The sequence below is a fragment of the Mycobacterium europaeum genome, from assembly GCF_034555895.2.
Taxonomy (GTDB): domain Bacteria; phylum Actinomycetota; class Actinomycetes; order Mycobacteriales; family Mycobacteriaceae; genus Mycobacterium; species Mycobacterium europaeum.
The window spans coordinates 5,308,974-5,365,808 of sequence record NZ_CP157315.1; the positions used below are offsets into that span (position 1 = coordinate 5,308,974).

Genomic DNA, 56,835 nt, shown 5'->3' on the forward strand with positions numbered 1-56,835 from the left:
CGGTCAGCTGATGGATGTCGTAGGCCTCGATCGCTTCGGGGCGCGAGGAGCCACCGTAGCCGCGCTGGTCGGGTGCCAGCACGTGGTAACCCGCGTCGGCCAGGGCCGGTATCTGGTGGCGCCACGAATAGGCGAGTTCGGGAAAGCCGTGGGCCAAAATCACGACGGGCGCGCCGCGCTCTCCCGCCTCGGTCACCCGCAGCTGGACACCATTGGTCTCTACTAACCGTTCGGTTGATCTGGGCACCCTGCCACCAAAGCACAACCCCTACGAGGCTGAGAAGTATTCGCACTGATTGCGAATAGCATTCCAACGGCTTTCGTCGCCTGGTAGATATCGCCGTGCAGCCATCGCAATTACGCGAAAGCAGGTGGAATCGGAATGAAGCGGCTCGACCACGTCGTCCTCTGGACGAGGGATCCCCGCGCCTCGATGGATTTCTATACGCGGGTGGTTGGCTTGGAGCCGGTCCGGTTTGCCGAGTTCGAGGCGGGCGATGCGCCGTTTCCGAGCGTGCGGGTGTGCGAGGACTCGATCATCGACTTGTTGCCGGTGGCCAACGCCGCCGCCACCGAGTCTCTGACCAAGACGGCAGGCAGCGCCGGGCACCCGGTCAATCACGTCTGCCTCGCATTGCCGAAACCGGAGTACGACGCGCTCGACCAACGCCTGCAGGCCGAAGGAGTGGACACCGGCGCGAGATTGAGTCCTACCTTCGGGGCACGCGGCTGGGCGCCGGAGGGTTACTACTTCGCCGATCCGGACGGCAACGTCGTCGAGGCCCGCTATTACGAATGACGGCGACGTCCGGCGCGCGTGCCCGGGCCGGGGATCCTGGCGGGAACCCCTGGTCGTTGTATGCACAGATGGTGGCGATCCGTCGTGCCCGGCTCTGCCGGAGCTGGCGATCGCCACGTGACAGATGGTGGCGACCCGCTTCGCTCCGGCTCTGCCGGAGCTGGCGATCGCCACGAGCGGTAACCTGGACTTTTCGAGCTGCGTGTATATCGGGGAAGGACCTGGCCACCAAGGCCGATGATTGATGAACCGGAAAAACGTTATTCGCACCGTCACGGCGATTGCAGTCGTGGTGCTGCTCGGTTGGTCGTTCTTCTACTTCAGCGACGACACCCGCGGCTACAAGCCCGTCGACACCTCGGTGGCGGTGGCGCAGATCAATGCTGACAACGTCAAGAGCGCGCAGATCGACGATCGCGAGCAGCAGCTGCGGTTGACCCTGAAGAAGGGCAACAACGACACCGACAGTTCCGACAAGGTGATCACCAAGTACCCGAGCGGGTACGCCGTCGACCTGTTCAACGCGCTGAGCGCCAAGAATGCCAAGGTCAGCACGGTCGTCAACCAGGGCAGCATCCTGGGCGAGCTGCTGGTCTACGTGTTGCCGCTGCTGTTGCTGGTGGGCCTGTTCGTCATGTTCTCCCGCATGCAGGGCGGCGCCCGAATGGGCTTCGGGTTCGGCAAGTCGCGCGCCAAGCTGCTCAACAAGGACATGCCCAAGACCACGTTCGCCGACGTTGCCGGCGTCGACGAGGCCGTCGAAGAGCTCTACGAGATCAAGGACTTCCTGCAGAATCCCGGCCGCTACCAGGCGCTGGGCGCCAAGATCCCCAAGGGCGTGCTGCTCTACGGCCCGCCCGGGACCGGCAAGACCCTGCTCGCCCGCGCGGTGGCGGGGGAAGCCGGCGTCCCGTTCTTCACCATCTCCGGCTCCGACTTCGTCGAGATGTTCGTCGGCGTGGGCGCGTCGCGGGTGCGCGACCTGTTCGAGCAGGCCAAGCAGAACAACCCGTGCATCATCTTCGTCGACGAGATCGACGCGGTGGGCCGCCAGCGCGGCGCCGGCCTCGGCGGGGGCCACGACGAGCGCGAGCAAACGCTGAACCAGTTGCTGGTGGAAATGGACGGCTTCGACCCGCGCGCCGGCGTCATCCTGATCGCCGCCACCAACCGCCCCGACATCCTGGATCCCGCGCTGCTGCGGCCCGGCCGCTTCGACCGGCAGATCCCGGTGTCCAACCCGGACCTGGCGGGTCGCCGCGCGGTGCTCGAAGTGCACTCCAAGGGCAAGCCGATCGGCCCGGACGCCGACCTCGCCGGGCTGGCCAAGCGCACCGTCGGCATGACCGGCGCCGACCTGGCCAACGTCATCAACGAGGCGGCGCTGCTGACCGCCCGCGAGAATGGCACCGTCATCACCGGCGCCGCCCTCGAGGAGGCGGTGGACCGCGTGATCGGCGGCCCGCGACGCAAGGGCCGCATCATCAGCGAGCAGGAAAAGAAGATCACCGCCTACCACGAGGGCGGCCACACCCTGGCCGCCTGGGCGATGCCCGACATCGAGCCGATCTACAAGGTCACGATCCTGGCGCGGGGACGTACCGGCGGACACGCGGTGGCGGTGCCCGAGGAAGACAAGGGCTTGCGGACCCGCTCGGAGATGATCGCGCAGCTGGTGTTCGCGATGGGCGGACGCGCCGCCGAAGAACTGGTGTTCCGGGAGCCGACCACCGGCGCGGTGTCCGACATCGAGCAGGCCACCAAGGTGGCGCGCGCGATGGTGACCGAATTCGGGATGAGCTCCAAGCTGGGCGCGGTCAAGTACGGCACCGAGCACGGCGACCCGTTCCTGGGCCGCACCATGGGGACGCAGGCCGACTACTCCCACGAGGTGGCCCGCGACATCGACGACGAAATCCGCAAGCTGATCGAGGCGGCCCACACCGAGGCCTGGGAGATTCTCACCGAATACCGCGACGTCCTCGACACGTTGGCCGGTCAGCTGTTGGAAAAGGAGACCCTGCACCGGGCGGAGTTGGAGAAGATTTTCGCCGGCGTCGAAAAGCGGCCCAGGCTCACCATGTTCGACGATTTCGGCGGCCGCATCCCTTCGGACAAGCCGCCGATCAAGACCCCCGGCGAGCTGGCGATTGAGCGCGGCGAGCCGTGGCCGCCGCCGGTCCCCGAACCCGCGTTCAAGGCGGCTATCGCGCGGGCCAGCCAGGCCGCGGCGGCCGCGGGAGTGGACGCCGACCGAAAGAACAACGGCGGGAACGGCTCTCAAGGCGCCGGTAACCACCCCGGCGTGCCGCACGGGGCCACCCAGCCGGACTACGGCGCGCCGGCGGGCTGGCACGCGCCGGGCTGGCCACCCCAGGACCAGCAGCCCAACTATTGGTACCCGCCGCCACAGGGCCCGCAGCAGCCGTATTGGCCGCAGCCCGCGGGGCACTACCCGGGTCATCCGGGCCAACAGGGTCAGGCACAGCCCCCCTACCCGCCGTATCCGCCCTACCCGCCGCCGAGCCTGCCCGACCCGGACGGCGGCAAGTCTCCCGAGCAGGACGACGTAAGCCGGTCCAACCCGCCGGCACACGGCTGACGAACGGAGGATTCGATGGCCTTGACGGGTTTGGGGCCGGACACCGCGACTTCGCCGACGCGGGTGTTCGATCAGGCGCGTGCCGAGGCCGCGGTGCGGGAGTTGCTGCTCGCCATCGGCGAGGACCCGGACCGGCACGGGCTGCGGGACACGCCTGCCCGGGTCGCGCGCGCCTACCAGGAGATGTTCGCCGGGCTCTACACCGACCCCGACAGCGTGCTCAACACCATGTTCGACGAGGAACACGACGAGCTGGTGCTGGTCAAGGAGATCCCGCTCTACTCCACGTGCGAACACCACCTGGTGTCGTTTCACGGTGTGGCGCATGTCGGCTACATCCCCGGCGCCGACGGACGGGTCACCGGCCTGTCCAAGATCGCGCGGTTGGTCGACCTCTACGCCAAGCGGCCACAGGTGCAGGAACGGCTCACCAGCCAGATCGCCGATGCCCTGATGAACAAACTCAATCCGCGGGGCGTGATCGTCGTGATCGAGGCCGAGCACCTCTGCATGGCCATGCGCGGCGTCCGTAAGCCCGGCGCGGTCACCACCACCTCGGCGGTTCGCGGACTGTTCAAGACCAACGCCGCTTCCCGGGCCGAAGCGCTCGACCTGATCCTGCGTAAGTGAGTCGCGCCTGTGCGGGTTATGGGAGTCCTGAACGTCACTGACGACTCGTTCTCCGATGGCGGCCGCTATCTCGATACCGGTAACGCGGTGGCGCATGGGTTGGCGCTCGCCGCGGACGGCGCGGACATCGTCGACGTCGGCGGGGAGTCGACCCGGCCCGGTGCCACGCGCATCGATGCCCGGGTCGAGACGTCGCGGGTGATCCCCGTCGTCAAAGAGCTCGTGGCGGAAGGGATCACGGTAAGCATCGACACCATGCACGCGGAGGTCGCGCAGGCGGCCCTGCAGAACGGCGCGCGGATCGTCAACGACGTGTCGGGCGGACGGGCCGACCCCGCGATGGCGCCGCTGCTCGCCGACGCCGGCGTGCCCTGGGTGCTGATGCACTGGCGGTCGGTGTCCGCCGACCGCCCCCACGCGGCCCCGCACTACGACGACGTGGTGGCCGAAGTGCGCGCCGAGCTGCTCGCCAGCGTGGACGCGGCCGTCGCGGCGGGCGTCGACCCGAACAAGCTGGTGATCGACCCGGGCCTTGGGTTCGCCAAGACGGGGCAACACAATTGGGCGCTGCTGCGCGCGTTGCCGCAGTTCGTCGCCACCGGAATCCCGGTCCTCCTGGGCGCGTCGCGCAAACGGTTCCTCGGTACGTTGTTGGCCGGGCCCGACGGCTCGCCGCGTCCGCCCGACGGCCGCGAGACGGCGACCGCGGTGATCTCCGCGCTGGCGGCGCTGCACGGGGCATGGGGTGTGCGGGTGCACGACGTGCGGGCCACGGCCGACGCGCTCAAAGTGGTGGGGGCGTGGGCGCAGACCGAAGAGCGGCAGACCGAGCTGGCTGGAGACGATGGCTGATCGAATCGAATTGCGGGGCTTGACGGTTCGTGGGCGACACGGAGTTTTCGAACACGAGCGTGCCGATGGGCAGGACTTTGTCGTGGACATGACGGTGTGGATCGACCTTGCCGGCGCCGCCGAAAGCGACGAGCTGACCGACACTTACGACTACGCCGCACTGGCCCAGCTCGCCGCCGACGTCGTGGCCGGGCCGCCGCGCAACCTGATCGAAGCGGTGGGCGGCGAGATCGCCGACCGGGTGATGCACGACGAGCGGGTGCACGCGGTCGAGGTGGTGGTGCACAAGCCGCGGGCCCCGATCCCGCAGCAGTTCGCCGACGTCGCGGTGGTGGTGCGACGGTCGCGCCGCGGCGGCCGCGGTTCGGTGGTCCCGGCGGGCCGGGCGCTGTGATGCGCGACGACCACGGCACCGGGGCCCGGGGGCGGCGCGGATGACGTGGGTGGTGCTGTCCATCGGATCCAACCTGGGCGACCGCCTGGCGCGGTTGCAGTCGGTGGTCGACGGGCTGGGCGACAAGGTGCTGGCGGTGTCCCCGGTGTACGAGACCGATCCGTGGGGCCGGGTCGATCAGGCGCCGTTTCTCAACGCGGTGCTGATCGCCAACGACCCGGCGTGCGACGCGCAGGACTGGCTGCGCCGGGCCCAGGACTTCGAACGCGCGGCCGGCCGGGTCCGCGGCGAGCGCTGGGGGCCGCGCACCCTCGACGTCGACCTGATCGCCTGCTACGGCGAGGCGGAGGTGACCTCCCGCGAGAACAATCTGACGCTGCCGCACCCCCTGGCCCATCTGCGGGCTTTCGTCATGATCCCGTGGCTGGCCATCGACCCCGATGCCCAGCTGACCGTCGCCGAGGGCCCGCGGCCCGTCGCGAGCCTGCTCGCCGAGCTGGACGCGGCCGACCGGGAAGGCGTCCGGTTGACGAGCCTCACGCTCGAGCGGGCGGCCACGCCGCCGGCCGGTGGGGAACCGGAAGCCTGATGGGACCGACGCGCAAACGTGACCTGACGGCCGCGGTGGTTGGCGCTGCGGTGGTGGGCTATCTGGTGGTGAACGCCCTGTACCGGTGGTTTCCGCCCATCACGGTGTGGACGGGCCTGTCGCTGCTGGCGGTGGCCGTCGCCGAAGCGCTGTGGGCGCGCTACGTGCGGGCCAAGATCAACGACGGCGAAATCGGCGTCGGCCCCGGCTGGCTGCACCCGCTGGCCGTGGCGCGCGGGCTGATGGTTGCCAAGGCCTCGGCCTGGGTGGGCGCGCTGACGCTGGGGTGGTGGGTCGGGGTGCTGGTGTACTTCCTGCCGCGGCGATCCTGGCTGCGGGCGGCCGCCGAGGACACCACCGGCACGGTGGTCGCGGCCGTCAGCGCGCTGGCGCTGGTGGGCGCCGCGCTGTGGCTGCAGCATTGCTGCAAGTCGCCCCCGGATCAACCCGAGCACGGCGAGGGGGCGGAGAACTAACCCGCCTCCTGACGGGCCGGCAAGCCGCGTGAGAATCGCCGGAGTAGGGCGACACGCGGAATGACCTCGCGCAGGTACAGTCAGGCCATGACCGTTCTGTCCCGCGGCGCCCGGGTTCGGCGCGGCGGCCGCAGGCCGGGTTGGGTGCTCTTGACCGCGTTGCTGGTCCTTGCGATAGGGGCCAGCTCCGCGCTGGTTTTCACCAATCGGGTGGAACTCCTCAAGCTCGCTGTAATCCTGGCGCTGTGGGCCGCAGTCGCCGGTGCCTTCGTGTCGGTGCTGTACCGCCGCCAGAGTGACGCGGATCAGTCGCGCGTCCGAGACCTGAAGCTGGTGTACGACCTGCAGCTGGATCGCGAGATCTCGGCCCGCCGTGAGTACGAGCTGACCGTGGAGTCCCAGCTGCGCCGCGAGCTGGCCTCCGAGCTGCGCGCCCAGGCCGCCGACGACCTGGCCGAGTTGCGCGCGGAGCTGAGCGCGTTGCGCACCAGCCTGGAGATCCTGTTCGACACCGATCTCGCCCAGCGGCCGGCCCTGGAGAAGCCGGAGACCGAGGCGCCACCCGAGCGCGCGTACAGCGAGTGGGACCGCAACGGCGAGACCCCGCGTGACGTGCCCTACGACTGGGTGGCCAGCGATCGGGTCACCTCCGTCCCCCAGGACAGCGCCACCGGCCGGGCCGACGAAACGGCGATCATCGACGTCCCCGAGGAACCACTGTTGCCGCCCCGGCAGCCGCAGCCCCGCCGCGAGCGGGTGCCTTATCAGTACGAGGCGCCGCCGGAACCGGCCCCGCCGGTCCAGCCCGAGCCGGCGTACCGCCCCGCGCCGCCGGAACCGGAACCGAGGTTCGAACCTCGCCAGCCACCGCCCCCACCGGCCCGGCCGGCGCCCGAGCCGGAACCCCAGCCGCAGGCGCCGGGCTGGCAGCCCGCCGGCGCGTCCGGGCTGTGGTTGCCCCCCGGCACCCCGGGTAGCCACTGGTCCGGCTCCGACGCCGCCGTCGCGGCCGCCGACGAGACGTCGGGCCGGCGGCGGCGTGCCCGCCATTCCGAACCGGATCGGGCCTGGGCCGGCCCGCCCGTCGAGCCGGTGAACCCGCCGTACGGCGAGTCTGGGCGCCGGGCGCGGTCACGGCACTCCGCGGAGTACCGCGACTATGGCGTGCGCAACTTCGCCCCGACCGGCGAGCCCCGGAACGAGCCCCCGAGGGAGCCGGCGTTCGCGCCGCCACCTCCCGTTCCCGCCACACCCCCGCCGCCCCCGCCGCCTCACTCGCCGCCCCCTGCCGCCGAGCAACTACCACCGCGGTTGGCCCCGCCGCCCCCGCCGGAGCACGCGCCGCGGCACGGCGGCACCGAACTCGACGGCGTGGAGGGCCCGGGCGAGGCCGCCCAGACGGGCGGCCAGTCGGTTGCCGACCTGCTGGCGCGGCTGCAGATCCAGCCGCCGGAGGGGGGCCGCCGTCGTCGCCGCGACGGCTGAGCTGGGAGCTTCCTCACATTGGGCTTGCATTGGTCGGGGCCGGCCAATCGACTACAGTTTGAGTGACCGAACGGTACCCACGGGGTGGGACCGGAACGAACGAAGAAATCTGTGAGGTCGTCTGCGATGGTGCAGTTCGACGGTTTGCGCCCGGCCAGGCTCAAAGTGGGGATCATCTCGGCCGGCCGGGTGGGCACCGCGCTCGGTGTCGCGCTGGAGCGGGCCGACCACGTCGTGGTGGCGTGCAGCGCCATCTCCCACGCGTCCCGGCAGCGGGCGCAGCGCTGGCTGCCCGACACCCCGGTGATGCCGCCGCCCGACGTCGCCGCCGGCGCCGAGCTGCTGGTGCTGGCCGTCCCCGACAACGAACTCCCCGGCCTGGTGTCCGGGTTGGCCGCGACGTCCGCCGTGCGGCCGGGCACGATCGTCGCCCACACCTCCGGCGCCAACGGCGTCGGCATCCTCGCCCCGCTGGCCCAGGACGGTTGCATACCGCTGGCGATCCACCCGGCGATGACGTTCACCGGGTCCGACGAGGACATCAGCAGGCTGCCCGACACCTGCTTCGGCATCACCGCGGCCGACGACGTGGGGTATGCGATCGGGCAGTCGCTCGTCCTGGAGATGGGCGGCGAACCGTTCTGCGTGCGGGAGGAAGCGCGGGTGCTCTACCACGCCGCTCTGGCGCACGCCGGGAACCACCTGGTCACGGTGCTCGCGGACGCGCTCGAGGCGTTGCGCGCCGCGCTGCGCGGCAGCGAACTGCTCGGCCAGGAATCCGTCGACGACTCCCCGGGCGGCATCGCCGAACGCATCGTGGGGCCGCTGGCCCGGGCCGCGCTGGAGAACACCCTGCAACGCGGGCAGGCCGCGCTGACCGGGCCGGTTGCGCGCGGCGACGCGGGCGCGGTCGCCGGGCACCTGGCTGCGCTGAATCGCGTGGACCCGGAACTGGCGCAGGCGTACCGGGTGAACGCCCTGCGGACCGCCCGGCGCGCGCACGCGCCCGCCGACGTCTTCGAGGTGCTGGCGGGATGACACCGGGCAAGCGGCCCGCCTTCAAGGCCGGCGAACTCCACCTGTACTCGCGCCCGCGCGAGGTCACCGACGTCTGCCGCGCGCTGCGGCACACCGGTCGCCGGGTGATGCTGGTCCCCACCATGGGCGCGCTGCACGAGGGGCACCTCACGCTGGTCCGCGCCGCCAAGCGGGTGCCCGGCGCGGTGGTGGTGGTGTCGATCTTCGTCAACCCCCTCCAATTCGGCGCGGGCGAAGACCTGGACGCCTACCCGCGGACGCTGGACGACGACCTGGCGCTGCTGCGCGGCGAAGGCGTCGAAATCGTCTTCGCGCCAACGGCGGCGGCGATGTATCCCAACGGCCTGCGCACCACCGTGCAGCCCGGCCCGCTGGCCGCCGACCTCGAGGGCGGGCAGCGGCCGACCCACTTCGCCGGTGTGCTAACCGTGGTGTGCAAGCTGCTGCAGATCGTGCGTCCCGACCGAGTGTTCTTCGGCGAGAAGGACTATCAGCAACTCGTGCTGATCCGCCAGATGGTCGCCGACCTGAACATCGACGTCGCCGTGGTCGGCGTGCCCACCGTGCGCGAAGCCGACGGGCTGGCCATGTCGTCGCGCAACCGCTACCTCGATCCGGTGCAGCGCGAGGCCGCCGTGGCGGTGTCGGCGGCGCTGACCGCGGCGGCGCACGCCGCCGACGCCGGCCCCCGGGCCGCGCTGGGCGCGGCGCGCGCGGTGCTCGACGCCGTGCCCGAGCTCACGGTCGACTACCTCGAGTTGCGCGACCCCGACCTGGGCCCTTTGGGCGCCAACAGAACCGGCCGGCTGGTCGTCGCCGTCCGGTTGGGCAGCACCAGGCTGCTGGACAACATCGCGATCGAGGTCGAGACTTCGCCGGCACCCGTGGGGCCGGACGGATATCGGGACACCCGTGAATCATCTTGGAGGAATTGATGCTACGGACGATGCTCAAGTCGAAGATTCACCGCGCCACCGTCACGCAGGCTGACCTGCACTACGTCGGCTCGGTGACCATCGACGCCGACCTGATGGACGCTGCGGACCTGCTCGAGGGTGAGCAGGTGACCATCGTCGACATCGACAACGGTGCCCGCCTGGTCACCTATGCGATCACCGGGGAACGCGGCAGTGGTGTGATCGGAATCAACGGCGCGGCAGCACATCTCGTGCATCCCGGCGACCTGGTGATCCTGATCGCATACGGGACCATGGAGGAGGCCGAGGCGCGGGCCTACCGCCCGCGTATCGTGTTCGTCGACGCCGACAACAAGCCGATCGACCTGGGCCACGATCCGGCCTTCGTGCCCGACGACGTATCCGCCGCCGCCGAGCTGTTGGATCCCCGAATCGTTGCGGGGTAACCGTGCTGCTGGCCATCGACGTCCGTAACACCCACACCGTCATGGGGCTGATCTCCGGGTCCAAGGAGCACGCAAAGGTCGTGCAGCAGTGGCGGATTCGGACGGAGTCCGAGGTCACCGCCGACGAGCTGGCCCTGACCATCGACGGCCTGATCGGCGACGACTCCGAGCGGCTCACCGGCGCCGCCGCGCTGTCCACCGTTCCTTCGGTGCTGCACGAGGTGCGGATCATGCTCGACCAGTACTGGCCGTCGGTGCCGCACGTGCTGATCGAGCCGGGTGTGCGCACCGGCATCCCGCTGCTGGTCGACAACCCCAAGGAAGTCGGCGCCGACCGGATCGTCAACTGCCTGGCCGCATTCCACCGCTTCCAAAGCGCCGCGATCGTCATCGACTTCGGATCCTCGATCTGTGTGGACGTCGTGTCGGCCAAGGGCGAATTCCTCGGCGGCGCGATCGCCCCGGGCGTGCAGGTCTCCTCGGACGCCGCTGCGGCCCGCTCCGCCGCGCTGCGCCGGGTGGAACTGTCCCGCCCCCGTTCGGTGGTGGGCAAGAACACCGTCGAATGCATGCAGGCCGGGGCGGTGTTCGGGTTCGCCGGGCTGGTCGACGGCCTGGTCGGACGCATCCGCGAGGACGTCGAGGGCTTCGCCGGCGACGACGTGGCGGTGGTGGCGACGGGACACACGGCACCGTTGCTGCTGCCCGAGCTGCACACGGCCAGCCATTACGACCAGCATCTGACCCTGCACGGACTGCGGCTGGTATTCGAACGCAACCGGGACGCCCAGCGCGGCCGGCTGAAGTCCGCGCGCTGAGCGGGAGAACCGCGTCGAGTGTGCGCCCAGGGCGTCGCGGGTGAACCCTGGCCGGGGCGCGGCCGCAATTTGCGCCCGGGGCGCACACGTAAAGCCCCGAACGCACGCTTGATGCCCGTGACCGGCGGCCATACCAGGTCATTTAAGCTGGCAGCTCGTGAGTGACGCCAGTGAGGATGCCGCAGCAGACCTGCCCGAGCAGTTCCGCATCCGCCGGGACAAGCGCGCTCGCTTGTTGGCGGAGGGCCGCGAACCCTATCCGGTCGCCGTCGAACGCACCCACACCCTGGCGCAGGTGCGCGCCGACCATCCCGATCTGCCGGTCGACACCGCGACCGACGACGTCGTCGGCGTCGCCGGCCGGGTGATCTTCGCGCGCAACTCCGGGAAACTGTGCTTCGCGACGCTGCAGGAGGGCGACGGCACCAGCCTGCAGGTGATGCTCAGCCTCGACAAGGTGGGCCGCGAGTCGCTGGACGCCTGGAAAGCCGACGTCGACCTCGGCGACATCGTCTACGTGCACGGCAACGTGATCAGCTCACGCCGCGGCGAATTGTCCGTCCTGGCCGATTCCTGGCAAATCGCGGCCAAGTCCTTGCGGCCGTTGCCGGTGGCCCACAGGGAGATGAGCGAGGAGGCGCGGGTGCGGCAGCGCTACGTCGACCTCATCGTGCGTCCCCAGGCCCGCACGGTGGCGCGGCAGCGAATCGCCGTGGTCCGCGCGATACGCAACGCGCTCGAACGGCGCGGGTTTCTCGAAGTCGAAACGCCGATGTTGCAGACGCTGGCGGGCGGCGCGGCGGCGCGCCCGTTCGTCACGCATTCCAATGCGCTCGACATGGATCTGTACCTGCGGATCGCACCGGAACTGTTCCTCAAGCGCTGCGTCGTCGGTGGTTTCGACAAGGTCTTCGAAGTAAATCGAGTCTTCCGAAACGAGGGCGCCGATTCCACTCATTCTCCGGAATTCTCCATGCTGGAGACCTACCAGGCGTACGGAACCTATGACGATTCGGAGGTCGTCACGCGGGAGCTTATTCAAGAGGTCGCTGATGAGGCGATCGGAACCAGACAACTACCGCTGCCCGACGGCAGTGTCTACGACATAGACGGAGAATGGGCGTCGATTCAAATGTACCCGTCGCTGTCGGCGGCACTCGGGGAAGAGATCACCCCCGAGACGCAGGCCGACCGCCTGTGGGCGATCGCGGAGCGGCTCGGGGTGGAAATCCCCCGCGACCGGGGTTACGGCCACGGAAAGCTCGTCGAGGAACTCTGGGAGCACGCCGTGGGCAACACGCTGACCGCGCCCACCTTCGTGCGGGATTTTCCGGTCGAGACAACGCCTTTGACGCGTCAGCACCGCAGCATCCCCGGTGTGACGGAAAAGTGGGACCTCTACATCCGCGGGGTCGAACTGGCCACCGGGTACTCCGAATTGAACGACCCGGTCGTGCAGCGGGAGAGATTCGCCGCGCAAGCCCGCGCCGCGGCGGCCGGCGATGACGAAGCCATGGCGCTCGACGAAGACTTTCTCGCCGCGCTCGAGTATGCGATGCCGCCGTGTACGGGAACCGGAATGGGTATCGATCGGTTGTTGATGACTTTGACCGGGCTGTCAATTCGAGAGACAGTTTTGTTCCCGATTGTTCGGCCACACTCCGGCTGAAAAGTGCAACTGTGCGCTTTGCGGCCGGATTGAGTATGCTGCCTTGTTATGGCAGATTGATTGCCCGGGGAGGCGCACCCAATCTGCTCAGCAACTGCTCAGGACGAAATGCGAGGATAAGCCAATGGCGAAAAAAGTGACCGTCACCTTGGTCGATGATTTCGACGGTGCCGGCGCAGCCGATGAAACGGTCGAATTCGGGCTTGACGGGGTGACCTATGAGATTGACCTTTCGTCCAAGAATGCCGCGAAACTCCGCAACGACCTGAAGCAGTGGGTGGAAGCCGGGCGCCGGGTCGGCGGGCGGCGGCGGGGGCGTTCCGGCTCCGGGCGCGGCCGTGGCGCGATCGACCGCGAGCAGAGCGCGGCGATCCGCGAATGGGCCCGCCGCAACGGCCACAACGTGTCGACGCGGGGCCGCATCCCCGCCGACGTCATCGACGCATTCCACGCGGCGACCTGACGAACCTGCAAACCGGCGCCCGGGCCGCAACGGCCTTGGCGCCGGTTTGTCATTTCGCTGGCGGCGAAAGGCCCGCCCGCCGATTGAGGAAACGAATTGGGGCCCGGCCACGTTGCTCCGGTAACGGCGCTGTGATCACAGGGGAGATCGCCCGAAACGGGCGCGCGGGTGTTTCAGCAGTGAGCAACCGCAAGGTTATGCCCCCTGGCAGACCGACCATTACAGTGGATGGAAGGTATGCGATTCCGGTCCCAACAGGGGCCGGTGGGCCGCTAAGAGGCCAGTACCGATGGTGAGGGAGAGCAGGTAACCACCGATGTTTGAACGTTTTACCGACCGTGCCCGCAGGGTCGTCGTCCTGGCGCAGGAAGAGGCCCGGATGCTCAACCACAACTACATCGGCACCGAGCACATCCTGCTGGGTTTGATCCACGAGGGCGAGGGCGTCGCCGCGAAGTCTTTGGAGTCGCTGGGAATCTCGCTCGAGGGCGTGCGCAGCCAGGTCGAGGAGATCATCGGCCAGGGCCAGCAGGCGCCGTCCGGGCACATCCCGTTCACGCCGCGCGCCAAGAAGGTTCTCGAGCTGAGCCTGCGTGAGGCGCTGCAGCTGGGCCACAACTACATCGGCACCGAGCACATCCTGCTCGGCCTCATCCGCGAGGGTGAGGGCGTGGCCGCCCAGGTGCTGGTCAAGCTGGGCGCCGAGCTGACCCGGGTGCGCCAGCAGGTCATCCAGCTGCTCTCCGGCTACCAGGGCAAGGAGGCCGCGGAGGCCGGTACCGGTGGCCGCGGCGGCGAATCGGGCAGCCCGTCGACCTCGTTGGTGCTCGACCAGTTCGGGCGCAACCTGACGGCCGCCGCGATGGAGGGCAAGCTCGACCCGGTCATCGGCCGCGAGAAGGAAATCGAGCGCGTCATGCAGGTGCTGAGCCGGCGCACCAAGAACAACCCGGTGCTGATCGGTGAGCCCGGCGTCGGCAAGACCGCCGTCGTCGAGGGCCTGGCGCAGGCCATCGTGCACGGCCAGGTGCCGGAGACGCTGAAGGACAAGCAGCTCTACACGCTGGACCTCGGCTCGCTGGTCGCCGGCTCGCGCTACCGCGGTGATTTCGAGGAACGCCTGAAGAAGGTGCTCAAGGAGATCAACACGCGCGGCGACATCATCCTGTTCATCGACGAGCTGCACACGCTCGTCGGTGCAGGTGCCGCCGAGGGCGCGATCGACGCCGCGTCGATCCTCAAGCCCAAGCTGGCCCGCGGCGAGCTGCAGACCATCGGCGCCACCACGCTCGACGAGTACCGCAAGTACATCGAGAAGGACGCCGCCCTGGAGCGCCGCTTCCAGCCCGTGCAGGTCGGGGAGCCGACGGTGGAGCACACCATCGAGATCCTCAAGGGGCTGCGCGACCGCTACGAGGCGCACCACCGGGTGTCGATCTCCGATGCGGCGCTGGTGGCCGCCGCCACCCTGGCGGACCGCTACATCAACGACCGGTTCCTGCCGGACAAGGCGATCGACCTGATCGACGAGGCGGGCGCGAGGATGCGGATCCGCCGGATGACCGCTCCGCCAGACCTGCGCGAGTTCGACGAGAAGATCGCCGACGCGCGGCGGGAGAAGGAATCCGCGATCGACGCGCAGGACTTCGAGAAGGCCGCCAGCCTGCGGGACCGGGAGAAGCAGCTGGTCGCTCAGCGGGCCGAGCGCGAAAAGCAGTGGCGCTCGGGAGATCTGGACGTGGTTGCCGAGGTGGACGACGAGCAGATCGCCGAGGTGCTGGGCAACTGGACCGGCATCCCGGTGTTCAAGCTCACCGAGGCCGAGACCACCCGCCTGCTGCGCATGGAGGACGAGCTGCACAAGCGGATCATCGGCCAGGAGGACGCCGTCAAGGCGGTCTCCAAGGCGATCCGCCGCACCCGCGCCGGGTTGAAGGACCCCAAGCGCCCGTCGGGTTCGTTCATCTTCGCCGGCCCGTCCGGCGTCGGTAAGACCGAGCTGTCCAAGGCGCTGGCCAACTTCCTGTTCGGCGACGACGACGCGCTCATCCAGATCGACATGGGCGAGTTCCACGACCGGTTCACCGCGTCGCGCCTGTTCGGCGCCCCGCCGGGATATGTCGGGTACGAGGAGGGCGGCCAGCTCACCGAAAAGGTGCGGCGCAAGCCGTTCTCGGTGGTGTTGTTCGACGAGATCGAGAAGGCCCACCAGGAGATCTACAACAGCCTGTTGCAGGTCCTCGAGGACGGCCGGCTCACCGACGGGCAGGGACGCACGGTGGACTTCAAGAACACCGTGCTGATCTTCACCTCCAACCTCGGGACGTCCGACATCTCCAAGCCGGTCGGCCTGGGCTTCACCCAGGGTGGTGGCGAGAACAACTACGAGCGGATGAAGCAGAAGGTCAACGACGAGCTGAAGAAGCACTTCCGCCCGGAGTTCCTCAACCGCATCGACGACATCATCGTCTTCCACCAGCTGACCAAGGACGAGATCATCAAGATGGTCGACCTGATGATCAGCCGGGTCGCGGGCCAGCTCAAGACCAAGGACATGGCTCTGGAGCTGACCGACAAGGCCAAGGCGCTGCTGGCCAAGCGCGGCTTCGATCCGGTGCTGGGTGCCCGCCCGCTGCGGCGCACCATCCAGCGCGAGATCGAGGACCAGCTCTCGGAGAAGATCCTGTTCGAGGAGGTCGGACCGGGACAGGTCGTCACGGTCGACGTGGACAACTGGGACGGCGAGAGCGCCGGCGAGGACGCGGTGTTCACCTTCACCGGGGCCCGCAAGCCGCCGGCCGAGCCGGACCTGGCGAAGGCCGGGGCGCACGCCGCGCCCGAGACCCCGTAGCGGTCGAACGAAACGGGCGGCGGTTCCGCATGGGACCGCCGCCCGTTTCGCTTGTCCGGCCGCCCGTGGTTTACTGGCGTCTGCCCTGACGAGTAACGGAATCTGGTGAAATTCCAGAACGGTCGCGCCACTGTCCACAGTCAGACCCGAAACTCGTCGCAGCCAACGGGGACGCGTAATCCCCAGAAGGAGCCGACGATGTCCGATCGCCAGCGAGTTGTCCGTGTCCGATCCGTTGACCTGTCGGCGACGAGCGCCGCGCTCTGGTTGACCGCGACCGCCTTCCTGGCGCTGATGGCGCTCTACTTCGTCGGCGTCGAACAGGGCGCCGTGTCGCTGTTCGGCGGCGATTCGCACGTGCACGAATTCCTGCACGACGCGCGGCATCTGCTCGGCTTCCCCTGCCACTGATCGCGTGGAGAAGCGTCTGATCGGGCGCGGCCTGCTGGCGGGTGCAGTCGGCGCGGTGCTGGCATTCGTCTTCGCCCGCCTGTGCGCCGAGCCGGTGATCGGCCGCGCGATCGCTTTCGAGGACGGCCGGGCCGACGCCGAGAACGCCCATGGCGTACACGAGCATGGCGCCGAGTTGTTCAGCCGTGGCGTGCAGTCCAACGCCGGGCTGGGTTTCGGTGTGCTCATCTTCGGTGTCGCGGTCGGCGCGCTGTTCGCCGTGCTGTTCTGCGTGGTCGCGGCGCGGACGAAAGACGTTGGGGTGCGCTCTGTTTCGCTGCTGCTCGCGGCGGCAGCGTTCGTCGCGGTCTACTTGGTGCCGTTCGTGAAGTATCCGCCGAATCCACCGGCGGTGGGGCAGGCGGACACGATCGGGGCGCGCACCGGCTGGTATCTGGTGATGGTGTTGGCCTCGGTGGTGCTGGCCTTCACCGCGGTGTGGCTGGCTCGGCCGCTGACGGCCCGGTTCGGCGCGTGGCACGGGCGGCTGCTGGCGGCCGGCGCATACGTCGCGGCCGTTGCCGTGGTGATGGCGCTGCTTCCGAGCGTCGACGAGACAACCGAACCGCTGCGCGACGCGTCGGGGGCGATCGTCTATCCGGGCTTTCCCGCCGACGTCCTCTACGAATTCAGGCTGCTCTCGCTGGCCACGCAGTTGGTGTTGTGGGTGACCCTCGGCGTGGTGTTCGCGACGCTCGCCGGGCGGCTGCTCGGCGAGCGCACCGGGAGCGGGCGGGCGGCGGGCATCGCGGCGTGACGGACATCGTCCGGCTGACGCTGGTGGCGCACGCGATGACCGACGCGATGGCCGCCGCGCGTTTCCCCGGCGATGAACCGCTCAACGACGTCGGCCGCCGCCAGGCCGAAACCGCCGCTCAATTCCGCTGCGGCGCAATCCATTTCACCGGGCCCGAGCGAAGGGCCCGACAAACGGCGGACTTGCTGGGATTGGAGGCCACCGTGGATCCGCTGCTGGCCGACCTGAATTGCGGTCCCTGGCAGGAAAAGAGGTTGGAGGACGTGCCGCCCGGCGACCTGACGGTCTGGCTGACCGATCCCAGCCGCGCTCCGCACGGCGGTGAGTCGATCATCGAGCTGATGCAGCGGGTGGCCCGGTGGCTGAACTCGGTGACCGAGAACGCGGCGGCCGCCGTCGCGGTCACGCACCCCGCGGTGATCCGGGCGGCGATCCTGCTGGCGCTCGACATCCCCGCGAAATCGTTCTGGCGGATGGACATTGCGCCGGTCAGTCGCACCGCTCTGCATTACCGCGGCGGCTGTTGGACGCTGCGCTGGTAGCCGCGTATCGGCGCGCGAACGCGCCGGCTATTCGGGAGCGCCGTCGACGATGCGGATGCCGGTGATGATCTCCGGTCGGATCGCGATCATGGTGTCCATGGTCATGTTCACCCACGGGTGTAGGAGTTGTTCGTAGCGCGAGAGCTGCTGGGGGTCGGTGATCGTGGTCGCCCACCCGGTGACCGCCACGCTCCAGCCCGCCCGCCGCTCGGGGTCGAGGCGGTCGACTTCATACGCCATCACCACACCGGCGTCAGCGCCGGATCGCACCACGGTGGAGACCTTCGCCGCCAGGCGGGTGCGCACGATGATCCGCCCGTCGTCGACGAGGTGGTTGACCAGGCGGATCGTGGGCAGCGCCTTGTCGTTGAACACCACCCGCCCATGGTCGATGCTGGCCAGCAGCCGCATCGCCTCGAATTCGTCGAGTTGGACCACCTCGCGGCGCGGCGCCAGCGCTGCCGAGTCCCCGATCACCGCGCGCCGCCGCGTGCGTGACCGGTGGGGTCGAGAACATCACGAGACGCAGCCGCCTTCAGTTGCCGTCGATCATGGCCAATCTGTCCAGACAACCGCACTACCTCATTCCGTTCCGACCTCGACTCTGGCAAGTTCTGCAGTCTCGTCTGGCCGCGGACCCGTCGGAAGGGCCAAAAGTCCCGGGCGGTGTGTGGTGTGCGTCACTTGGCAGCCCGTCGGCTCAACCGGCCGACCATCCGGGCTCAGGCGACGACGAAGTTGCTCAGCTCCGGAAGCTCCGCCAGATTCCACTTCTTGATGCGGTCGGAGATCGCGCCCCGCAGCGTGTCCTGGCCGAAGATGCCGCTGTCGGCGACGTTGCGGACCTTGCCTTCGTACGCCTCGATGTCCGCCCCGACCACCTCCAGCTCGAGCGCGCGGGCGACGATCGCCGCTATCGTCGCGGCGGGCACGATGCGCAAGCAGGCCCGGACGATCTCGGCGAAGAACGTCTCGTGGCGTTCGTCGTCGGCGGCGATGACCTCGACAAGGCGGCGCAGCACGGGTTCGTCGATCCGCGCAGCCAGCCGCCGCAGGAACACCGCGTGCGCGCTTTCGCGCAGCGCCATCAACACCATGGCCTCCACCTGGGTGTGGTCATCGGCGTCCAGGCCTTTCGCCACATGCTCGACGCGGACGATCTCGCTGGCGATCGGGTCGATCTGGCGGGTCAGTACGAGGTTTTGCCGCAGGGCGAACGCGTGCAAGTTCTCGTCGGCCGCCCACCGGCCAACCCACTTGCCCCACCAGCCCGTCAGGAGGAAGTGCTCCGCCAGCCGGTGGTGCTGGCCCACCAACGCGTCCTTGGTGATCAGCATGATCTCCGCCGCGTCGACGACGTGATCCGGAAGCGTGACCTGAGCTGGATCCCAATCCCGGCCACCCAGGGACGCGAAGTTCTCACCTCGATCGAATGGCACATGGTCGTGCGGGTACCAGGGGGTGGCCGCCTCGATGTGGCGGGAGTAGGTTTCGCTGACGACCGGTTCGAGTTCGAGCATCAACGGTGATGCGACGCGTTCTTGTGGCATGCGGCCAAACTAGACCTCGTCACCACCGTCCCGAACGCCGCCCGGCGGGCGTTGTGTGGTGAGGGCTATCGCGGTGCGATGAGCGCGAAGGCCTGCTGGGCGATCTTCAGCATCCACCCCGTCACGGTCGGCCCGTGGTCGCGCGGCCAGTTGAGCTGGAAGCTGACCACGTACGGCTGCTGCGTCCTGTCGACGGCGTACCAACTGAAGGTCAGATCACCCGGCAGGCCACCGGCTTTCGCGCCGATGTACGGCCAGACGTTGCGGTCCAGCTGGATGCCCGACACCGCGGAGAGGATCTGTTTGACCGGTGCCGCCTTGCCCACGGCGTCGGCCTGCAGGGTCGTATGGATCCGGCAGATGTCCTCGGCGTTGCCATACCACTCCGCGCCGTACGACGACGCCGGAGTGTGGGCGCGCGTCGGATCCGGTTCGTAGGGAGTGTCGTTGGCCTGGGTCAGCAGTCGGGCACGGACCTGCGGTGAACCGTGCTGCCACTGCTCGCGCAGATCGGGCTTGCCCCAGCCCACCGAGAACAGCTCGTACATCGTGGGGAACGGCGTCATGCTGGCCGGGTCGTGGTGGCCGGCCGTGGCGAGCGCTTGCTCGATGGCGTGGGTGCCCAGCTTCCCGATCAGCAGGTCGGTCGCCATGTTGTCGCTCGTCGCGATCATCTTCTCGGCGGCCGTCCGGACCGAGACATGCGCTCCGGCAGGCAAAGCCAATCCGGACGAGCCCACCGCCCGGCTCTTGTCGGTGACGGTCAGCTGATCGTCCCAGGAGACCGTGCCGGCGCGGATCGCGCCGGCGACGGCGTGCAGCACGTACAACTTGAAAATCGATGCCAGCGGCAAGGATTCACCGGTGTTGGTGCCCGCGACCGGGTCGCAGTGCCCGTCGTCGACCTTGGCGACCTGGTAGGAGTAGCGGGCGCCGGTCTTGCTCAACACCGCGTCGATGTCGTGCCACGAGTTGATCTTCGGCGATTGCGTCTCGAGCTCGAATCGATCGACCCACCCACCGTCGTCGGTGTGGATGCGGATGTCTTGGCGCGCACCGTAGGACGACGTCAGGTGCAAGGTGGCCACGCTGGCGCCCAGATCCACGCCGTCGAGGGTGAACGGGCGGTCCCACCACAGTGACTCCATGGTGGTCTGCACCGGCTTGACCATGTCCGGTGTGGCCAGGGTGCCGACGCCGACCGGGCCGATGGGCCAGTCCGAGTTGAGCATGTCCAGCGTCTGCTGGGCCCGGATGCCCGGCGGTGTGCGGACATCGATCTGGCGGCCGGGGTTGGCCGCGTTCGCCTGCGGAGAGGGAGAGGGCGCGCAACCGGGCGCGCACATCACTACGAGTGCGGCGGCGGCGCTCAACGCCACCGCGCGGCGCCGGGCCCAGAACCCGCTAGCCAGCCTGCTTGTTGCCGGCAACGTCCATCACAACCTCGAATTCCAGCAACGATGCCCCGGTCGCGACCGGGTTCGCCCGCTCACCGGCATGGGCCGCGATGGCAGGCCCTTGCGCCCACGCCTGAAACGCGTCCTCGGACTCCCATTGCGTCACGACGAAGTAGCGGTTCTCGCCCTTGATCGGGCGGAGCAGCTGAAACCCGAGGAAGCCGGGCTGGTTGTCGACCGCGTGCGCCCGGTGTGCGAACCGCTTCTCCAGCTCGGGGCCGGCGTCGGGGGGTACTTCGATTGCGTTGATCTTCACCACTGGCGGCATGCCGCTAGGCTACCCTCTCGCCCGGCCTGTCCAACTGCAGGGCGGGGCACGCAGGATGGTGACATGCCCGGTGATCTGCTCACTTGCCGCGGGGGGCAAGGCGCGCCGTTGGTGCTGGTGCACGGCCTGATGGGGCGTGGCACCACCTGGTCCCGGCAGTTGCCCTGGCTGACCCGCCTGGGCGCCGTGTACACCTACGACGCGTTGTGGCACCGGGGCCGCGGCGTCGACGACCCGCACCCGATCAGCACCGAGCGGTTCGTGGCCGACCTGGCCGACGCAGTGAGCACGCTCGAGGCGCCGGTCACGCTTCTCGGCCATTCGATGGGCGCCCTGCACGCGTGGTGTCTGGCCGCGCAGCATCCCGAACTGGTGTCCGCGCTGGTACTCGAGGACATGGCCCCGGACTTCCGCGGCCGCACCACCGGCCCGTGGGAGCCGTGGTTGCACGCGCTTCCGGTCGAGTTCGACTCCGCGGAGCGGGTGATCGAGGAGTTCGGGCCCGTCGCGGGGCGCTACTTCCTGGAGGCCTTCGACCGCACCGCCACCGGTTGGCGCCTGCACGGTCACCCCGCGCGGTGGATCGAGATCGCCGCCGAATGGGGCACCCGCGACTTCTGGGAGCAGTGGCGGGCGGTGCGGGCCCCCGCGCTGCTCATCGAGGCGGGCGACTCGGTCACCCCTGCTGGCCAGATGCGTGAGATGGCCGAAACCGGTTCTTCGACAACCTATTTGCGGGTGCAGCCGGCCGGTCATCTGATCCACGACGACGCGCCGCGGGATTATCGCCGGGCGGTCGAGTCATTCTTCGCGACGTTGTCCGACTGACGGAGTCCGCGGCGCCCACGACAAATCCGCTGACGAATTAACGAACTTCGTTACGCGAATCCGAGTGTAGTACGATGGTCGGGTGAACGTTGCCCGGAATCGAACTTCGGCGGCGCAGACCGCAGCCGAAGGTTCCGAGCGCACCTGGACGTTCCTGACCAACCACGCACACGTGTTGCTCTGTGTGTCCAGCGGCGAGCCGTTGACGGCCCGGGAGTTGGCGTTGCGCATCGGCATCACGGAGCGCTCGGTGCAGGCGATCCTGACCGATTTGACGGACGAGGGCTATTTGACCAAGTCGAAGGTGGGCCGTCGCAACGTCTATGAGCTGAATCCGGAGGGGAAGCTGCGCCACCCCCTCGAAGCGAGCCATTCGGTGGGCGAGCTCATCGCAGCCCTGTCGTGATGGTCGTCGCCCGCCGGCATCCCGCCGTCCAGCGCCCGGCACACGGCGTGGCCGTGTTCGACGACCGACGGTATGCCGTCGTGGGCGGGGAAGCCCGCCCGGGCGAGCGCCGCCGGGAACTGGTCGTCCTGGCCGGCGGCGTTGCCCGTCGGGGGTGGTGAGACCGCGGCACCGCGGGGCCGTTACACGCGCTCGAGCAACGGTGACTCGGTTTCGGAAACGGCGCCCAGCGTCGCGCAGACGCGAAGCCGACCGTCGGTGCGATCGCCGACGAGACACACGATCGCTGTGTGTCCGCTGTCGACGGCCTTGGCGATCATCGGCGACTTGTGCAGCAACGTGACGCCGGTCTGCACCACGTGCGCAGCCGAAAGGTCTTCGGCCTCAACGATGCTCGCGTCGAGCCGGGTGAGCGAAGATACCGCCTGCTCGACGACCGCACGAGCCGCTCCTTCGGGGAAGGCAACGTTATGCCACGCCTTGAGCGCGGTATGCATCGCGGCGCAGCCGGGATGGCCGAGGACCACGATCAGCGGTGTCTTGAGTGTGTCGACGGCGTACTCGAGCGTGGCCAACACGCCGGTGTCGACGACGTGTCCCCAGGTGCTGACGTCGATGAGCGAACCGCGGCGCTGGTCGAGCAACACCTCGCTCGCCATGTCGGAATCGGCGCAGCGGAATACCACCGCGATGGGCGAGCGGTCGGTTGCGGCGAGCCCGTGCCTGGACTGCAACGTGGCGGAAAAGCGCCGATGGCCCGCTTGCAGTTCTTGCCAGGCGGCTGAGGGGTTGGACATGGTGACTTCCTTTCTTCGAGGGTTTAGCCGAAGTACTCGGGTCGGCTGACGTAGGTGTCGGTGACGAACATGACACCGGGCGAGTCGTCAAGCAGGCGGCGCAGTCCCGCGATCAGTGCCTCGGATTTGGTTTCCGGGACGACGGTGATGAGCAGCTCCAGGGCCGCCTGTTGGTTGAAGAGCAGCCGGCCTTGGTGGTACCCACCGTGACCGAGGCCCGAGACACCGGACACGCTGGTGAAACCGGTTGCCCCGGCGCCGCGGAACTGCTCGCGCACCGCGGGTGCGTTTTCTCCGGAAACGACGACTTCGATCTTGGTCATCTTGGTCAGTCCGTTCACCGACATGGGGTTACCTCCTCTTCGATGGGGTGATGGGGTGCGGCGGCGTCCCAGGCCCGCCAGCCGCCGCGGGTCCAGCGTTGCCAGGGCTGGTCCGGGTGCTCACGTGCTGCCAGGCAGACCCAGTCGTTTCCGAAGAGATGCTGTAGCAATGGGTTTCGCTGGACCACCAGGTCGATGCGTCGTAGCGGTGCCTGGACGATGGTCAGCAGGCGCATCGGTTCGTGCCCGAAAGACCGGCCGTCGGTGAGCGACTGACGAGGCAGGCCCAGCCGCAGGTCGCCGCCGTGGCCGGCGAGCACCCCCACGCCGCCGACGACGTTGTGGACGGTCTTGGTTCCCGCACCGAACATCTCCGGCGCCACCGTCGAGAAGTAGTACTGGCAGTTGATCCATTGAGCCACCACCATCGGGGCGGTCAGGATGGTTTCCAGTGCGCTGCCCTCCGGGTCGACGTCGGACTCGTAGGAGTGCAGGAAGACCCTTCGTTGCAAATCGATTCCGCGCGTGACGGCGCGGGGCGCGACGATGAAAGCCGCGTTGCCGGCCAGCCCCCACTCGGGAAAGACCTGTGCCCAGTCGGCGGACCTGTTGGCGACGTGGCGCGAGGCACGCGCCGGGTGGGCCGCCGGGGGGCCGCCGGGAAGACCCGGGCTGCGCTCGGCGGCCAGTTCGGCGCCGGCTATCCGGAGATCGTCGATGAGCCGGCGCACGTGGCCGCGATGGGTGGCCGGAATCAGGTGCTCGTCCAAGACGGTGACCCGATCGGTCGCGGTGTCGTGTTGGGCGGCGACGAACCAGGTGTCGCCCGGGATGGTGATGCCCAGGTCGCCCAATTCGCGCCGGACATCGGCGTCGTTGAGGATCGCCGCGGCGGCGCGGGCGTTCGGTCCGCCGGCTTGTCCGCCGCAGGCTCCGCAGTCAAGCGCCGCCTGATACGGGTTGTTTTCCGTGACGCTGCCGTGTCCGCAGAGGACGACCAGAGGCGCGAATTCGTCGGTGAGGCCCATGGTGGTCAGCGCCACCTGTGCATAGAGGGTTCGACGGGCAAGCTCGGTCGCGTCGTTGATCGACAGCACCGTCGGGGCCGGGGGCGCCAATCGGTCGCGCAGCCACCGCCGCAGTGCGGCACTGCCTTTCGGGCTCAGTGTCTTGGCCGCTGCCCACGGACCGGTGGCCCAGCCCGCGGCTTCGGCTAGCGCGAACGGCGCGAGTAGAGCCTGCTTGGCGGCGTGGAAGGCCGCCTCGGCGCCGGCCATCGTGATGCTGCCGGCGCGCAGACGGCGCGCGGCGACGGCGGCCCCGGGCGCCGGGCTTTCGGCGACTTCATGCTCCGGGCTGATCAGCACCGGGCACAGATCGTTGGGCGCCCCGCCGAGCAGGCCGGTGAACCGGATGGCCACCGCGAAGAAGCCGGCGAAGCCGAAGGTTTGGTATCCGCCAAGGGATTCGATATGGCGGCGCAGGCCCTCGGACCGGGTGTCGATGCAGCACACGAGTTGGGTTTGGGGGCGGCCACCGCCTGGCTCCGGCGTGGGTTGCGTCAGCGCTCGCAGCAGCGCGTCGCGAAAGTTCCCCTCGTAAGCCTGCTGCCAGATCATGGGCCGCGCGGTCACCGGCAACGCCGACAACACCCGCGCGGCCGCGCCCAGATCGCGGTCGTGCACAGCGTCGAGCTCCCATGCCAGGGCCAGCGCGGCGGCTCGTTCGCGGGCCGAGGGAATGCTCGAGGCGACGTCGCGAGCCGCGTCGCCCTGCGGTGAACTGTTGTCGGACAGCAACACCGCCTCGTACGTAAGGCGCATGGCGAGGTAATCGAGGAGGTCCACACCGGTCGTGCGCTCCGCGGCCCAACGGATGTGGGCGGCCCAGCCGGGAAGGCGGGTCAGGTGCGCCTGCAAGTAGGTGATCCGTTCGTCGTCGGTCACCCCCAACCGCTGCAGGGCCTGGAGCGCGGCGTCATCGGAGCGGCTGGGCACCCCTCGCAGCGCGGCGCGTGCCCTGCGGCTCAACGTGTGGTCGCCGGCGGCCAGCGCCCGCCAAGCGTGGTAGAAGCCCTCGTGCCGGTGCGGCATCGGCCAGCCCGCCGAAGAGGAGCCGAAGAAGGCTGCACACCATTTGGCGGCTTGCGCGTCGACCTGCTGGGCGACCCGGGGCGCCGCCTGCTCGCTGCGGGTCGTGTTGCGCCGCGACGGCTCAGGGGCGGTGCTTCCGTTGAGCAGGTCGCCGCGCAGCACTTCGAAAGGCGTTACCACGCGCGGGCCCATTCGAACGGGCTCCCCGTCGAGCAGCGCCGGATACCGCTGCCGCAGCGCCGATTCCAGGTCGGTGTCGGTGATCCGTCCACGGCGGTAGAGGTCGCGATAGGCCGTCTCGGCCAGCAGACCTCGGATGCCGTAGAGGTCTCCGGCACGCCGGACCGCCTGCTCGAAGGGCATCGACTCCAGACCGGCCAGCGGGTTGACCGCGATGAACGTCTCGAGGGGGTAGTGCGTCGGTATCACCCGGGCGGCCAGGTTCACCTCGCTGCGCAGCTGCGCGCGGCGGGTATCGATCGTGATGTGGTCAGCCACCGTGGTCACTGGAGCGCTCCTGTCAGCTGGTTGGTCAGGGGAGGGGTGGTCGGCACGGGTCGCGGGCTGGTCACTGGGATGTGGCCGGCGACGAGCGCTTTCGTGTAGATGGCGCGCTGCAGGCTACCGACCCGGCCATCCGGCGGTGCCTGGCGCAGCAGGGCTAGTGCGCCCAGGATTGCGGCCACCGCGACGATGCCCGGCGACGACGCGGCGGGTACGGCGACCGGGGGCAGGTCGGGAGCCAGGAAGCCGGTCACCGTGTTGACCAGCGCCACATATCCGAGTGCCACCGCGAGCAGTGCCACGGCGCCGGTGAGGGCAGCCCGCGGGCTCGGATTGCGCGCCAGCCAGCCCGCCAGCGCCGCCGCGGCGGTCGCCCAGGTGAAGACCAGCAGCGCCGCTGCCGAGCCGTGCTCGGCGGTGGGCACTCGCACGATGCGGCTGGCGACGTAGAGCGCGGCGGCGGCCAGCAGCATCGCCGCGAAGTGGATCGCCGCCCAGCGGGCGGGGCTCGGGGCGGGCGCGGTTGGGCGAGCGGCCTTTTGGCGACGTTTGGCTATCGCCGAGCCTGACGACAGGAACATGGAGGCCTTGTAGAAGCCGTGGCCCACCAGGTGGAATACCGCGGCCGCGGACAATCCCAGCCCGCAGGCCAGCACCATGAAGCCCATCTGGGCCATCGTTGAATACACCAACGATCCCTTGATGTCTGCTTTGGTGAGCATCACGACCCCGCCGTAGACCACGCTCAGCGTGCCGGCGGCGAACGCCAGGCCCATGGCGAAGCCGGATCCGCTGACCACCGGGCTCAGCCGCACCAACAGCACCCCGCCGGCGTTGACCACGCCGGCGTGCAGCAGCGCGGAAACGGGGGTGGGTGCGGCGAGGGTCGCGGGCAGCCAGCGGTGGAACGGGATCTGGGCCGATCGTGACAGCGCGGCCACCACGATCAGGCCGGCTGCCGCCGGGAGGACCGGTGATGAGTGCCCGAAGCCGTTGTGTCCCAAAGTGGACAGCTGGACGTTGCCCCGTTGCGCGGTGAGTAGTCCGACCGCCGACCACAGGGCGAGATCGCCCAACACGAACGCCGTCGCGGTCCGTCGGACACCGTCGCGGGCGGCGGGCAACTCCCAGTAGGTGGCCAGCAGCAGGCACAGCGCGGTGCCGGCCAGGGTCCAGCAGACGGCCAGTCCGATGAGAGTCCCGGAGGTCATCAACCCGGCGGAGGCGGCAGTGAGCAGGCCGGTTCCGGCGGTGAACCATCCCGCGCGCCCGTCGCAGGCGAGGTAGCGCAGCGCGAAAATCTGGACGACCGTGCTCACCCCGTACACCAGCACCAGCAGCAGTGCGCTGAGCCGGTTGGCGTCCAGCTGCGCGATCACGGTGCCGTCGGCCGAGTTCAGGCCGGCCGAGACCGGGCCGTGGACCGTTGCGCAGAGGCCCAGCAGGACCGCGCCGGCGAAACCTGCGCCCGCGGTTGAGGCGCCCAGGCGGCCCGCCAATCGCGGGTACTGCGAGCCGGCCAGCAGTGCGCCCGCTGAAGCGAACAAGGGCAGCGCCAGAACACCGATGAGGACGGCGCTCGCCGGCCCGCCGGTTCCCGCCACCGATAGGGAGCTGTACATGCGATGCAAGTTACGCGAGATCAAAGACAGGTGTCAATCTTCATGAAATAAAATTCATACAAAGCGATGTCGCGGCGCGGAAGGGTCGACGATTTCGCCGCGATGTGCGCGATGTCATATCCCGCGGAGCCGACGCGCCCTCGCGGCGATTTACCAGCTCATCGGGGCTATCGGACCGGTAGGTCGACGTCGCACCGGTAGGCGGCGGCTGACATATCTGATAAATTCTTCAATCGTTCAAGCGTAGAAAATTTGTAGTCTTCAGGAGCCGGATGGTGACCGAGCCGCTGTACAAGCTCAAGGCGGAGTTCTTCAAGACGCTGGGGCATCCCGCGCGGATCAGGATTCTGGAGCTGCTGGTGGGGGGCGACAAGTCGGTGGCCGAGCTGCTGCCCGAGGTCGGGCTCGAAGCGTCCAACCTGTCCCAGCAGCTCGGCGTCCTGCGCCGGGCCGGTGTGGTCGACGCGCTGCGGGAGGGCAACACGATGATCTACTCGATCGCGTCGCCCGATATCGCCGAACTGTTGATGGTGGCGCGCAAGGTTCTCACCGGGGTGCTCAGCGACCGCGTGGCGATGCTGGAGGGCCTGCGGACCGGCGGTGCGGAGTAGCGCACATGGGCTGGGTCAGCAAAGCCTTCAAGGCCGGGCGGATCGCCGAACCGGCACCACCCGCCCCGGAGCCGGTGACCGATCCGCCTGCCGGGCTGCGGGGTTCGCTTCAGATCCGGCACGTCGACGCGGGGTCCTGCAACGGGTGCGAGGTGGAGATCTCGGGCGCGTTCGGGCCGGTCTATGACGCCGAGCGGTTCGGCGCCCGGTTGGTGGCCTCACCGCGCCACGCGGATGCGCTGCTGGTGACCGGTGTCGTGACGCACAACATGTCCGGTCCGTTGCGCAGCACTATCGAGGCCACGCCGTTGCCGCGCCGGGTGATCGCGTGCGGGGATTGCGCCATCAACCGGGGGGTTTTCGCAGACGCCTACGGCGTGGCGGGCGCGGTCGGGGAGCTGGTGGAGGTCGACGTGGAAATCCCGGGCTGCCCGCCGTCGCCGAGCGAGATCGTCGCGGCTCTGCGGTCGGTGACCGGCAAGTGACCGCGGTGTTGGCGGACCGCATGGTGCCCGCTCCAGAGCTGTTGCGCCGCAACGCCTTCCCGCCGATCTGCGCGGGCACGCTGACCGCCCTGCTCGGTGTCGGCGGGGTGTGGGCCGGCGCGCTGGGAATGTTCGGTCCGGCGCGCGCGGTCCGCATCGGGTGGCTGCTTCCGTTGGCGGGCGTCGAGCTGAGCCTCGATCCGCTGGGCGGATTCTTCATGGCGCTCACGGGGGCGGTCGCAATCGTGGCCGGGCTGTACACGATCGGGTATGCCCGGCGCGAGCAGTTGGGGCCCGTCACCCTGGCGGTGCTCCCGGCCTTCGTCGCGGCCATGCTCCTGGTGCCCGCGGCGGCCTCGGTCACCACCTTCCTGCTGGTGTGGGAGTCGATGGCGGTCGCGTCGTTGGTGTTGGTGCTCGCCCACCACACCCACCCGGCGGTCCGCTCCGCCGCGCTGGTGTACGCGGTGATGACCCAGTTGGGCTTCGTGGCAATCCTGATCGGCCTGATGGTGCTCTCGGCTGCCGGTGCGGCGGACCGGTTCGCCGACTTGCACCGGATACCCCCCGGCGCGTGCACCGCGGTGTTCCTGTTGACGCTGGCGGGCTTCGGTTCGAAGGCCGGGCTGGTGCCGCTGCACGCGTGGCTGCCGCGCGCCCACCCGGAGGCGCCGAGCCCGGTGTCGGCACTGATGAGTGCCGCGATGGTGAACCTCGGCGTCTACGGCATCTGCCGCGTCGATCTGCAACTGCTCGGTCCCGGCCCGCGCTGGTGGGGGCTGACCATGATGGTCGTCGGCGGGTTGTCGGCGCTCTACGGGGTGGTGCAGGCCTCGGTGGCCACCGATCTCAAACGGCTGCTGGCCTATTCGACGACCGAGAACCTCGGCTTGATCACGCTGGCGCTGGGCGCCGCGACGCTGTTCGCGGCCGCCGGCGCGAACGGCCCGGCGACGATCGCGGCGGCCGCCGCGATGCTGCACCTCGTCGCGCACGCGGCGTTCAAGAGCCTCGGATTCCTCGCCGCGGGTTCGGTGCTGGCCGCGACCGGGCTGCGCGACCTGGACCGGCTGGGCGGCCTGGCCCGGCGGATGCCGGCGACGACAATCCTGTTCGGGGTGGCCGCGCTGGGGGCATCGGGACTGCCGCTGGGCGCCGGGTTCGTCAGCGAGTGGCTGCTGCTGCAGTCGCTGATCCACGCCGCTCGACAGCATTCCGCCGTACTGGCGTTGACCACGCCGCTGGCGGTCGGCGCGGTAGCGCTCACCACGGGTCTGGGTGTGGCGGCAATGGTCAAGGCGTTCGGGATCGGATTCTTGGCGCGGCCGCGCTCGGAGGAGGCCGCGCAGGCTCGGGAGTCGCCGCGCACCATGCTGGCCGGGATGGCGGTCGCGGCGGCGGCCTGCCTGGTGCTGGCGGTGGCACCCTCGGCCGTCGGGCCCGCGCTGCGCCGGGCGATCGCGGCGCTCCCCGCGGCCGATTCGGTGCGATTCACCGGCATCGGGGCCGTGGTGCGGCTGCCCGGCCCCCCGGGCTCGATCGCGCCCGGGGTGATCGCGGCGGGTGTCGTGCTGGCCACCCTGACCGCGGCCCTGCTGGGCCGTTGGCGCTCTGGGCGTCGCCCGGCACCCGCAGCGCCGCCGCTATGGGCTTGCGGCGCAGAGGATCTCACGCCGCGAATGCAATACACCGCCACGTCGTTCGCCGAGCCGCTGCAACGAATCTTCGACGACGTGCTGCGCCCCGACACCGACGTCGAAGTCACGCACACCGCCGAGTCACGTTATCTGGCCGACAAGATCACCTACCGCAGCAGAATCGCCGACGCGATCGAGGAACGCTGCTATCCGCCGGTGATCCGCGCGGTCGCGGCCGCAGCCGGACTGGTGCGCCGCGCCCACCCGGGCAGCGTGCACCTGTATCTGGCCTACGGTGCGCTCGGTGTGCTGATCGTCTTGGTGGCCGCCCGATGAACGCCATGTCCTACCTCGCGGGTGCGGTTCAGGTCGGCGGCGTCATGGTCGGGGCCCCGCTGGTGGTCGGGCTGACCCGGCAGGTGCGCGCCCGCTGGGAAGGCCGCGTTGGCGGTGGCGTCCTGCAGCCCTGGCGTGACATCGTCAAACAGCTTGGCAAGCAACAGGTCACCCCGCGCGGCACGACGGCGGTGTTCGCTGCCGCACCCGCGGTCGTCGCCGGAACCACGCTGCTGATCGCCGCGATCGCGCCGCTGGTCGCCACCGGATCGCCCCTGGACGCCGGCGCCGACCTGTTCGCCGTGGTGGGGCTGCTGTTCGTCGGGACCGTCGCGCTGACCCTGGCCGGCATCGACACCGGCACCTCGTTCGGCGGCATGGGCGCCAGTCGCGAGATCACCATCGCCGCACTCGTCGAACCCACCATCTTGCTCGCGGTCTTCGCCCTGTCCATGCCGGCAGGGTCGGCGAATCTCGGTGCGCTGGTGTCGAATACGATCGCCCATCCCGGGCAGGTGGTGTCGCTGGCCGCGGTACTGGCGTTCGCCGCGCTGGTGATCGTGATCGTCGCCGAGACCGGGCGGCTGCCGGTGGACAATCCGTCCACCCATCTCGAGCTGACGATGGTGCACGAGGCGATGATCCTCGAATACGCCGGCCCGCGGCTGGCCCTGGTCGAGTGGGCGGCCGGGATGCGACTGACGGTGTTGTTGGCGCTGCTGGCGAACCTGTTCGCGCCCTGGGGCATTGCCGGCGGCCGGCCCGGCGCCGTCGAGATCGTCGTCGGCATCGCGGCGGTGGCCGCCAAGGTCGCGTTGCTCTCCGGAGTGCTGGCCACCGTCGAGGTGTTCATCGCCAAGCTGCGGCTGTTCCGGGTGCCCGAATTGCTGGCGGGGTCGTTCCTGTTGGCGGTGCTCGCGGTCGTGGCCGCCAACTTCTTCGTGGTGCCGGCATGACCTACGGCACGTTCTCGGTCCTGGTCGACCTCGCCGCAGGCGGGCTGCTGCTGGCCGCGGTGCTGATCGTGTGGCGCCGCGACCTGGCCGCCATCATCCGGTTGCTGGCGTGGCAGGGCGCCGCCCTGGCCGCCATCCCGGTGCTGCGGGGGGTGTACGACCGCGACGGCGCGCTCATCGGCGTCGGCGTGGCCGTGCTGCTCCTGCGGGTTGCGGTGCTGCCGCGACTGCTGGCCCGCGCGGCCGGCGCCGATTCGCGGTCGCGCCGGGAAGCCACCCCGCTGGTGAACACCGCCACGTCGCTGCTCATCACCGCCGCGCTGACGCTGGCCGCGTTCGCCGTGACCGGACCCCTGGTGAACCTGCAGCCCGCCGCCACCACCACCGCGGTGCCGGCCGCCACCGCGGTGGTGCTCATCGCCCTGCTCGTGATGGTCACCCGGCGGCACGCGGTGTCGCAGGCGGCGGGATTCCTCATGCTGGACAACGGAATCGCCGCCACCGCGTTCCTGCTCACGGCCGGCGTGCCGCTCATCGTCGAACTCGGCGCCTCGCTGGACGTGTTGTTCGCCGTCATCGTCATCGGCGTGCTCACGGGCCGGCTGTCCCATGCCTTCGGCGGTGCCGACCTGGACGCGCTACAGGAGCTGCACGACTGATGACCGGTTTACTGCTTGCCGCGATCCTCACCCCGGTCGGCGCCTCGGTGGCCGTCCTGGTCGCCGGCTGGCGCCGGGCGACCGCGACGCTGATCGTCGGATCGGCGCTGACGGTCCTCGCGTGCGGCACGGCGCTCGCCTTCGGTGTCGGGTCCGGCGCCCGGTTGGCGTTGGGCGGGCTGCTGCGGCTCGACGCGCTCACCGCCACGATGCTGATCGTCATCGGAATCGTTGCCACACTGGCCACCTGGGCCAGCATCGGCTACCTCGACGCCGAAATCGCGCACGATCACACCGATCTGCGCGGTGCCCGGGTGTACGGGGCCCTGACGGCCGGCTTCCTGGCGGCGATGGTGGTCGCGGTGTGCGCCAACAACATCGGCGTGATCTGGATCGCGATCGAGGCGACCACGGTGATCACCGCCTTCCTGGTCGGGCACCGCCGCACCCGTGGCGCGCTCGAGGCGACCTGGAAGTACGTCGTGATCTGCTCGGTCGGCATCGCCGTCGCCTTTCTGGGCACCGTGCTGCTGTACTACGCCGCCCAGCATGCCGGCGCGCCGGCCGCCGCCGCCCTGAACCTCGACGTCCTGGCGGCGCACGCCGGCGGGCTCGATCCCGGCATCGCCCGGCTGGCAGGCGGACTGCTGCTCGTCGGCTACGGCGCCAAGGCGGGGTTGTTCCCGTTCCACACCTGGTTGGCCGACGCCCACAGCCAGGCCCCGGCGCCGGTTTCGGCGCTGATGAGCGGGGTGCTGCTGTCGGTGGCCTTCTCGGTGTTGATTCGCCTCAAGCCGGTGATCGGCGCCGCCACCGGGCCCACCTTCATGCGGTCGGGCCTGTTGGTGATCGGGCTGGCGACGCTGGTGGTCGCCGCGCTGATGCTGACGGTCACGCCCGACATCAAACGCATGCTGGCCTATTCGTCCATGGAGAACATGGGTCTGATCGCGATCGCCGCGGCGGCGGGAACCTCGCTGGCCATCGCCGCGCTGCTGCTGCACGTCCTCGCTCACGGGATTGGCAAGACGGTGCTCTTCCTGGCGAGCGGCCAGCTGCAGGCCGCTCACGAGTCGACCACGATCGCCGACATCACCGCCGTGCTGCGGCGCTCCCGCCTCATCGGTGTGTCACTCGCCGTCGGGGTGGTGGTCCTGCTCGGCCTGCCGCCGTTCGCGATGTTCGCCAGCGAGCTGGCCATCGCCCGGTCCCTCGCCGACGCCCGGCTCACCTGGGCCCTCGCCGCCGGCATGCTGCTGGTCGCGATCGCCTTCGCCGCGCTGGCCCGCAACGCCGGCCGCATCCTGCTCGGCGGGCCGGCCGCCGCACCCGAGATCGCGGTCCCGCGAACGGTCGCCGCCGCGCTGGTCGTCGGCGTCGCCGCATCGATCGCCCTGGGCGTCACCGCCGGGCCGCTCACCGATCTGTTCACCATCGCGGCCGGCGCCGTCGGGGGACCGCGGTGAGGCCGCAATGGCAGCGCCACCGGCTGGCCCAGGACCGGCTGGCGGAAACGGCTGAGGACCTGCTGGGCAAGGGGTTTCGTCTGGGCCTGGTGGCCGCGCACGACGACGGTTCGGCATTCCGCGTCGTCTATCTGTTCCTGGCCGGATGGCCGGATCGCCGCGTGGAGCTCGAATGTGTGGTGCCCAAGGATGTTTCGGCGATCCGATCGCTGGCCTATCTGTCGTTTGCCGCCAGCCGCTTCGAGCGGGAAATGGCGGACCTGTATGGCATCCGGTGCGTCGGGCATCCCAAGGCGCGCCGGCTGGTGCGGCATGCCCACTGGCCCGAACAGTGGTACCCGATGCGCGGCGACGCCGCGGCCGTCCCGGAATTCGATGCCGCCGGCCGGTTTCCGTTTGTCACCGTCGAGGGGCCCGGGGTGTACGAAATCCCGGTGGGGCCCGTGCACGCCGGGCTGATCGAACCCGGCCACTTCCGGTTCTCCGTCGCCGGCGAAACCGTGCTGCGGCTCAAGGCCCGACTGTGGTTCGTCCACCGCGGCGTCGAGAAGCTGTTTCACGGCCGGCCCGCCGGCGCCGCGGTCGAACTGGCCGAACGCGTCAGCGGCGACACGTCCGTCGGGCACGCACTCGCCCACTGCCTTGCCGTCGAGGACGCGCTCGGGATGCAACTTCCCGACGAGGCGCACCGGTTGCGGGCGCTGCTGGTCGAACTCGAGCGGCTCTACAACCACGCCGCCGATCTCGGCGCGCTGGCCAACGACGTCGCCTTCGGGCTGGCGAACGCGCACGCGCAACGCATCCGCGAAGAGTTGTTGCGACTCAACGCCGCAGTCACCGGGCATCGGCTGCTGCGCGGCGCCATCCGCCCGGGCGCCGTCACGCTGCGGGCGCTGCCCGACGTCGCCGCGCTGCGGCGGATCGCCGACGACCTCGCCGAGATCGCCGAGCTGACTCTGCACAACACCGTTGTTTATGACCGCTTCGCCGGGACCGCCGCCCTGCACCGCGACGACGCGCAGGCCCTCGGCTGCCTGGGCTATGTCGCGCGGGCGAGCGGCATGCGCACGGACGCCCGAGTGGAACACCCCACCGTCGCGCTGCCCGTCACCGAGGTCGGCGCCGCCGCGGGTGACGTGCTGGCCCGCTACACCGTGCGGCGCGACGAATTCGCCGCGTCCACCGACCTGGCGTGCCATCTGATCGAATCCCACTGCGGCCCAATCACATACGAGGTGCGGGTGCAGGCGCCGCAGATGCCCCGCAGCGGCATCGGCATCGTCGAGGGCTGGCGCGGGACCATCGTGCACCGCGTCGAGACCGACGCCGCGGGTCGGATCACTCGCGCGAAGATCGTCGACCCGTCGTGGTTCAACTGGCCGGCACTGCCGGTCGCGATGGCCGACACGATCGTCCCCGACTTCCCGCTGGCCAACAAGAGCTTCAACCAGTCCTACGCCGGCAACGATCTCTGACGCGCGGCCGCTACGCCTCGCCCAGCAGCGCGAATCGGCCGTCGGTCGTCCGGGTCACCAGGCCGTCGGCCAGCAGCGAATCCAGCGCGCGGTCGCGTTGGGCGGTGTCGGTCAGCCACGCCACGTCGAGATCCGCCCGGGTGACCGGAGAGTCGTTGGCGCGCAACACATCCAGCAGCCTGCCGCGGACCTGACGGTCGGTTCCGGCGTAGGTCTGTACCCGCCGGGCCGGCCCCTGCGCCGGGGCGTATCCGGCCTCCCGCCACGCGCACCGGGCAAGCGGGCACAACCCGCACCGCGGCGCCCGTGCGGTGCACACCGTCGCGCCCAGCTCCATCAGGGCCACCGAAAACCGCGGCGCCGCATCGTCGGCCGGCAGCAGGGCGTCGACGTCGGCGTGGTCGCGCGTCGCGGACGGGTTGCCGGCGTCGGCCCGCCCGTGCACGGCCCGGGCGACCACCCGGCGCACGTTGGTGTCGACCACCGGAACCCGTTGGCGGTAGGCGAAGCAAGCGATCGCGCGGGCGGTGTAGCTGCCGATGCCGGGCAGGGTGAGCAGGGTGTCGACGTCGGCGGGGACGACGTCGTCGTGCTCGCGCGCGATGACGGTCGCGCATTCGTGCAAACGCTTGGCCCGCCTCGGGTAACCCAGCTTGCCCCAGGCCCGCAGCACGTCGGCGGCGCTGGCCGCGGCGGTCGCCGACGGGGTGGGCCACCGGGACACCCAGTCCGTCCAGACCGGTAGCACCCGCGACACCGGCGTCTGCTGCAACATGAATTCGCTGACCAGGATCTGCCACGCGCTGACGCCGGGCTCCCGCCAGGGCAGGTCGCGGCGCGATCGTTCGTACCAGTCAAGAAGGTCGGTAACTGATATGTGTTTCGGGCCGTCCACCGGCGGATGCGGCATGATGTCAGCCATGCCTAACACCAGTCCGGTAACCGCATGGAAAGCACTCAAAGAGGGTAACGAGCGATTCGTCGCCGGGAAGCCGCAGCATCCGAGCCAGAGTGTCGAACACCGTGCCCGCCTGGCCGGCGGGCAGACGCCCACCGCGGTGGTGTTCGGCTGCGCGGACAGCAGGGTTGCGGCCGAGCTCATCTTCGACCAGGGCCTCGGCGACATGTTCGTGGTGCGCACCGCCGGGCAGGCCATCGACTCGGCGGTGCTGGGCTCGATCGAGTTCGCGGTGGTCGTGCTCGAGGTGCCGCTCATCGTCGTCCTGGGCCATGACAGCTGCGGCGCCGTCAAGGCCGCCCTGGCCGCCATCAACGACGGTTCGGTGCCGAGCGGTTTCGTGCGAGACGTGGTGGAGCGGGTCGCGCCCTCGATCCTGATGGGCCGCCGCGACGGCCTGACCCGGGTCGACGAGTTCGAGGAGCGCCACGTGCGCGAGACGGTCGCCCAGCTCATGTCGCGTTCGTCCGCGATCGCCGAGCGGGTGGCCGCGGGCACCCTGGCGATCGCCGGCGCCACCTACCACCTGGCCGACGGCCGGGCCGTGCTGGTCGACCACGTCGGCGACATCGGCGAATAGCGGGGGAGTGAGCCGCTTTCTGGCCGTCATTTACACGACGGTCAGCCAGCAAACACCGCGACACGCCGGGGCGGGTCAGACAACTCGACGTGACCTGGGCTTACGCTGCAAACGTGCTGGATCTGGAACCGCGTGGCCCGCTACCCACCGAGATCTATTGGCGGCGCCGTGGCCTGGCCGTGGGTGTCGCGGTCGTCGTCGTCGGGATCGTGGTCGCCGCGGTCATCGCCTTCATGGGACACAACTCGGGCGCCAAGCCCGCCAGTGTCGGCAAGCCCAATTCCGCTCAGAGCAAGCCCAGTTCGCCCGCGCCGCAGGCGCCTCCGCCGGCGGCCCCCGGGGAGCAGCCCAACCCGGCCGTGCCGCAACAGGGGCAGAACCCCGAGATGCCCACCCCGACCGCCGCGGTGCAGCCGCCGCCGGTGCTGAAAGAGGGCGACGACTGCCCCGATTCGACGCTGGCCGTCAAGGGCCTGACCAACGCGCCCCAGTACTTCATCGGTGATCAGCCGAAGTTCACCATGGTCGTCACCAACATCGGCCTGGTGGCGTGCAAGCGTGACGTGGGAGCCGCCGTGCTGGCGGCCTACGTGTACTCGCTGGACAACAAGCGGCTGTGGTCCAACCTGGACTGCGCGCCGTCCAACGAGACGCTGATCAAGACGTTCACCCCGGGCGAGCAGGTGACGACCGCGGTGACGTGGACGGGGATGGGCTCGGCGCCGCACTGCCCGCTGCCGCGGCCGGCGATCGGCCCGGGCACCTACAACCTCGTGGTGCAGCTGGGCAACCTGCGTTCGCAGCCCGTTCCGTTCATCATGAATCAGCCGCCACCGCCGCCGGGCCCGGGGCCGGGCCAACCGGCCGTCGCGCCGCCGCCCGAGGCGCCGCCGGCCGCGCCGATCCCGGCCGGCTAACTGAGCGGGTCGGCGATAGTCGACTCCGCGAGCTGCGACAGCCCCTCCCGCACGTGGCGGGCCCACATCGCGCCGATGCCCTCCACCGACTGCAGGTCGCCGGCGCTGGCCGCCAGCAGGCCCTGCAGCGTCCCGAACGACCGGACCAGCAGGTCGGAGTGGGCGAACTGCAGCCGGGGGATGCTGGCCAGCGCGCGGTAGCCGCGCGGGCTGACCGCCGAGTCCTGCGCCTCCGCCGTCGTCGGATAGCCGAAAACCTTTGCCAGGGCGGTGAGTTCGAGTAGCTCGGTGTCCGAGAGGGCGTCGAGCTCGTCGAGGGTCGCGGTCATCTGCGCTTTGGACAGCGGCTCGGGGCTGGCGTGGTAGTCGCGCACGGTCAGCTCCCGCGCGATGTCGTTGCCGCCCAGCAGCTCGTCGAGCTGCAGCCGCAGCTGGCGCCCGTCGGTGCCCAGCTCGACGACGTCGTCGTCGATCACCAGGCCGATGCGCCGGACCAGCTCGAGCCGCTGCACCACCGTCATCACGTCGCGCAGCGTGACGAAATCCTCGATCTCGGCGAGCGAGAGTTGCCGGCTGACCTCGTCGAGCCTGGTCTTGTACCGTTCCAGGGTCGCGATCGCCTGGTTGGCCCGCGACAGGATGGTCGCCGAATCCGCCACCACGTGGCGTTCCCCGCCCACGTAGACGGTCACGATGTTCATCGAGTGGCTCACCGAGATCACCGGGTAGCCGGTCTGGATCGCCGCCCGTTCCGCCGAGCGGTGCCGCGTCCCCGATTCGTCGGTGGGTATCGACGGGTCCGGCACCAGCTGCACGTTGGCGCGCACGATGCGGCTGCCGTCGGTGGACAGCACCACCGCGCCGTCCATCTTCGCCAGCTCGCGCAGCCGGGTGGGCGCGTACCGGACGTCCAGCGCGAAGCCGCCGTCACAGATGGCCTCGACGTTTTCGTCGTTGCCGAGGACGATCAGCGCGCCGGTGCGGCCACGCAGGATGCGCTCCAGGCCGTCCCGTAGCCCGGTGCCCGGTGCCAGGCGGGCGACGGTCTCACGCAGTGTCGGACGAGTCACAGCGTGTCATTGTGCGGCCCCAGCACGTTGTGCGTCCAGCCACTGCGCGGCTCGGCGATGGCTTTCATGTGTTGCAGCGCCGCGACAATGGTCGGTGCCCGCAGCGCCCGCATCCCGCTGGGGACTATCTCGCGCCGGGGGTCGTCACCGTCGGGGATGAGCGCGATGCTGAATCCCTGGCGCGCGGCCTCGCCCAGCCGCCGTTCCATCCCGCCGACCCGCCGCAGGTCGCCCGCCAGCCCCACCTCGCCGATCATCACCGCCGTCGTCGGCAACGGCAGGCCGGAGTATGCCGAGGCCAGCGCCATTGCGACGGCCAGATCCGAAGAGGGGTCGGTCAACCGCATGCCGCCGACGGTGGACAGGTAGATGTCGCTGACACCGACGGCCAGCCTGCCGTGCTTCTCCAGCACGGCGCTGATCATCGCGGCCCGCGAGTGGTCGATGCCGCTGACGGCGCGGCGCGGCGAGCCGCCCCCCGGGGTCGCCAGCAGCGCCTGGACCTCCCCGATGAGCGGCCGCTTGCCGTCCAGCGTCACGGTGATCGCCGTCCCGGGGACCGGCGCCGGCCGCTGATCCAGGAAGAGGTTCGACGGGTCCGACACGTCCTCGATCCCGTTGTCCTGCAGCATGAAACAGCCGACCTCGTCGGCCGCGCCGAACCGGTTCTTGATCCCGCGCACCATGCGCAGCGATCCGTTGCGGTCCCCCTCGAAGTGCAGCACCACGTCGACCAGATGCTCCAGGGAGCGCGGACCGGCGATGGCCCCGTCCTTGGTGACGTGGCCGACCAGGATCAGCGCGACGCCGTTGGCCTTCGCGGCCGCGGTCAGCGTGGCGGTGACCGCGCGCACCTGCGTGACCCCACCGGCCACGCCGTCGGCCTCCGTCGTCGACATGGTCTGCACCGAGTCCACGATCACCAGCGCGGGCCGCACCGTCGAGATGTGGTCCAGCACCGTGTGCACGTCGGATTCGGCGGCCAGATAGACCTCCTCGGCTCCGCAGCCGATCCGGTCCGCGCGCAGCCGGATCTGGCCGGCCGACTCCTCACCGGAAATGTAGAGCGCGCGCCGGCCCGACAGCGCCCAGCGGTGGGCCACCTTGAGCAGCAGCGTCGACTTGCCCACGCCGGGATCGCCCGCCAGCAGCGTGACCGAACCGGGCACCACCCCGCCGCCGAGCACGCGGTCGAGTTCTCCGATGCCCGTCGAGCGGTGTTGGCTGGCATTGGGTTCGACGGAAGTGATCGGGACCGCGCGCGAGGCCGAAGCCGAAGCGATCCTGGTGCGACGGCCGCCGACCGCGCTCAGCACCGGCGCCTCGTCTACGGTGCCCCAGGTGCCGCATTCCAGGCAGCGGCCCACCCACTTGGCGGTGACGTGCTGGCATTCGGAGCAGCGGTATTGGGAGCGCGGATTAGCCACCCCATGACGGTATCGGGGCGGTACGACAAGTCCCCGCTATGACAGGCGGATACGCCCGTCTAGCTTTGCTGCGGCGGGACCAGCCCGGCCGAAACCGGGACCAGCACGGTGGCCTGACCGGCCTTCTCGAAGTTGAAGGTGAAGTTGTACAGCAGGCCGTTGCTGATCGGCTTGGCGAGCATGACGGTCGCCTTGGCCGAGTTGTTGGAACCCATGGGGCCCGGCGGCACCTTCTGGCCCTCCGGCGTACCGATCAGCAGCATGCCGCCGGCGGGCAGTCGACCGTCTCCGCTCAACGCCACCGCGCCGATGTCGCTGGTGATGCTCACCAGCCTGTCCGGGGTGTCGGGCGATTGGTTGATGGCCACCAACAACAGGTCCACCGCCCGCCCCGCCTGGATGGAGTCGCCGGTCTGCGGGGCCTGGATACGGATGTCGCGCAGCGCCACGTTCTTGAAGGTGACCTTGTTGCCGTTGATCGCGGGCTCCTGGACGGCCATCTGCGAGACCTGGCCGGCCCCGCAACCGCTGAGCAGAAGGGAGACCACCGCGACGAGGCCGACGAGCGCGGCCCGGACGGTCGGCGGGGACAGGCGGACGGGGAGGCTCGTCTCGAAGCGGTTCACTCAATGCCTCCTGCTGGGCCGGTTCGACTGATGCAACTATGCACAGTAGTAGGAAGGTTTCGCGGACGGTAGCGCGGGGCGCGAGACCAGCCCTGCAGCCCTTCCCCGTGGTCCCTCGGGGCCGCGTGGGGGCCGCTCTCGGGGCCGGTTGAGCGCATTGGTAATGTGCGTCACTGCACGTTCTGCTCCCCGTGTCAACCCCTAATCTGCGCGTGTTGTGCCCCTGACCTGCATCGTTGCTCCTCGCGCGATTGGGCGGCCGTGTTAGACTGAAGTAACGAAAGGGGCTCGAATCAGATGATCTTCAAGGTCGGCGACACCGTTGTTTACCCGCATCACGGTGCTGCGTTAGTCGAGGCGATTGAAACCCGCACCATCAAAGGGGAACAAAAGGAATATCTCGTCTTGAAGGTGGCGCAGGGAGACCTGACCGTTCGAGTTCCCGCCGATAACGCCGAGTACGTCGGCGTCCGCGACGTCGTCGGCCAGGAAGGCCTCGACAAGGTGTTCCAGGTGTTGCGGGCTCCGCACACCGAAGAGCCGACCAACTGGTCGCGCCGCTACAAGGCCAACCTGGAAAAGCTGGCCTCCGGCGATGTCAACAAGGTGGCCGAGGTGGTTCGCGACCTGTGGCGCCGCGACCAGGAACGCGGTCTGTCCGCCGGCGAGAAGCGCATGCTGGCCAAGGCCCGGCAGATCCTGGTCGGTGAATTGGCGCTCGCCGAGAGCACCGACGACGCCAAGGCGGAAACCATCCTCGACGAGGTTCTGGCCGCCGCTTCCTGAACGCTCTGACGCTGCGGTGGTCACGGGGACGTCCCCCTCGGGCACGGTCGTCGCGGTGGTTCCGGCCGCAGGCTCGGGCGAACGACTGGGCGCCGGCATCCCGAAGGCATTCTGTGAGGTCGCCGGGCGCACCCTGCTGGACCGCGCCGTCGGCGGTTTGCTGGAATCCGGAGTCGTCGACCACGTCGTGGTGGCCGTGCCGGCGTCCCGGGTCGATGAGGCCAAAGGGGCGCTGGGCGGGCGAGCGACCGTCGTCGCCGGCGGGCCCGACCGAACCACATCGGTGAGCCTGGCGCTCACGGCCCTCGCCGGTGATCCCGAGTACGTGCTGGTGCACGACGCCGCCCGCGCCCTGACGCCGCCCGCGCTGATCGCGCGGGTGGTGGACGCGCTGCGGGCCGGGCACAACGCCGTCGTGCCCGCGCTGCCGCTGCATGACACCATCAAGGCCGTGGACGCCAACGGGGTGGTCCTGGGCACGCCCGAGCGGGCCGGCCTGCGCGCCGTGCAGACGCCGCAAGGCTTCGCGCGCGAGCTGCTGTTGCGGGCCTACCAGCGCGCCGGCACCGCCGATGTCACCGACGACGCCTCGCTGGTCGAGCATGTCGGCGGCCAGGTCCAGGTGGTCGACGGCGACCCGCTGGCGTTCAAGATCACCACCCAGCTCGATCTGCTGCTGGCCGAAGCGGTCGTGCGCCGGTGAGCGAGCCGCTGCCAAGGGTCGGGCTGGGCGTCGACGTCCACCCGGTCGAACCCGGCCGGCCGTGCTGGCTGGTGGGCCTGCTGTTTCCCGGCGCCGACGGCTGCGCCGGTCACTCCGACGGCGACGTGGGGGCGCACGCGCTGTGCGACGCGCTGTTGTCGGCCGCGGGGCTGGGCGACATCGGCGCGGTCTTCGGGGTCGACGACCCGCGCTGGAAGGGCGTCAGCGGCGCCGGGATGCTGCGCCACGTCGCCGGCCTGGTGGCGGGCGACGGCTTTCGGATCGGGAACGCCGCGGTGCAGTTGGTCGGCAACGAGCCGAGGATCGGCCCGCGCCGCGCCGAGGCGCAACGCGTGCTCTCGGAATTGCTGGGGGCTCCGGTCTCGGTGTCGGCGACGACGACCGACGGGCTGGGGCTGACCGGTCGCGGCGAGGGCCGCGCCGCCATCGCCACCGCATTGGTGATCCCGGTCGGATAAGGCCCGCGCAGCGCCGGGCACCCCGGAACCACCCGGTAAGCTGGCACGTCGTGACCGATCGCGCCCGCTTGCGGCTACACGACACCGCCGCCGGTGCCGTGCGTGATTTCGTCCCGCTGCGCGAGGGCCACGTCTCCATCTACCTGTGTGGCGCCACGGTTCAGGGCCTGCCGCACATCGGCCATGTCCGCAGCGGCGTGGCCTTCGACATCCTGCGCCGCTGGCTGATGGCCCGCGGCTGCGACGTCGCGTTCATCCGCAACGTCACCGACATCGACGACAAGATCCTCAACAAGGCCGCCGCGGCGGACCGACCGTGGTGGGAGTGGGCGGCCACCTACGAGCGCGCGTTCAGCGCCGCCTACGACGCCCTGGACGTCTTGCCGCCGTCGGCCGAGCCGCGCGCCACCGGGCACATCACCCAGATGGTCGAATTGATGGACCGCCTGATCGAAACCGGCCACGCCTACCCCGCGGGGGGCGACGTCTACTTCGACGTGCTCAGCTATCCGGAGTACGGCCAGCTGTCCGGGCACAAGATCGACGACGTCCACCAGGGCGAGGGTGTGGCCACCTGCAAGCGCGACCAGCGAGACTTCACGCTGTGGAAGGCCGCCAAGCCCGGCGAGCCGTCGTGGCCCACGCCCTGGGGGCGCGGGCGCCCGGGCTGGCACCTGGAATGCTCGGCGATGGCGCGGACCTATCTGGGGCCGGAGTTCGACATCCATTGCGGCGGGATGGACCTGGTCTTCCCGCACCACGAGAACGAGATCGCGCAGAGCCGTGCCGCCGGTGACGGATTCGCCCGGTACTGGCTGCACAACGGCTGGGTCACCATGGGCGGCGAGAAGATGAGCAAATCACTGGGCAACGTGCTGGCCATCCCGGCGTTGTTGCAGCGGGTAAGGCCGGCGGAGTTGCGTTACTACCTGGGCAGCGCCCATTACCGCTCGATGCTGGAATTCTCCGACACCGCCCTGCAGGATGCGGTGAAAGCCTATGTGGGCGTGGAGGAATTCCTGCACCGCGTCCGGGTCCGGGTCGGTGGCGTCGAGCCCGGCGATCCGACCCCGCGGTTCGCCGAGGCGCTCGACGACGACTTGGCGGTGCCGGCGGCGCTCGCCGAGGTGCACCACTCCCGGGCCGAGGGCAACCGGGCCCTCGACACCGGCGATCACGACGGCGCGCTGCAGCATGCGCGCGCGATCCGCGCCATGATGGGCATCCTGGGCTGCGACCCGCTCGACGAGCGTTGGGAAACCCGCGACGAGACGTCGGCGGCTCTGGCGGCCGTCGAGGTGCTGGTGCGGGCCGAGTTGGAGAACCGGGAAAAGGCCCGCGAACAACGCGATTGGGCGCTCGCCGACGAGATCCGCGAGCGGCTGAAGCTCGCCGGTATCGAGGTCACCGACACCGCCGACGGACCGCAGTGGGAGCTGTCGGCCCGCGAAGAGCAGCGCGATAACTAGATGGCCGGCAATTCGAAGCGCCGCGGGGCGGTACGCAAAGCGGGCACCAAGAAGGGGGCCACCGTGGGCTCGGGCGGCCAGCGCCGCCGGGCGCTGGAGGGACGCGGTCCCACGCCGCCGGCGCACCTGCGTCCCAACCATCCCGCGGCCAAGCGCGCCCAGTCCCAGCCGCGGCGGCCCACCAAGCGGCCCACCGACGAGACGGAGACCGTGCTCGGCCGCAACCCCGTGCTGGAGTGCCTGCGCGCCGGTGTCCCGGCGACCGCGCTCTACGTGGCCCTGGGCACCGAGGCCGATGAACGCGTCACCGAAAGCGTTGCCCGGGCGGCGGATTCGGGCATCTCTATCCTCGAGGTGCCGCGTGCCGACCTGGACCGGATGACCGCCAACCACCTGCACCAGGGCATCGCGTTGCAGGTGCCGCCGTACCGCTACGCCCATCCCGACGACCTGCTGGCGGCGGCGATGAGCTCGCCGCCCGCCCTGTTGGTGGCGTTGGACAACATCTCCGATCCCCGCAACCTGGGCGCGATCGTGCGTTCGGTCGCGGCGTTCGGCGGCCACGGCGTGCTGATCCCGCAGCGGCGTTCGGCGTCGGTGACGGCGGTGGCGTGGCGCACCAGCGCCGGCGCCGCGGCCCGCATCCCGGTCGCCAGGGCCACGAATCTCACTCGCACGCTGAAGGATTGGGCCGATCGCGGAATCCGGGTGATCGGCCTGGACGCCGACGGCGACACCGTGGTCGACGACGTGGACGGCGCCGACCCGCTGGTGGTGGTCGTCGGGTCCGAGGGCAAGGGGTTGTCGCGGCTGGTACGGCAGAACTGCGACGAGGTGGTGTCCATCCCGATGGCCGGGCACGCCGAATCGCTGAACGCCTCGGTCGCCGCCGGGGTGGTGCTCGCCGAGATCGCCCGCCAGCGCAGGGTTTGACTCCGGTGCGCGCCCGGCTCGCGCGCCTGGGTGCGGTACTGCTGACGCTGGCGGTGCTCGCGCCGCCGGCGGCGGCCCCGGCGCAAGCGGCCGCCTTCGACCTACAGGCGCATCGCGGCGGACGCGGCGAGACCACCGAGGAGTCGTTGCGGGCCTTCGCCAAATCACTCGAATTGGGCGTCAGCACACTCGAACTCGACATCAACCTCACCAAGGACGCCCAGCCGCTGGTGTGGCACGACCCGACGATCGACGCCCAGAAATGCACCGACACCGGACCCGCGTTCGCCGGCGATCCGCAGTATCCCTACGTCGGCAAGCTGGTGCACGAGCTCACCCTGGCGCAGATCCGCACGCTCGACTGCGGGCGGCGGCTGGCGGAGTTTCCCGACGCCGAGGTGGTACGGGGCAACAAGATAGCCATCCTGCCGGAGGTGTTCGACCTCGCCGATTCCTACCGCGCCGCGGTGCGCTACAACATCGAGACGAAGGTGGCGGCCGACCACCCCGGCACGTCGGCCGATCCCCGGCAGTTCGTCGACGTGATACTGGCGGCGGTCAGGTCAGCCGGCAAAGTCGGCCGGGTGGAGATACAAAGCTTCGACTGGCGCACCCTGCCGATGGTGCGCCGGGACGAGCCGTCAATTCCGTTGGTGGCGTTGTACAGCCAGGACACCTGGGTGCCGGATTCGCCATGGCTCGCGGGGGAGAACCCGGCCGCCATCAATGACCCGATGCTCGGGGCGAAGCTGGTGGGCGCCGACATCATCTCGCCCGACTACCGCCTCGTCACGGGCAAACCCTATGTCGACCGCGCCCATTCGCTGGGGTTGGAAGTGATCCCGTGGACCGTCGATGACGCGGCCGGCATGCGCGAACAGATCGCCGACGGGGTCGACGGACTCATCACCGACTTCCCGACGCTGCTGCGCGGCGTGATGGCCGAACTCGGAATGCCGCTGCCGCCGGCCTACCACCGCGGTTAGCCGCCGAGCAGGCGCGCCGACGCCCACAGCGCGACCACCGCGACCACCAGGGACACGGGCACCGTGCACAGCCCGAGCCGGGTGTATTCCCCGACGCCGGCATCGACATCGTGCTGGCGAAGCACGCGCCGCCACAACAGGTTCGACAGCGAACCGACGTAGGTCAGGTTCGGTCCGATGTTCACCCCGAGCAGGACGGCCAGGATGGCGACCGGCCCGCTCGGGGCGACCAGCGGCAGCAGCACCAGGGTGGCGGGCAGGTTGTTCACCACGTTGGCCAGCACGGCGGCCACCGCGGCGATGGCCAGCAGCGCGGGCAGCGTCGAACCGGACGGCAGCACCGCCGACATCGCCCTGTCCATGCCGTTGACCATGACCGCCCGCACCACGACACCGAGCGCCAGCACGAACACCAGGAACGACACGTGCACCGAGCGCGCGATGTCCACCACCGAGGTGTGCCCGCGGTTCAGGCTGCGCACGGCCAGCGCGGCGGCGCCGGCGAGCGCCACCCAGGCCGGGGCCACCCCGACGGACTGGGCCACCGCGAACCCGGCCAGCGTCAGCCCGACGACCACCAACACGAACACCGGCGGCCGCGGCGCCTGCCCGTCGTCCTCCGGTTCGGGCTGCACACGCAGGTCGCCCGCGAAGAACCAGCGGAATATCGCGTACAGCGTGATCACCGCGCCCAGCCACGGCAAGGCCATCAACAGGGTGAACCGCGTGAACGACAGGCCGGCGGTGTGGAACGCCAGCAAGTTGGTCAGGTTCGACACCGGCAGCAGCAGGGAGGCGCCGTTGGCCAGGTGCGCGGTGGCATAGGCGTACGGCCGCACCGGTGTCTTCAGCCGGCGGACGGCGGCCAGCACCACCGGCGTCAGCAACACCACCGCGGTGTCCAGGCTCAGCACGGCGGTGATCAGGGAGGCGATGACGAACACCCGCAGCAGCAGGCCGCCCGACCCGACGCGGCCGCGCGCGATCGCGGCGCCCGCGGCCTCGAACAGGCCCTCGTCGTCGCACAGCTTGGCCAGCACCAGCACCGCGCCCAAAAACCCGACCACCCCCGACAACCCGGCCACCTCGTCGGCCGCCTGGCGCACCGAGATGGCGCCGACCGCGACCAGGACGAGCGCCGCGGGAACGGCCGCCACCGCCTCCGGCAGGCCCTGCGGACGCACCACCGCGAACGCCAGGACGGCAGCGAGCAGCGCCAGCGCAAGTGTCAGGGTCAATGTCTTAAGGCCGCTTCACGCCCAGGGGTCCTCGCGCCGCCACACCGTCGGCAGGTGCAGCGCGACACCGTCGTGCGCGGCCAGCTCGTCGAGGATGCGGACCGACACGTCGAGGTCGTCGCCCGCATAGGGCAACGCCCGCAGCGGTTTCGACAGCGGCCGGAAGAAGTCGTCCCAGTGAATGAGGAGCACCCGGCGCGCCCCCACCGCGCGCACGGTCTCGGTCCAGTAGTCGATCAGGTAGGACCGCGGCCGCAGCCCCAGCTGCCCGACCGACAGGTAGACGACGTCGGCGCGGTGGCCGGCCAGCGCGCCCTCGACGAAGCCGGCGCTGCCCTGGATCAGCAGCCGCCGCTCCGACGGCCGGTGGTGCACCAGCGCCGACCAGGCCTCACCGCAGCGGTAGGCGGAGGCCTTGACCGGCGGGGTCAGCGGCGCGTCGATGGTGCCGGGGAAGCGGTCCGGCGGGCAGTGATGGGACTCCACCAGCGTCACGTCGTAGGCGCCCAGCGTGATCGGCTCGCCGCTCTGGGCGACGACGATCCGTTCGTCGGGCAGCCCGTGTCCGCGCCCGACATTGGCCGCCGACTCACCGCCGACCAGCAGTGCACCGGTGCGTTCGGCCACCAGCGCGGAATCCAGGGCGTGGTCGATGTGGGTGTGCACCGGGATCACGGCCTCCAGCCGGGACACCTTGGCCCGGGCCAGGCAGCCGTCCACGCGGGCCGGCGCCGGCGCCACCCTGCCGGCGGCCACCCGGGCCAGGCCGGGCCGGGAGAAGTAGCCGTCGGTCAGCAGCGCCGACGACCCGTCGTCGACGAGCAGCGTCGCCACGCCCATCCACAGCACCGACAGCGAGCCGGGTTCGGCGGCGGGCGCGTCGAACCGGTCCGCATACCGTGCGATGTCGGGCCGGCCGAGTTTGAGCCGCATCAGGCGAACGCCCCGATCTCGACACCCGCGGCCTGCAGCCGATCGCGGACGGCGGCGGCGATCTGCGCCGCACCGGGCGAATCACCATGCACGCAAACCGATTCCACGTCGACCGGGACGGACGCGCCGCCGGCGCCGGTGACCCGGCCGGAGGTCACCATGCCCAGCACGCGCTCGGCGATCGCCGCCGGGTCGTGCAGCACCGCGCCGGGCTCGCGGCGCGACACCAACTGGCCGTCGGGCCGGTAGGCGCGATCGGCGAAGGCCTCGGCCACCGTGCGCAGGCCGCGGCGCGCGGCCTCGTCGAAAAACGCCGAGCCGGCCAGGCCCAGCACGGGCAGCGCCGGGTCCACCATTCGCACCGCGTCGGCGACCGCGGCCGCCTGTTCGCGGTGGGTCACGATCGTGTTGTACAGCGCACCATGGGGTTTGACGTAGGAAACCGCGGAGCCCGACGCGCGCGCGATCGCCTGCAGCGCGCCGATCTGATACACCACATCGGCGACGAGGTCGTCGGCGGCGACGTCGATGAAGCGCCTGCCGAAGCCGGCCAGGTCGCGATAGCTCACCTGCGCCCCGATCCGAACACCGCGCTCGGCGGCCGAGCGGCAGACCCGCAGCAGGCCGGCCGGATCCCCGGCATGGAATCCGCACGCCACGTTGGCGCTGGTGACGATCCGCAGCATGGCGTCGTCATCGCCGAGGCGCCAGACGCCGAAGCCCTCGCCCAGGTCGGCGTTGAGGTCGATGCGGGCCACCCGCCCAGCTTATGGGGCGGCGCCGGCGCCGTCCTTCAGAGGCGGTCGTCTTCCCCGGCACCTAGCGGGTGACGACCCCGGCCGCGATCTGTTGGGCGACGTCGACCGCGGACCCACCGGACAAGAAGGAGCCGCAGGCGGCCACGTCGACGACGATGTTGTTGCGCACGGTCAGCGCGCGCTGGCACCGCCAGCCGTCCTGGCTGCCCTCCTGCTCTTCGGACGTGCTGAGCGTGCCGCCGACCTTGTGGGAATCGGCGACGGCCCACGCGATCTCGGGCTGGCCGGGGGGATGGTCGACGAACCGGCGGTTGGCACAGGCGGACCACCTCCGGACCGAGGCGTCGTAGAACGCGTTGGCCTGCCGGGCCGCGGGGTAGGCGATCACGGCCTGGTTGACGGAGCCGTTGCGCACCTTGGGGTCGTCGAAGCTGTCGTCCAGTCGCTCGCCGCGCACCGCGGTCCAGCCGGTGTCCGCGTACACGGCCTGCTGGGCCGGCCCGGCCATCGCCAAGCAGCTCTTGTCGCTGAACGTCTGGCTCGAGTCCCACATCTCCTGCGTGCGATACCGGATCCGCATGCCCGCGCCCACGATCTCGTTGAGCTTGCTGTCGTCGAGCAGCAGCCCGTCGAGGGCGGTGACGGCAACCGGTGCCCCCGGCAGCGGACCGCGGGTGTCCGCGGGCGCGGCGCTACCACCGACGATGGTGGTGCAGCCGGCCGTCAGGCCGCACACCGCCGCCTGCAACAGGATCGGGATTTGCCTACGCACCACAGCCTTTCGGACGCGGGGCCCGTCTATGGCGACAAGCTTAGGCGGCGACTTCCCGCCGGCGCCCGAGCAGCCAGCAGACCAGGTAGATCAGGAAGGAAATGCCTGCGACGAAGACCGACACCGGGACGCCGGGCGCCAGCGACAGCACGATGCCGCCGACGGCGGAAACCTCGGCGAAGACGACGGAGGCCACCATCGCCGCCGCCGGCGAGGCCACCACGCGGGCGGCCGCGGCCGCCGGGGTGATCAGCAACGACATCACCAGCAGCGCCCCGACGATCTGCACGGCCTGGGCGGCCACCACACCGACCAGCGCGGCGAACACGATGCCCAGCGCGCGCACGGGCACGCCGCGGGCCGCGGCGACGTCGGGGTCGACGGTGGCGAACAACAGCGGGCGGTAGCAGATGCCCAGCACCGCGATGACGAGCAGGCACACCAGGGCCAGCATGGTCAGCCCGGTGTAGCTGACGCCGACGATCTGACCGGTGAGCAACGCGAAGCTGGTCGCGGTGCGGCCCGGGTAGAGGTAGAGGAACAGCACCGCCAGGCCGAGCCCGAAGGCCAGCACCACGCCGATCACCGAGTCGCGTTCGCGGGCCCGCCGCCCCAGAACGCCGAACAGCGCGGCCGCCAGTGCGCTGCCCACCAGCGCTCCCAGCCCCACCGAGAACCCGACCAGCAATGCGAAAGCCGCTCCGGTCAAAGACAATTCGCTGGAACCGTGCACGGCGAACGACATCTGGCGCATCACGATGAACGGCCCGATCAGCCCCGCCACCAGTCCCAGCAGCGCGGCGGCGAGCAGCGCCTGGCGGACGAAGTCGTGGCCGAGCAGGTGCGCGGTGACGTCGAAGTCGAGCAGGTGCGCAAGGACGTCGGTGAGCCGGTGGTTCACGGGTGCGCACCGTCGTTGGTGTCGCCCACCACCACGTAGCGGTCCTTGACCTTCACCACCTCGATGTCGGCCCGGTACAGCAAGGAGAGCGTCTCCGTGGTCATCACCTCGTCGACGGTGCCGATGCGGAATCGGCCGTCGACCAGATACACCAGCCGGTCCACGTACGGCAGGATCGCGTTGACGTCGTGGGTCACGACGATGACGGTGGTCGCCGCCTCGCGGCGGCGGCGGTCGATCAGTGCGGACACCAGCTTGGCGTTCGCCGGGTCCAGGGCCAGCAGCGGCTCGTCGCAGAGCAGCAGCATCGGATCGCTCACCAGCGCCTGCGCGATGCGGATCCGCTGCAACTCCCCGCCCGACATCACGCCCACCCGGACGTCCGCCAGGTGCTCGGCGTTGACCTGCCGCAGCGCGTCGGCCACCGCCGCGCGGCGGCGTGCCCGGTCGGCGCCCCTCAGCGGCAGGCCGCCCCACCGGTGCCCGTCGAAGCCCAGCCGAACCAGGTCGCGTCCCCGAAGCATCACGTCGTGGTCCATCGGCCGGTGTTGCGGCACGTAGCCGACGCGTTCGCTGCCCGAGGTCATCGGCTTTCCGTCGACCAGCGCGACACCGGCGGACAGCGACAGCTGCCCCAGCAGCACCTTGAGCAGCGACGTCTTGCCGCTGCCGTTGGGACCGAGGACCGCGATGAACTCGCCGCGCGACACCGACAGGTCGAGGTGGTCCCACAGCACGCGGTCCCCGAACGCCAGCCGGGCACCGCGCAGCGAGACGGTGTCCGGGTAGCGGTCGACGGCCCGGGCCGCATCGAGGGTCATGGCTGCACGGACCGGCCCGACTGCAGCGCGGTCAGCAGCTGGTTGACCGTGTTGCGCTGCCAGGTCAGGTAATCGGTTCCGGCGGGCAGGGTTTCGCTCACCTCGGTCACCGGCACGCCCGAGCGCTGCGCGGCGTCCCGCACACCGTTGATCGCCGCGGTGGACGTCTGCGGATTGACCAGCACCGCCGACACCTGGCGGTGGTTGATCAGGTCGAGGACGAACGCCATGTCGGCCGGCGAGGGATCGGTCTCGTTCTCGTTGGCGGCGGTGAAGGCGGGCGGTGTGCGGTTGACCAGTCCGGTGGCCGCCAGCAGGTAGTGGCCGACCGGCTCGGTCGAGATGACCGGGGTGCCGGGGTAGGCGCTCGCGATGGCGTGTTCGGAGATGGCGATCGCGTCCGCGCCGCGGCAGAACTCGGCGGCGTTGGCGCGGTACTCGGCGGCGTGGGCCGGGTCGATGGCGGCCACGCGGTCGGCGACGGCGAAGGCCACCGACTTGGCGACGCCGAGGTTGTAGAAGACGTGCTCGTTGGCCGGCTGCTGTCCCGCGCCGGCCCCCTTGAGGAACGAGTAGGCGCCGATCGATTGCACGCCCGGATGCCCCGCCAGCACCTGCTCGACCCAGGGGTCGTAACCGCCGCCGTTGTACACGACCAGGGTGGCGTCGGCGATGGCCGCGGCATCCGAGGGGCTGGCTTGATAGGAGTGCGGGTCGGTGTCGGCCCCGGTCAGGATGGAGTTCACCGGGATGTGACGGCCGGTGACGGCGAGCACCACGCTGCCCCAGACGCCGGTGGAGGCCACGACGGTGGCCGCGCGTGGGTGCGCCGTGCCGCCGCAGCCGGTGAGCGCGGCGGCGCCCAGCAGGACCAGCGCGGCAGGCAGCCAACGCAGCGCATCACGCACCGCGCGTCGTCCCCGCTTGAGCGCCATGCGCACGTCCGAAATCCTCTCACTGGCCGACCGGCCGACCCACAATACTAATGAAAATCGTTTCCATTACAAACTGGCGGTCGGCCGCCGCGTAGGCGCGACGGTCGATCCGCTGTAGCGTCACCGAACGTGGGTCCCGCACCGCGCCGGCGTGCGACTCTGGCATCGCTGGCCGACGAACTGAAGGTTTCGCGCACCACGATCTCGAACGCCTTCAACCGGCCGGATCAACTCTCCGCCGACCTGCGCGAACGCGTGCTGGCGACGGCCAAGCGGCTCGGCTACCCCGGTCCGGACCCCGTGGCGCGATCCCTGCGCACCCGCAAGGCGGGCGCGGTCGGCCTGGTGATGGCCGAACCGCTGACCTACTTCTTCAGCGACCCGGCGGCCCGGGACTTCGTCGCAGGGGTCGCCCAGTCCTGCGAAGAGCTGGGGCAGGGGCTGCTGCTGGTGGCCGTCGGGCCCGGCCGCAGCATGGAGGACGGGATGAGCGCGGTGCTGGGCGCCGGTGTGGACGGTTTCGTGGTGTATTCGGTCTGCGAAGACGACCCCTACCTGCAGGTGGTCCTGCAGCGCCGGTTGCCGGTCGTGGTGGTCGACCAGCCGAAGGGGCTCGCCGGTGTGTCCCGGGTGGGCATCGACGACCGGGCGGCGATGCGCGAGCTGGCGGACTACGTGCTCGGCCTCGGGCATCGCGAGATCGGGTTGCTGACCATGCGGCTCGGCCGGGACCGGCGGCAAGGGCTGGTGGACGTCGACCGGTTACGGTCGCCGGCCTTCGACGTGCAGCGCGAACGGATCACCGGGGTGTGGGAGGCGATGACGGCGGCCGGCGTCGACCCCGGCGCGCTGACCGTGGTGGAGAGCTACGAGCACCTGCCGGACTCGGGTGGGGCCGCGGCCAAGGCGGCGCTGGAGGCCAACCCGCGGATCACCGCGCTGATGTGCACGGCGGACATATTGGCCCTGTCCGCCATGGATTACCTTCGCGCACATGGCATTTACGTGCCCGGGCAGATGACCGTCACCGGTTTCGACGGGGTGCCCGACGCGGTCGGCCGGGGCTTGACCACGGTGTCGCAGCCGAGCCTGCAAAAGGGTCGCCGGGCCGGTGAGCTGTTGTTGAGTCCGCCGCGGTCGGGCCTGCCCGTCGCCGAGGTCCTGGGCACCGAGCTGATCCGGGGCCGCACCGCCGGTCCGCCCGCCTAGCCCTGATGGCGGCGACCCGTCCCCCAGCTTCGCGGGGGTACCCCCAGCGCCCGGCTACGCCGCGCTTGCGATCGCCGCTAGCCGCCGTTCTGGTCCCCGATCAGCAACCGCACGGCCAGGTCCAGGCGCTTGCTGACGTCGGTCGCCGAGGCGCGCCGGGTGAGCCAGGCGAGCAGGTTGGACAGCCACACGTCCGAGATCACCCGGGCGATGTGGTACTGGTCCTCGGTCGGCTCCCCGTCCGCCATGGCCCGGGCGAACATGGAGTCGATGAGCTTCTCGACCTGGTCGACCTCGCTGGCCGCCGAGGCGTCGGCGAACACATAGGCACGCGTCATGGCCTCGGTGAGCAGGGGATTGCGCTGCATGGCCCGGTTGAGCTTGCCGACCATGAAGTTCAGCCGTTGAAACGGCGTGCCCCCGGCGACCGACGAGCGGTCGGTCTTGGCGTCGATGCGGCTGAATTCGCGGCCCAGCGCCGAAACCAGCAGGTGCACCTTCGACGGGAAATACCGGTACAGGGTGCCCACCGCGACGTCGGCGCGGTCCGCGACGGCACGCATCTGAACCGCCTCATAGCCACCCTTGGACGCGATGGCCATGGTGGCGTCCAGGATGCGCTTGCGCCGCTCCCGCTGGGCCTCAGAGCCGAGTTCGGACTCGGCCAGCACCGCCACGTTCATCACCTCGCGCGGCTGCGAGTCAGAAGCGCGGCTCGAGGTGGCCTTCGAGTTGGCACTGGCTGGCATCTGCGGGGTTGCTCCTGTTCCTGGCGGCTCGCTTGCAAACGATACGCATGCTGAGTGTGAATTTCCCACCTCCGTACCGCCGGGACAGCCGCGTGTGCTGCTGCGATGGCGTTCGACTTGACGGTCGATCGCTGGCACTATTAGAACACGTTCTAGTCTGCGACGTGGTCGGGTTGCGCAGCGACCCGAGGCAGACAGGACAATCGAGAGCTAGGGGTCGTAGGCCCCAGGTCACGTCGAGTCGAAGGACGCGGAGGTCCCGAGGGTGGTAGCGACCGTCACAGACGAGCAGTTCGCCGCGCGCGCCCTGGTGCGCGACTGGGCCCGCAACGCCACGTCGGGGCCCGGCGGGACGACGGCAATCCGCGAGGTCGAGCGGGGCGACACGGACGCGTGGCGCCCGGTCTTCGCCCGCCTGGCCGAGCTGGGCATCTTCGGTGTCGCGATCCCCGAGGAGCACGGCGGCGCGGACGGCAGCGTCGAGGATCTGTGCGCGATGGTCGAGGAAGCGGCCAAGGCGCTGGTGCCCGGCCCGGTGGCGACCACCGCGCTGGCGACGCTCGTCGTCACCGATCCCGAACTGCTGGGGCAGCTGGCCGCCGGCGAACGCTTCGCCGGGCTGGCGCTGGAAGGTGACGCCCAGTTCGACGCCGACAGCTCGCGCGTGTCGGGTGTCCTGCCGTGGGCGTTGGGCGCCGCCGACGGTGGTGTCCTGCTGCTGCCCGCCGACGGCAAGTGGCTGCTGGTCGACACCGCCTCGCAAGGCGTGCAGATCGAGCCGCTGGAGGCCACCGACTTCTCCCGGCCGCTCGCCCGGGTGGTGTTGACGTCGGCACCGGCCACCGTGATCGCCCCGTCGCCGGCGCGGGTCGAGGAGCTGGCGGCGACCGTGCTGGCGGCCGAGGCCGCCGGCGTGACGCGGTGGTCACTGGACACCGCCGTCGACTACGCCAAGGTCCGCGAGCAGTTCGGCAAGCCGATCGGCAGCTTCCAGGCCGTCAAGCACCTGTGTGCCGAGATGCTGTGCCGCGCCGAGCAGGCGGAGGTGGCCGCCGCCGACGCCGCCCGCGCCGCCGCGGAGTCCGATCCCGAGCAGTTTTCGATCGCGGCCGCATTGGCCGCGAGCATCGGCATCGCCGCCGCCAAGGCCAACGTCAAGGACTGCATCCAGGTCCTCGGCGGCATCGGCTGCACCTGGGAGCACGACGCCCACCTGTACCTGCGCCGGGCGCACGCCATCGGACGCTTCCTGGGCGGCGCCGAGCGCTGGTTGCGCCGCATCACCGAACTGACCCAGGCCGGCGTGCGGCGGCGGCTGGGAATCGACCTCACCGACGTCGAGGGCCAGCGTGCGGCGATCGCCGCGGCCATCGCTGAGGTCGCCGCGCTGCCCGAGGAGAAGCGCCAGGCGGCGCTCGCCGAGGCCGGGCTGCAGGCGCCGCACTGGCCGGCTCCGCACGGGCGCGCCGCGTCACCGGCCGAACAGCTGCTGATCGATCAGGAGATGGCGGCGGCCGGCGTGGTCCGCCCGGACCTGGTGATCGGCTGGTGGGCGGCGCCGACCATCCTCGAGCACGGCACCCCCGAGCAGATCGAGCGCTTCGTGCCGGGCACCCTGCGCGGTGAATTCCTGTGGTGCCAGCTGTTTTCCGAGCCGGGAGCCGGCTCGGACCTGGCGTCGCTGCGTACCAAGGCGGTGCGGGGTGAGGGCGGCTGGCTGCTCACCGGGCAGAAGGTCTGGACGTCGGCGGCGCACAAGGCGCGCTGGGGTGTGTGCCTGGCCCGCACCGATCCCGACGCGCCGAAGCACAAGGGCATCACCTACTTCATCGTCGACATGCGCTCGCCCGGCATCGAGATCCGGCCGCTGCGCGAGATCACCGGCGACTCGCTGTTCAACGAGGTCTTCCTGGACAACGTGTTCGTCCCCGACGAGCTCGTGGTCGGCGCGGTGAACGACGGCTGGCGGCTGGCGCGGACCACGCTGGCCAACGAGCGCGTCGCGATGGCCACCGGCACCGCGCTGGGCAACCCGATGGAGGAGCTGCTCAGGGTGCTGGCGAAGCTCGACCTCGACGCCGCGCAGCAGGATCGGCTCGGCCGGTTGATCGTGATCGCCCAGACCGGTGCGCTGCTGGACCAGCGGATCGCCCAGCTCGCCGTCGGCGGGCAGGACCCGGGCGCGCAGTCCAGCGTCCGCAAGCTCATCGGTGTGCGCTACCGGCAGGCGCTGGCCGAGTACATGATGGACGTCTCCGAGGGCGGCGGGCTGGTCCGCAACCACGCGGTGTACGACTTCTTGAACACCCGCTGCCTGACCATCGCCGGCGGCAC

General features: G+C 70.2%; 58 protein-coding genes (2 of these 58 running past the window's edge). 37 read left to right on the forward strand and 21 right to left on the reverse strand.

Annotated elements, in window-relative coordinates; all coding sequences use genetic code 11:
• Positions 1–247, reverse strand: the 5' end (the start) of a protein-coding gene (locus U8D42_RS24585) for an alpha/beta fold hydrolase (RefSeq protein ID WP_322860367.1). 722 nt of this gene lie to the left of the window's left edge; the window shows 247 of its 969 coding nt (coding positions 1–247); its start codon is at positions 245–247; the stop codon falls past the left edge of the window.
• Between the two features lie 135 nt (positions 248–382).
• Here U8D42_RS24585 and U8D42_RS24590 point away from each other — a divergent pair, with 135 nt between their 5' ends.
• The 18 genes from U8D42_RS24590 to U8D42_RS24675 all read left to right on the forward strand — a co-directional run bounded on the left by U8D42_RS24590 (position 383) and on the right by U8D42_RS24675 (position 17,778).
• The gene (locus U8D42_RS24590) at positions 383–799 is read left to right on the forward strand and encodes a VOC family protein (RefSeq protein ID WP_085241977.1); all 417 of its coding nucleotides are present in this window, start codon (positions 383–385) and stop codon (positions 797–799) included.
• Between the two features lie 244 nt (positions 800–1,043).
• Positions 1,044–3,401: an ATP-dependent zinc metalloprotease FtsH gene (ftsH, locus tag U8D42_RS24595; RefSeq protein ID WP_322860368.1), complete on the forward strand. Its 2,358-nt coding sequence runs from the start codon at positions 1,044–1,046 to the stop codon at positions 3,399–3,401.
• A gap of 15 nt (positions 3,402–3,416) precedes the next feature.
• Positions 3,417–4,031 carry a GTP cyclohydrolase I FolE gene (gene folE, locus U8D42_RS24600; protein WP_322860369.1) on the forward strand — a complete coding sequence of 205 codons (615 nt, stop codon included), beginning with the start codon at positions 3,417–3,419 and terminating at the stop codon, positions 4,029–4,031.
• A gap of 18 nt (positions 4,032–4,049) precedes the next feature.
• The gene (gene folP / locus U8D42_RS24605; protein WP_322860370.1) at positions 4,050–4,883 is read left to right on the forward strand and encodes a dihydropteroate synthase; all 834 of its coding nucleotides are present in this window, start codon (positions 4,050–4,052) and stop codon (positions 4,881–4,883) included.
• Positions 4,876–5,277, forward strand: a complete 402-nt coding sequence (gene folB / locus U8D42_RS24610) for a dihydroneopterin aldolase (RefSeq protein WP_085241973.1) — start codon at positions 4,876–4,878, stop codon at positions 5,275–5,277. The genes folP and folB overlap by 8 nt, the downstream gene beginning before the upstream one ends.
• A 40-nt stretch (positions 5,278–5,317) precedes the next feature.
• Complete coding sequence (gene folK, locus U8D42_RS24615; protein WP_322860371.1) at positions 5,318–5,866, forward strand: 2-amino-4-hydroxy-6-hydroxymethyldihydropteridine diphosphokinase; 549 nt, start codon at positions 5,318–5,320, stop codon at positions 5,864–5,866.
• Positions 5,866–6,342 carry a DUF3180 domain-containing protein gene (locus U8D42_RS24620; protein ID WP_322860372.1) on the forward strand — a complete coding sequence of 159 codons (477 nt, stop codon included), beginning with the start codon at positions 5,866–5,868 and terminating at the stop codon, positions 6,340–6,342. Before folK ends, U8D42_RS24620 begins: the two co-directional genes overlap by 1 nt.
• Positions 6,343–6,429: 87 nt before the next feature.
• Complete coding sequence (locus tag U8D42_RS24625) at positions 6,430–7,827, forward strand: DUF6779 domain-containing protein (protein WP_322860373.1); 1,398 nt, start codon at positions 6,430–6,432, stop codon at positions 7,825–7,827.
• Positions 7,828–7,953: 126 nt separating this feature from the next.
• Entirely contained in the window at positions 7,954–8,865 is a 912-nt protein-coding gene (locus tag U8D42_RS24630; protein ID WP_322860534.1) for a Rossmann-like and DUF2520 domain-containing protein, read from the forward strand.
• Positions 8,862–9,800 carry a pantoate--beta-alanine ligase gene (gene panC / locus U8D42_RS24635; RefSeq protein ID WP_322860374.1) on the forward strand — a complete coding sequence of 313 codons (939 nt, stop codon included), beginning with the start codon at positions 8,862–8,864 and terminating at the stop codon, positions 9,798–9,800. Before U8D42_RS24630 ends, panC begins: the two co-directional genes overlap by 4 nt.
• Positions 9,800–10,228, forward strand: a complete 429-nt coding sequence (gene panD, locus U8D42_RS24640) for an aspartate 1-decarboxylase (protein WP_090418759.1) — start codon at positions 9,800–9,802, stop codon at positions 10,226–10,228. Before panC ends, panD begins: the two co-directional genes overlap by 1 nt.
• A 2-nt stretch (positions 10,229–10,230) precedes the next feature.
• Positions 10,231–11,046: a type III pantothenate kinase gene (locus U8D42_RS24645; protein WP_322860375.1), complete on the forward strand. Its 816-nt coding sequence runs from the start codon at positions 10,231–10,233 to the stop codon at positions 11,044–11,046.
• Between the two features lie 157 nt (positions 11,047–11,203).
• Positions 11,204–12,715, forward strand: a complete 1,512-nt coding sequence (gene lysS / locus U8D42_RS24650; RefSeq protein ID WP_322860376.1) for a lysine--tRNA ligase — start codon at positions 11,204–11,206, stop codon at positions 12,713–12,715.
• 124 nt (positions 12,716–12,839) lie between these two features.
• Positions 12,840–13,178, forward strand: coding sequence for a histone-like nucleoid-structuring protein Lsr2 (gene lsr2, locus U8D42_RS24655; protein WP_003875617.1), 339 nt, complete (start codon positions 12,840–12,842; stop codon positions 13,176–13,178).
• Positions 13,179–13,494: 316 nt separating this feature from the next.
• Complete coding sequence (gene clpC1, locus U8D42_RS24660) at positions 13,495–16,029, forward strand: ATP-dependent protease ATP-binding subunit ClpC (protein ID WP_322860377.1); 2,535 nt, start codon at positions 13,495–13,497, stop codon at positions 16,027–16,029.
• Positions 16,030–16,227: 198 nt separating this feature from the next.
• On the forward strand, positions 16,228–16,440 hold the full coding sequence (locus U8D42_RS24665) for a CbtB domain-containing protein (protein WP_322860378.1): 213 nt from the start codon (positions 16,228–16,230) through the stop codon (positions 16,438–16,440).
• Positions 16,441–16,444: 4 nt separating this feature from the next.
• The gene (locus U8D42_RS24670; protein ID WP_322860379.1) at positions 16,445–17,236 is read left to right on the forward strand and encodes a CbtA family protein; all 792 of its coding nucleotides are present in this window, start codon (positions 16,445–16,447) and stop codon (positions 17,234–17,236) included.
• On the forward strand, positions 17,233–17,778 hold the full coding sequence (locus U8D42_RS24675) for a histidine phosphatase family protein (RefSeq protein WP_322860380.1): 546 nt from the start codon (positions 17,233–17,235) through the stop codon (positions 17,776–17,778). Before U8D42_RS24670 ends, U8D42_RS24675 begins: the two co-directional genes overlap by 4 nt.
• Before the next feature lie 27 nt (positions 17,779–17,805).
• Here the strand turns inward: U8D42_RS24675 and U8D42_RS24680 are convergent, their stop codons facing one another.
• From U8D42_RS24680 to mhuD, 4 genes are all read right to left on the reverse strand, one after another.
• On the reverse strand, positions 17,806–18,252 hold the full coding sequence (locus tag U8D42_RS24680; protein WP_431523892.1) for a pyridoxamine 5'-phosphate oxidase family protein: 447 nt from the start codon (positions 18,250–18,252) through the stop codon (positions 17,806–17,808).
• 248 nt (positions 18,253–18,500) lie between these two features.
• Positions 18,501–19,328, reverse strand: a complete 828-nt coding sequence (locus U8D42_RS24685) for an acyl-ACP desaturase (protein ID WP_322860381.1) — start codon at positions 19,326–19,328, stop codon at positions 18,501–18,503.
• 65 nt (positions 19,329–19,393) lie between these two features.
• Entirely contained in the window at positions 19,394–20,758 is a 1,365-nt protein-coding gene (locus tag U8D42_RS24690) for a serine hydrolase (protein WP_322860382.1), read from the reverse strand.
• Positions 20,733–21,053: a mycobilin-forming heme oxygenase MhuD gene (gene mhuD / locus U8D42_RS24695; RefSeq protein WP_322860383.1), complete on the reverse strand. Its 321-nt coding sequence runs from the start codon at positions 21,051–21,053 to the stop codon at positions 20,733–20,735. The genes U8D42_RS24690 and mhuD overlap by 26 nt, the downstream gene beginning before the upstream one ends.
• Positions 21,054–21,116: 63 nt before the next feature.
• Here mhuD and U8D42_RS24700 point away from each other — a divergent pair, with 63 nt between their 5' ends.
• The gene (locus U8D42_RS24700) at positions 21,117–21,881 is read left to right on the forward strand and encodes an alpha/beta fold hydrolase (RefSeq protein ID WP_322860384.1); all 765 of its coding nucleotides are present in this window, start codon (positions 21,117–21,119) and stop codon (positions 21,879–21,881) included.
• An 82-nt stretch (positions 21,882–21,963) separates the two neighbouring features.
• Complete coding sequence (locus U8D42_RS24705) at positions 21,964–22,287, forward strand: helix-turn-helix transcriptional regulator (RefSeq protein ID WP_322860385.1); 324 nt, start codon at positions 21,964–21,966, stop codon at positions 22,285–22,287.
• Between the two features lie 182 nt (positions 22,288–22,469).
• Here U8D42_RS24705 and U8D42_RS24715 read toward each other — a convergent pair whose 3' ends face one another.
• From U8D42_RS24715 to U8D42_RS24730, 4 genes are read right to left on the reverse strand one after another with little or no spacing between them, the layout of a single operon-like run.
• Positions 22,470–23,084, reverse strand: coding sequence for a carbonic anhydrase (locus U8D42_RS24715; protein ID WP_322860387.1), 615 nt, complete (start codon positions 23,082–23,084; stop codon positions 22,470–22,472).
• Positions 23,085–23,107: 23 nt separating this feature from the next.
• Positions 23,108–23,431 (reverse strand): P-II family nitrogen regulator, encoded by a 324-nt coding sequence (locus U8D42_RS24720; protein WP_322860388.1) that lies wholly within the window; start codon positions 23,429–23,431, stop codon positions 23,108–23,110.
• The gene (locus U8D42_RS24725) at positions 23,422–26,007 is read right to left on the reverse strand and encodes a DUF2309 domain-containing protein (RefSeq protein WP_322860389.1); all 2,586 of its coding nucleotides are present in this window, start codon (positions 26,005–26,007) and stop codon (positions 23,422–23,424) included. The genes U8D42_RS24720 and U8D42_RS24725 overlap by 10 nt, the downstream gene beginning before the upstream one ends.
• Complete coding sequence (locus tag U8D42_RS24730; protein WP_322860390.1) at positions 26,004–27,626, reverse strand: proton-conducting transporter membrane subunit; 1,623 nt, start codon at positions 27,624–27,626, stop codon at positions 26,004–26,006. The genes U8D42_RS24725 and U8D42_RS24730 overlap by 4 nt, the downstream gene beginning before the upstream one ends.
• A gap of 272 nt (positions 27,627–27,898) precedes the next feature.
• On the opposite strand from U8D42_RS24730, the gene U8D42_RS24735 reads away from it, so the two are divergent.
• Genes U8D42_RS24735 through U8D42_RS24765 form a run of 7 tightly spaced genes read left to right on the forward strand, consistent with a single transcriptional unit; the run spans position 27,899 to position 35,251 of the window.
• On the forward strand, positions 27,899–28,237 hold the full coding sequence (locus tag U8D42_RS24735; RefSeq protein WP_322860391.1) for an ArsR/SmtB family transcription factor: 339 nt from the start codon (positions 27,899–27,901) through the stop codon (positions 28,235–28,237).
• Positions 28,238–28,242: 5 nt separating this feature from the next.
• Complete coding sequence (locus tag U8D42_RS24740) at positions 28,243–28,722, forward strand: NADH-quinone oxidoreductase subunit B family protein (RefSeq protein WP_322860392.1); 480 nt, start codon at positions 28,243–28,245, stop codon at positions 28,720–28,722.
• Positions 28,719–30,695, forward strand: coding sequence for a proton-conducting transporter membrane subunit (locus U8D42_RS24745; protein ID WP_431523812.1), 1,977 nt, complete (start codon positions 28,719–28,721; stop codon positions 30,693–30,695). The genes U8D42_RS24740 and U8D42_RS24745 overlap by 4 nt, the downstream gene beginning before the upstream one ends.
• Positions 30,696–30,700: 5 nt before the next feature.
• Positions 30,701–31,651 carry a respiratory chain complex I subunit 1 family protein gene (locus U8D42_RS24750; protein ID WP_322860537.1) on the forward strand — a complete coding sequence of 317 codons (951 nt, stop codon included), beginning with the start codon at positions 30,701–30,703 and terminating at the stop codon, positions 31,649–31,651.
• Positions 31,648–32,310, forward strand: coding sequence for a hypothetical protein (locus U8D42_RS24755; protein WP_085239773.1), 663 nt, complete (start codon positions 31,648–31,650; stop codon positions 32,308–32,310). The genes U8D42_RS24750 and U8D42_RS24755 overlap by 4 nt, the downstream gene beginning before the upstream one ends.
• Positions 32,310–33,776: a proton-conducting transporter membrane subunit gene (locus tag U8D42_RS24760; RefSeq protein ID WP_322860393.1), complete on the forward strand. Its 1,467-nt coding sequence runs from the start codon at positions 32,310–32,312 to the stop codon at positions 33,774–33,776. The genes U8D42_RS24755 and U8D42_RS24760 overlap by 1 nt, the downstream gene beginning before the upstream one ends.
• Positions 33,773–35,251, forward strand: coding sequence for an NADH-quinone oxidoreductase subunit C (locus tag U8D42_RS24765; protein ID WP_322860394.1), 1,479 nt, complete (start codon positions 33,773–33,775; stop codon positions 35,249–35,251). Before U8D42_RS24760 ends, U8D42_RS24765 begins: the two co-directional genes overlap by 4 nt.
• Before the next feature lie 10 nt (positions 35,252–35,261).
• Here U8D42_RS24765 and U8D42_RS24770 read toward each other — a convergent pair whose 3' ends face one another.
• Positions 35,262–36,173 carry an A/G-specific adenine glycosylase gene (locus tag U8D42_RS24770; RefSeq protein WP_322860395.1) on the reverse strand — a complete coding sequence of 304 codons (912 nt, stop codon included), beginning with the start codon at positions 36,171–36,173 and terminating at the stop codon, positions 35,262–35,264.
• Here U8D42_RS24770 and U8D42_RS24775 point away from each other — a divergent pair.
• Both U8D42_RS24775 and U8D42_RS24780 read left to right on the forward strand, forming a co-directional pair.
• A complete protein-coding gene (locus U8D42_RS24775; RefSeq protein ID WP_322860396.1) occupies positions 36,172–36,789 on the forward strand; it encodes a carbonic anhydrase in 618 nt (205 codons plus the stop codon). The genes U8D42_RS24770 and U8D42_RS24775 overlap by 2 nt on opposite strands.
• Positions 36,790–36,902: 113 nt before the next feature.
• Entirely contained in the window at positions 36,903–37,706 is an 804-nt protein-coding gene (locus tag U8D42_RS24780; protein ID WP_322860397.1) for a hypothetical protein, read from the forward strand.
• Here U8D42_RS24780 and disA read toward each other — a convergent pair.
• The 3 genes from disA to U8D42_RS24795 are packed head-to-tail and all read right to left on the reverse strand — an operon-like array spanning position 37,703 to position 40,829.
• Positions 37,703–38,776, reverse strand: a complete 1,074-nt coding sequence (gene disA, locus U8D42_RS24785) for a DNA integrity scanning diadenylate cyclase DisA (RefSeq protein WP_007166542.1) — start codon at positions 38,774–38,776, stop codon at positions 37,703–37,705. The genes U8D42_RS24780 and disA overlap by 4 nt on opposite strands.
• Positions 38,773–40,203, reverse strand: a complete 1,431-nt coding sequence (radA, locus tag U8D42_RS24790) for a DNA repair protein RadA (protein ID WP_322860398.1) — start codon at positions 40,201–40,203, stop codon at positions 38,773–38,775. Before radA ends, disA begins: the two co-directional genes overlap by 4 nt.
• Before the next feature lie 59 nt (positions 40,204–40,262).
• On the reverse strand, positions 40,263–40,829 hold the full coding sequence (locus U8D42_RS24795; protein ID WP_431523813.1) for a hypothetical protein: 567 nt from the start codon (positions 40,827–40,829) through the stop codon (positions 40,263–40,265).
• Between the two features lie 297 nt (positions 40,830–41,126).
• Here U8D42_RS24795 and carD point away from each other — a divergent pair, with 297 nt between their 5' ends.
• The 6 genes from carD to U8D42_RS24825 are packed head-to-tail and all read left to right on the forward strand — an operon-like array spanning position 41,127 to position 46,185.
• Positions 41,127–41,615, forward strand: coding sequence for an RNA polymerase-binding transcription factor CarD (gene carD, locus U8D42_RS24800; protein WP_007166539.1), 489 nt, complete (start codon positions 41,127–41,129; stop codon positions 41,613–41,615).
• A 16-nt stretch (positions 41,616–41,631) separates the two neighbouring features.
• A complete protein-coding gene (gene ispD, locus U8D42_RS24805) occupies positions 41,632–42,318 on the forward strand; it encodes a 2-C-methyl-D-erythritol 4-phosphate cytidylyltransferase (protein WP_322860399.1) in 687 nt (228 codons plus the stop codon).
• Positions 42,315–42,797 carry a 2-C-methyl-D-erythritol 2,4-cyclodiphosphate synthase gene (gene ispF, locus U8D42_RS24810; RefSeq protein WP_085239764.1) on the forward strand — a complete coding sequence of 161 codons (483 nt, stop codon included), beginning with the start codon at positions 42,315–42,317 and terminating at the stop codon, positions 42,795–42,797. The genes ispD and ispF overlap by 4 nt, the downstream gene beginning before the upstream one ends.
• 50 nt (positions 42,798–42,847) lie before the next feature.
• Positions 42,848–44,266 carry a cysteine--tRNA ligase gene (gene cysS / locus U8D42_RS24815; protein WP_322860400.1) on the forward strand — a complete coding sequence of 473 codons (1,419 nt, stop codon included), beginning with the start codon at positions 42,848–42,850 and terminating at the stop codon, positions 44,264–44,266.
• Complete coding sequence (rlmB, locus tag U8D42_RS24820; protein WP_322860401.1) at positions 44,267–45,199, forward strand: 23S rRNA (guanosine(2251)-2'-O)-methyltransferase RlmB; 933 nt, start codon at positions 44,267–44,269, stop codon at positions 45,197–45,199.
• Positions 45,196–46,185: a glycerophosphodiester phosphodiesterase gene (locus U8D42_RS24825; RefSeq protein WP_431523814.1), complete on the forward strand. Its 990-nt coding sequence runs from the start codon at positions 45,196–45,198 to the stop codon at positions 46,183–46,185. Before rlmB ends, U8D42_RS24825 begins: the two co-directional genes overlap by 4 nt.
• Here U8D42_RS24825 and U8D42_RS24830 read toward each other — a convergent pair.
• The 7 genes from U8D42_RS24830 to U8D42_RS24860 form a co-directional block, all read right to left on the reverse strand.
• On the reverse strand, positions 46,182–47,423 hold the full coding sequence (locus U8D42_RS24830; RefSeq protein ID WP_322860402.1) for an SLC13 family permease: 1,242 nt from the start codon (positions 47,421–47,423) through the stop codon (positions 46,182–46,184). The genes U8D42_RS24825 and U8D42_RS24830 overlap by 4 nt on opposite strands.
• A 15-nt stretch (positions 47,424–47,438) precedes the next feature.
• Complete coding sequence (locus tag U8D42_RS24835; RefSeq protein WP_322860403.1) at positions 47,439–48,356, reverse strand: MBL fold metallo-hydrolase; 918 nt, start codon at positions 48,354–48,356, stop codon at positions 47,439–47,441.
• Positions 48,356–49,114: a LamB/YcsF family protein gene (locus U8D42_RS24840; RefSeq protein WP_322860404.1), complete on the reverse strand. Its 759-nt coding sequence runs from the start codon at positions 49,112–49,114 to the stop codon at positions 48,356–48,358. The genes U8D42_RS24835 and U8D42_RS24840 overlap by 1 nt, the downstream gene beginning before the upstream one ends.
• A 61-nt stretch (positions 49,115–49,175) precedes the next feature.
• Positions 49,176–49,889 (reverse strand): sensor domain-containing protein, encoded by a 714-nt coding sequence (locus U8D42_RS24845; protein ID WP_322860405.1) that lies wholly within the window; start codon positions 49,887–49,889, stop codon positions 49,176–49,178.
• 37 nt (positions 49,890–49,926) lie between these two features.
• Positions 49,927–50,787: a metal ABC transporter permease gene (locus U8D42_RS24850; RefSeq protein ID WP_322860406.1), complete on the reverse strand. Its 861-nt coding sequence runs from the start codon at positions 50,785–50,787 to the stop codon at positions 49,927–49,929.
• Positions 50,784–51,608, reverse strand: coding sequence for a metal ABC transporter ATP-binding protein (locus tag U8D42_RS24855; RefSeq protein ID WP_085239755.1), 825 nt, complete (start codon positions 51,606–51,608; stop codon positions 50,784–50,786). Before U8D42_RS24855 ends, U8D42_RS24850 begins: the two co-directional genes overlap by 4 nt.
• Positions 51,605–52,543 (reverse strand): metal ABC transporter solute-binding protein, Zn/Mn family, encoded by a 939-nt coding sequence (locus U8D42_RS24860; RefSeq protein WP_090418701.1) that lies wholly within the window; start codon positions 52,541–52,543, stop codon positions 51,605–51,607. Before U8D42_RS24860 ends, U8D42_RS24855 begins: the two co-directional genes overlap by 4 nt.
• A 129-nt stretch (positions 52,544–52,672) precedes the next feature.
• On the opposite strand from U8D42_RS24860, the gene U8D42_RS24865 reads away from it, so the two are divergent.
• On the forward strand, positions 52,673–53,752 hold the full coding sequence (locus tag U8D42_RS24865; protein ID WP_322860407.1) for a LacI family DNA-binding transcriptional regulator: 1,080 nt from the start codon (positions 52,673–52,675) through the stop codon (positions 53,750–53,752).
• A gap of 77 nt (positions 53,753–53,829) precedes the next feature.
• Here the strand turns inward: U8D42_RS24865 and kstR are convergent, their stop codons facing one another.
• Positions 53,830–54,429 (reverse strand): cholesterol catabolism transcriptional regulator KstR, encoded by a 600-nt coding sequence (gene kstR / locus U8D42_RS24870; protein WP_040621610.1) that lies wholly within the window; start codon positions 54,427–54,429, stop codon positions 53,830–53,832.
• 337 nt (positions 54,430–54,766) lie between these two features.
• On the opposite strand from kstR, the gene U8D42_RS24875 reads away from it, so the two are divergent.
• On the forward strand, positions 54,767–56,835 hold the 5' portion of the coding sequence (locus U8D42_RS24875) for an acyl-CoA dehydrogenase (protein ID WP_322860408.1). It continues 55 nt past the right edge of the window; the window shows 2,069 of its 2,124 coding nt (coding positions 1–2,069); its start codon is at positions 54,767–54,769; the stop codon falls past the right edge of the window.

Coding starts and splice junctions, on each gene's coding strand:
- U8D42_RS24590 (WP_085241977.1), top strand. CDS start 383: ATGAAGCGGCTCGACCACGTCGTCCTCTGGACGAGGGATCCCCGCGCC.
- ftsH (WP_322860368.1), top strand. CDS start 1,044: ATGAACCGGAAAAACGTTATTCGCACCGTCACGGCGATTGCAGTCGTG.
- folE (WP_322860369.1), top strand. CDS start 3,417: ATGGCCTTGACGGGTTTGGGGCCGGACACCGCGACTTCGCCGACGCGG.
- folP (WP_322860370.1), top strand. CDS start 4,050: ATGGGAGTCCTGAACGTCACTGACGACTCGTTCTCCGATGGCGGCCGC.
- folB (WP_085241973.1), top strand. CDS start 4,876: ATGGCTGATCGAATCGAATTGCGGGGCTTGACGGTTCGTGGGCGACAC.
- folK (WP_322860371.1), top strand. CDS start 5,318: ATGACGTGGGTGGTGCTGTCCATCGGATCCAACCTGGGCGACCGCCTG.
- U8D42_RS24620 (WP_322860372.1), top strand. CDS start 5,866: ATGGGACCGACGCGCAAACGTGACCTGACGGCCGCGGTGGTTGGCGCT.
- U8D42_RS24625 (WP_322860373.1), top strand. CDS start 6,430: ATGACCGTTCTGTCCCGCGGCGCCCGGGTTCGGCGCGGCGGCCGCAGG.
- U8D42_RS24630 (WP_322860534.1), top strand. CDS start 7,954: ATGGTGCAGTTCGACGGTTTGCGCCCGGCCAGGCTCAAAGTGGGGATC.
- panC (WP_322860374.1), top strand. CDS start 8,862: ATGACACCGGGCAAGCGGCCCGCCTTCAAGGCCGGCGAACTCCACCTG.
- panD (WP_090418759.1), top strand. CDS start 9,800: ATGCTACGGACGATGCTCAAGTCGAAGATTCACCGCGCCACCGTCACG.
- lsr2 (WP_003875617.1), top strand. CDS start 12,840: ATGGCGAAAAAAGTGACCGTCACCTTGGTCGATGATTTCGACGGTGCC.
- clpC1 (WP_322860377.1), top strand. CDS start 13,495: ATGTTTGAACGTTTTACCGACCGTGCCCGCAGGGTCGTCGTCCTGGCG.
- U8D42_RS24665 (WP_322860378.1), top strand. CDS start 16,228: ATGTCCGATCGCCAGCGAGTTGTCCGTGTCCGATCCGTTGACCTGTCG.
- U8D42_RS24685 (WP_322860381.1), bottom strand. CDS start 19,328: ATGCCACAAGAACGCGTCGCATCACCGTTGATGCTCGAACTCGAACCG.
- mhuD (WP_322860383.1), bottom strand. CDS start 21,053: ATGCCGCCAGTGGTGAAGATCAACGCAATCGAAGTACCCCCCGACGCC.
- U8D42_RS24700 (WP_322860384.1), top strand. CDS start 21,117: ATGCCCGGTGATCTGCTCACTTGCCGCGGGGGGCAAGGCGCGCCGTTG.
- U8D42_RS24715 (WP_322860387.1), bottom strand. CDS start 23,084: ATGTCCAACCCCTCAGCCGCCTGGCAAGAACTGCAAGCGGGCCATCGG.
- U8D42_RS24720 (WP_322860388.1), bottom strand. CDS start 23,431: ATGTCGGTGAACGGACTGACCAAGATGACCAAGATCGAAGTCGTCGTT.
- U8D42_RS24730 (WP_322860390.1), bottom strand. CDS start 27,626: ATGTACAGCTCCCTATCGGTGGCGGGAACCGGCGGGCCGGCGAGCGCC.
- U8D42_RS24735 (WP_322860391.1), top strand. CDS start 27,899: ATGGTGACCGAGCCGCTGTACAAGCTCAAGGCGGAGTTCTTCAAGACG.
- U8D42_RS24740 (WP_322860392.1), top strand. CDS start 28,243: ATGGGCTGGGTCAGCAAAGCCTTCAAGGCCGGGCGGATCGCCGAACCG.
- U8D42_RS24750 (WP_322860537.1), top strand. CDS start 30,701: ATGTCCTACCTCGCGGGTGCGGTTCAGGTCGGCGGCGTCATGGTCGGG.
- U8D42_RS24755 (WP_085239773.1), top strand. CDS start 31,648: ATGACCTACGGCACGTTCTCGGTCCTGGTCGACCTCGCCGCAGGCGGG.
- U8D42_RS24760 (WP_322860393.1), top strand. CDS start 32,310: ATGACCGGTTTACTGCTTGCCGCGATCCTCACCCCGGTCGGCGCCTCG.
- U8D42_RS24775 (WP_322860396.1), top strand. CDS start 36,172: ATGCCTAACACCAGTCCGGTAACCGCATGGAAAGCACTCAAAGAGGGT.
- U8D42_RS24770 (WP_322860395.1), bottom strand. CDS start 36,173: ATGGCTGACATCATGCCGCATCCGCCGGTGGACGGCCCGAAACACATA.
- carD (WP_007166539.1), top strand. CDS start 41,127: ATGATCTTCAAGGTCGGCGACACCGTTGTTTACCCGCATCACGGTGCT.
- rlmB (WP_322860401.1), top strand. CDS start 44,267: ATGGCCGGCAATTCGAAGCGCCGCGGGGCGGTACGCAAAGCGGGCACC.
- U8D42_RS24835 (WP_322860403.1), bottom strand. CDS start 48,356: ATGCGGCTCAAACTCGGCCGGCCCGACATCGCACGGTATGCGGACCGG.
- U8D42_RS24855 (WP_085239755.1), bottom strand. CDS start 51,608: ATGACCCTCGATGCGGCCCGGGCCGTCGACCGCTACCCGGACACCGTC.
- U8D42_RS24860 (WP_090418701.1), bottom strand. CDS start 52,543: ATGGCGCTCAAGCGGGGACGACGCGCGGTGCGTGATGCGCTGCGTTGG.